Source organism: Acidimicrobiales bacterium (assembly GCA_035630295.1).
Lineage (GTDB): Bacteria > Actinomycetota > Acidimicrobiia > Acidimicrobiales > Iamiaceae > Iamia.
Genome location: DASQKY010000053.1, coordinates 57,672 through 99,648, shown reverse-complemented (window position 1 = coordinate 99,648; position 41,977 = coordinate 57,672). Strand labels below are relative to the sequence as shown.

The 41,977-nt window shown below is 76.0% G+C and carries 38 protein-coding genes and 1 pseudogene (1 of these 39 running past the window's edge); 24 read left to right on the top strand and 15 right to left on the bottom strand.

What is annotated here, in order from left to right:
- Both VEW93_15740 and dapA read left to right on the top strand, forming a co-directional pair.
- Positions 1-553: ferritin-like domain-containing protein (locus tag VEW93_15740; protein HYI63242.1), on the top strand; the 553-nt coding region annotated here is incomplete at its 5' end.
- Between the two features lie 92 nt (positions 554-645).
- A complete protein-coding gene (gene dapA / locus VEW93_15735) occupies positions 646-1,533 on the top strand; it encodes a 4-hydroxy-tetrahydrodipicolinate synthase (protein ID HYI63241.1) in 888 nt (295 codons plus the stop codon).
- A gap of 82 nt (positions 1,534-1,615) precedes the next feature.
- On the opposite strand, the gene VEW93_15730 is transcribed toward dapA, so the two are convergent.
- On the bottom strand, positions 1,616-2,326 hold the full coding sequence (locus VEW93_15730; protein ID HYI63240.1) for a class I SAM-dependent methyltransferase: 711 nt from the start codon (positions 2,324-2,326) through the stop codon (positions 1,616-1,618).
- A 30-nt stretch (positions 2,327-2,356) separates the two neighbouring features.
- Positions 2,357-3,925 carry a DUF2142 domain-containing protein gene (locus VEW93_15725; GenBank protein ID HYI63239.1) on the bottom strand — a complete coding sequence of 523 codons (1,569 nt, stop codon included), beginning with the start codon at positions 3,923-3,925 and terminating at the stop codon, positions 2,357-2,359.
- Between the two features lie 118 nt (positions 3,926-4,043).
- On the opposite strand from VEW93_15725, the gene VEW93_15720 reads away from it, so the two are divergent.
- Entirely contained in the window at positions 4,044-5,717 is a 1,674-nt protein-coding gene (locus VEW93_15720) for a ribonuclease J (GenBank protein ID HYI63238.1), read from the top strand.
- A 24-nt stretch (positions 5,718-5,741) separates the two neighbouring features.
- Here VEW93_15720 and VEW93_15715 read toward each other — a convergent pair whose 3' ends face one another.
- On the bottom strand, positions 5,742-7,745 hold the full coding sequence (locus VEW93_15715; protein ID HYI63237.1) for a TIGR03767 family metallophosphoesterase: 2,004 nt from the start codon (positions 7,743-7,745) through the stop codon (positions 5,742-5,744).
- A gap of 345 nt (positions 7,746-8,090) precedes the next feature.
- Between VEW93_15715 and VEW93_15710 the strand changes: the two genes are divergently transcribed.
- Together VEW93_15710 and VEW93_15705 are read left to right on the top strand one after the other, a co-directional pair.
- Complete coding sequence (locus tag VEW93_15710) at positions 8,091-10,442, top strand: DNA translocase FtsK 4TM domain-containing protein (GenBank protein HYI63236.1); 2,352 nt, start codon at positions 8,091-8,093, stop codon at positions 10,440-10,442.
- Between the two features lie 42 nt (positions 10,443-10,484).
- Complete coding sequence (locus tag VEW93_15705; GenBank protein ID HYI63235.1) at positions 10,485-10,976, top strand: DUF4395 domain-containing protein; 492 nt, start codon at positions 10,485-10,487, stop codon at positions 10,974-10,976.
- A gap of 9 nt (positions 10,977-10,985) precedes the next feature.
- On the opposite strand, the gene VEW93_15700 is transcribed toward VEW93_15705, so the two are convergent.
- Complete coding sequence (locus tag VEW93_15700; protein ID HYI63234.1) at positions 10,986-11,219, bottom strand: CDGSH iron-sulfur domain-containing protein; 234 nt, start codon at positions 11,217-11,219, stop codon at positions 10,986-10,988.
- Positions 11,220-11,293: 74 nt separating this feature from the next.
- Here VEW93_15700 and VEW93_15695 point away from each other — a divergent pair, with 74 nt between their 5' ends.
- Entirely contained in the window at positions 11,294-12,976 is a 1,683-nt protein-coding gene (locus tag VEW93_15695; GenBank protein HYI63233.1) for an alkaline phosphatase D family protein, read from the top strand.
- A 35-nt stretch (positions 12,977-13,011) separates the two neighbouring features.
- Here the strand turns inward: VEW93_15695 and VEW93_15690 are convergent, their stop codons facing one another.
- A complete protein-coding gene (locus VEW93_15690) occupies positions 13,012-13,809 on the bottom strand; it encodes an LLM class flavin-dependent oxidoreductase (GenBank protein ID HYI63232.1) in 798 nt (265 codons plus the stop codon).
- A gap of 61 nt (positions 13,810-13,870) precedes the next feature.
- Between VEW93_15690 and VEW93_15685 the strand changes: the two genes are divergently transcribed.
- Positions 13,871-15,190 (top strand): radical SAM protein, encoded by a 1,320-nt coding sequence (locus tag VEW93_15685; GenBank protein ID HYI63231.1) that lies wholly within the window; start codon positions 13,871-13,873, stop codon positions 15,188-15,190.
- Between the two features lie 100 nt (positions 15,191-15,290).
- Positions 15,291-15,896, top strand: coding sequence for a CDP-alcohol phosphatidyltransferase family protein (locus VEW93_15680; GenBank protein HYI63230.1), 606 nt, complete (start codon positions 15,291-15,293; stop codon positions 15,894-15,896).
- Between the two features lie 21 nt (positions 15,897-15,917).
- Here VEW93_15680 and VEW93_15675 read toward each other — a convergent pair whose 3' ends face one another.
- Together VEW93_15675 and VEW93_15670 are read right to left on the bottom strand one after the other, a co-directional pair.
- Positions 15,918-16,802 (bottom strand): CoA ester lyase, encoded by an 885-nt coding sequence (locus tag VEW93_15675; protein HYI63229.1) that lies wholly within the window; start codon positions 16,800-16,802, stop codon positions 15,918-15,920.
- 1 nt (position 16,803) lies between these two features.
- A complete protein-coding gene (locus tag VEW93_15670) occupies positions 16,804-17,868 on the bottom strand; it encodes a CoA ester lyase (GenBank protein ID HYI63228.1) in 1,065 nt (354 codons plus the stop codon).
- Positions 17,869-18,016: 148 nt separating this feature from the next.
- Here VEW93_15670 and VEW93_15665 point away from each other — a divergent pair, with 148 nt between their 5' ends.
- The 3 genes from VEW93_15665 (at position 18,017) to VEW93_15655 (ending at position 21,423) form a co-directional block, all read left to right on the top strand.
- Complete coding sequence (locus VEW93_15665; protein ID HYI63227.1) at positions 18,017-19,486, top strand: NAD-dependent succinate-semialdehyde dehydrogenase; 1,470 nt, start codon at positions 18,017-18,019, stop codon at positions 19,484-19,486.
- 17 nt (positions 19,487-19,503) lie between these two features.
- A complete protein-coding gene (locus VEW93_15660) occupies positions 19,504-20,820 on the top strand; it encodes a CinA family nicotinamide mononucleotide deamidase-related protein (protein HYI63226.1) in 1,317 nt (438 codons plus the stop codon).
- Positions 20,821-20,907: 87 nt separating this feature from the next.
- Positions 20,908-21,423 (top strand): 2'-5' RNA ligase family protein, encoded by a 516-nt coding sequence (locus VEW93_15655; GenBank protein HYI63225.1) that lies wholly within the window; start codon positions 20,908-20,910, stop codon positions 21,421-21,423.
- Positions 21,424-21,448: 25 nt separating this feature from the next.
- On the opposite strand, the gene VEW93_15650 is transcribed toward VEW93_15655, so the two are convergent.
- From VEW93_15650 to VEW93_15640, 3 genes are read right to left on the bottom strand one after another with little or no spacing between them, the layout of a single operon-like run.
- Entirely contained in the window at positions 21,449-22,363 is a 915-nt protein-coding gene (locus VEW93_15650; GenBank protein ID HYI63224.1) for an oxygenase MpaB family protein, read from the bottom strand.
- A 42-nt stretch (positions 22,364-22,405) separates the two neighbouring features.
- Positions 22,406-23,050, bottom strand: coding sequence for a TetR/AcrR family transcriptional regulator (locus VEW93_15645; protein HYI63223.1), 645 nt, complete (start codon positions 23,048-23,050; stop codon positions 22,406-22,408).
- A gap of 18 nt (positions 23,051-23,068) precedes the next feature.
- Complete coding sequence (locus VEW93_15640; protein ID HYI63222.1) at positions 23,069-23,962, bottom strand: LysR family transcriptional regulator; 894 nt, start codon at positions 23,960-23,962, stop codon at positions 23,069-23,071.
- A 71-nt stretch (positions 23,963-24,033) separates the two neighbouring features.
- Here VEW93_15640 and VEW93_15635 point away from each other — a divergent pair, with 71 nt between their 5' ends.
- The 9 genes and pseudogenes from VEW93_15635 (at position 24,034) to VEW93_15595 (ending at position 33,278) form a co-directional block, all read left to right on the top strand.
- Positions 24,034-24,948 (top strand): TSUP family transporter, encoded by a 915-nt coding sequence (locus VEW93_15635; GenBank protein HYI63221.1) that lies wholly within the window; start codon positions 24,034-24,036, stop codon positions 24,946-24,948.
- A 192-nt stretch (positions 24,949-25,140) separates the two neighbouring features.
- Positions 25,141-26,190 carry a recombinase RecA gene (gene recA, locus VEW93_15630; protein HYI63220.1) on the top strand — a complete coding sequence of 350 codons (1,050 nt, stop codon included), beginning with the start codon at positions 25,141-25,143 and terminating at the stop codon, positions 26,188-26,190.
- A gap of 172 nt (positions 26,191-26,362) precedes the next feature.
- A pseudogene (locus VEW93_15625) lies at positions 26,363-26,620 on the top strand (stage V sporulation protein S).
- Between the two features lie 116 nt (positions 26,621-26,736).
- Positions 26,737-28,170 (top strand): tRNA (N6-isopentenyl adenosine(37)-C2)-methylthiotransferase MiaB, encoded by a 1,434-nt coding sequence (gene miaB / locus VEW93_15620; protein ID HYI63219.1) that lies wholly within the window; start codon positions 26,737-26,739, stop codon positions 28,168-28,170.
- 11 nt (positions 28,171-28,181) lie between these two features.
- Positions 28,182-29,114 (top strand): tRNA (adenosine(37)-N6)-dimethylallyltransferase MiaA, encoded by a 933-nt coding sequence (miaA, locus tag VEW93_15615; GenBank protein ID HYI63218.1) that lies wholly within the window; start codon positions 28,182-28,184, stop codon positions 29,112-29,114.
- Positions 29,115-29,204: 90 nt separating this feature from the next.
- Positions 29,205-30,047, top strand: a complete 843-nt coding sequence (gene dapF, locus VEW93_15610) for a diaminopimelate epimerase (protein HYI63217.1) — start codon at positions 29,205-29,207, stop codon at positions 30,045-30,047.
- Positions 30,044-31,477, top strand: coding sequence for a GTPase HflX (gene hflX / locus VEW93_15605; GenBank protein HYI63216.1), 1,434 nt, complete (start codon positions 30,044-30,046; stop codon positions 31,475-31,477). The genes dapF and hflX overlap by 4 nt, the downstream gene beginning before the upstream one ends.
- A complete protein-coding gene (locus VEW93_15600) occupies positions 31,474-32,613 on the top strand; it encodes an aminotransferase class I/II-fold pyridoxal phosphate-dependent enzyme (protein HYI63215.1) in 1,140 nt (379 codons plus the stop codon). The genes hflX and VEW93_15600 overlap by 4 nt, the downstream gene beginning before the upstream one ends.
- A 2-nt stretch (positions 32,614-32,615) precedes the next feature.
- Positions 32,616-33,278, top strand: coding sequence for a hypothetical protein (locus VEW93_15595; GenBank protein HYI63214.1), 663 nt, complete (start codon positions 32,616-32,618; stop codon positions 33,276-33,278).
- Positions 33,279-33,301: 23 nt separating this feature from the next.
- Here VEW93_15595 and VEW93_15590 read toward each other — a convergent pair whose 3' ends face one another.
- A complete protein-coding gene (locus VEW93_15590; GenBank protein HYI63213.1) occupies positions 33,302-34,372 on the bottom strand; it encodes a DapH/DapD/GlmU-related protein in 1,071 nt (356 codons plus the stop codon).
- Positions 34,373-34,501: 129 nt separating this feature from the next.
- On the opposite strand from VEW93_15590, the gene dapE reads away from it, so the two are divergent.
- Positions 34,502-35,560: a succinyl-diaminopimelate desuccinylase gene (gene dapE, locus VEW93_15585; GenBank protein HYI63212.1), complete on the top strand. Its 1,059-nt coding sequence runs from the start codon at positions 34,502-34,504 to the stop codon at positions 35,558-35,560.
- An 11-nt stretch (positions 35,561-35,571) separates the two neighbouring features.
- Here the strand turns inward: dapE and VEW93_15580 are convergent, their stop codons facing one another.
- Complete coding sequence (locus VEW93_15580; protein ID HYI63211.1) at positions 35,572-36,615, bottom strand: S8 family serine peptidase; 1,044 nt, start codon at positions 36,613-36,615, stop codon at positions 35,572-35,574.
- A 2-nt stretch (positions 36,616-36,617) separates the two neighbouring features.
- Entirely contained in the window at positions 36,618-37,250 is a 633-nt protein-coding gene (gene lexA, locus VEW93_15575; protein HYI63210.1) for a transcriptional repressor LexA, read from the bottom strand.
- A gap of 233 nt (positions 37,251-37,483) precedes the next feature.
- On the opposite strand from lexA, the gene VEW93_15570 reads away from it, so the two are divergent.
- On the top strand, positions 37,484-37,891 hold the full coding sequence (locus VEW93_15570; protein HYI63209.1) for a hypothetical protein: 408 nt from the start codon (positions 37,484-37,486) through the stop codon (positions 37,889-37,891).
- Positions 37,892-37,962: 71 nt separating this feature from the next.
- A complete protein-coding gene (gene nrdR, locus VEW93_15565) occupies positions 37,963-38,448 on the top strand; it encodes a transcriptional regulator NrdR (GenBank protein HYI63208.1) in 486 nt (161 codons plus the stop codon).
- A gap of 6 nt (positions 38,449-38,454) precedes the next feature.
- On the opposite strand, the gene VEW93_15560 is transcribed toward nrdR, so the two are convergent.
- Positions 38,455-39,213 carry a dihydrofolate reductase family protein gene (locus tag VEW93_15560; protein HYI63207.1) on the bottom strand — a complete coding sequence of 253 codons (759 nt, stop codon included), beginning with the start codon at positions 39,211-39,213 and terminating at the stop codon, positions 38,455-38,457.
- Positions 39,214-39,295: 82 nt separating this feature from the next.
- Between VEW93_15560 and VEW93_15555 the strand changes: the two genes are divergently transcribed.
- Entirely contained in the window at positions 39,296-41,617 is a 2,322-nt protein-coding gene (locus tag VEW93_15555; protein HYI63206.1) for a molybdopterin oxidoreductase family protein, read from the top strand.
- A gap of 2 nt (positions 41,618-41,619) precedes the next feature.
- On the opposite strand, the gene VEW93_15550 is transcribed toward VEW93_15555, so the two are convergent.
- On the bottom strand, positions 41,620-41,977 hold the 3' portion of the coding sequence (locus VEW93_15550) for a MarR family transcriptional regulator (protein HYI63205.1). 158 nt of this gene lie beyond the right edge of the window; 358 of the gene's 516 nt are visible here — the last part of the coding sequence; its start codon lies off the right edge, out of view; the stop codon is at positions 41,620-41,622.

Below are 41,977 nucleotides of genomic sequence, written 5' to 3'. Positions count from 1 at the left end.
CGACATCATCAGCGACAACCGGTGGGACATGACCTACCTCGGCATGCAGATCATGGTCGAGGGTCTCGCGCTCGCCGCGTTCGGCTTCATCCACCAGCTCACGACCGAGCCGCTGCTGAAGAAGCTGCTCCGCTACGTGATGGCGGACGAGGCGCGCCACGTTGCGTTCGGTGTCCTCTCGCTGCAGGAGTTCTACCAGGAGCTCAGCTCGGCCGAGATTCGTGAGCGTCAGGAGTTCGCGTTCGAGGCGGCCGTCCGCATGCGTGACCGGTTCCTCCAGCAGGAGGTCTTCGAGAAGATGGGCGTCGACGTCAAGGACGCGCTCACCCTCGTGATCGAGGACGACACCCGCAAGCTGTTCCAGTCGATGCTCTTCTCGAAGATCGTGCCGAACTGCAAGAAGCTCGGCCTCCTCGACGCCGGCGACGGCTGGCTGCGCCAGAAGTTCGGCGAGATCGGCGTCATCCAGTTCGAGGACATGGCCGACACCGGCGAGGAGTACGAGATGTTCGCCCTGGCCGAGGGCGAGGTCAACAGCGGCACCAAGGCCTGAGCGGTCCGGCGGCCCCCCGAACCGCACCGGGGGTCGCCGGGGGTGAGCGCTAGGGTCGCGGCGATGATCGCCGCCGCCCGGACCCCCCTCTGATGGCTCGCTTCGGGCGGGTGCTCACGGCCATGGCCACGCCGTTCACGGCCGAGGGCGCCCTCGACGTGGAGCGGGCCGGCGAGCTGGCCCGGTGGCTGGTGGCCCGGGGCAACGACGGCCTGGTGGTGGCCGGCACCACCGGCGAGAGCCCGGTCCTCACCGACGACGAGCGGGTGGCCCTGTTCCGGGCCGTGCGGGCCGCGGTCGACGTGCCGGTGGTGGCCGGCAGCACCACCAACGACACCGCCCACAGCATCGCCATGACCGAGGCCGCGGCCGAGGCCGGGGTGGACGCCGTCCTGGCCGTCACCCCGTACTACAACAAGCCGGCCCAGGCCGGGCTGGAGGCCCACGTGCGGGCCATCGCCGCGGCCAGCGACCTGCCGGTCATGCTCTACGACGTGCCCGGCCGGACCGGCCGCAAGATGGCCACCGAGACCATCCTCACCCTGGCCCGCGAGGTGCCCACGGTGGTGGCCCTGAAGGACGCGGCCGGCGACCCGGCCGAGACGGCCCGCCTGCTGACCGAGGTCCCCGAGGGCTTCGAGGTCTACAGCGGCGACGAGCCCCTGACCCTGGGCTTCCTGGCCTACGGGGCGGTGGGGGTGGTCGGCGTGGCCAGCCACTGGACCGCGGCCGTGCAGGCCGAGATGATCGGTGCCTTCGAGAAGGGCGACCTGCACCGGGCCCGGGAGCTGCACACCAGCCTGCTGCCGTCGTTCCGGTACATGAACTCCGACACCTGCGTGTTCTCGCAGTCGGTCAAGGCCATGCTGGACGTGCTGGGCCTGCCCGTCGGGGAGTGCCGCCTGCCGCTGGGGCCGGCCCCCGAGGGCACCGATGACGCGGCCCGCCAGGTGGCCGAGGGCCTCGGCCTCCTGCCCTGACCGCGTCAACCCGGCACGGACGTGCCCGACATCCCGGCTCCTTCGTGCCGGGGTCGGGTGGGCGAGGGGTCGAGCTCAGGCCTCAGGTGAGGGGCTTGCGGGCCCGCAGGACGTAGTGGGCGTAGGGCTCGAGGGCCCGGTCGGTGCGGTCGGCCCGCTCCACCTCCAGGCCGGCCCGGGCCACCAGCCGGGCCATGGCCTCCAGCGACCGGCAAGCGATGGGCTCGGGCCCGGCCACCAGGCGGTCGTGGACCCGGTTCCACTCGTGCTTCCAGTGGGGGCGCCGGTCGAGGTCCTTGACGATGCACACGCCCCCGGGGACCAGGGCCTCGGCGATGGCGGCGGCCAGGCCGGCGTGGGTGGCGGGGGGGAAGTGGTGGAGGGCGTCGCACACCAGCACCGCGTCGTACCCGGTGCGCCCGGCCAGGTCGGTGGCGTCGCCCTGGACCAGGCGGACGCGGGGGCTGCGGTGGCGGGTGGCCTCTATGAGGTCCACCTTCTCGGCGTCCAGGTCGATGCCCTCGAAGGAGATGTCGGGGTTCACCTCGGCCAGGTAGCGCTCGACCATGCCCAGGCCGCTGCCCAGCGACAGCACTCGCCCCCGGAGGGTGCCCAGCTCCTCGGTCAGGGGGCCCAGGGGGGCGATGGCGTAGCGGGCCACCACGAAGGCCCGGGTCCGCAGCGACGTGCCCCGGTAGGTGGCCAGGGCCCGGCGCACGGCGGCGTGGTCGCGCCGGCCAGTCGGTCGGCTCGCGGCCCGGTCGGGAGCGGGGAGGGTGGTCGGCGGGGCCAAGGCGCCCCACGGTAGGCGGCCGGGCCCTCGTCAGCGGCTCCCGGTGGCTCCGGTCCCGGCGGTCGCCTCGGTGGTCGGCCCCGCCCCCGACAGGGCGGCCACCGCGGTGGCGGCCACGGCGGCGACGTGGAGCAGGACCCAGGCCCAGGCCGGGAGGAGGGGCGGTGCCCACACGGGATCCCGCAGGGCGTCGAGGTAACCCCGGTCGCCGCGGCCCTCCCCGGCCAGGTGGCGCGCCGCGTGGGCCAGGGCCCAGCCGTGCACGGCGACCAGGACCCCGGCGCCGGCCCAGGCCACGACCCGGGGCAGGGGGCGGGGCGAGGTGCCCCGGGGGGCCGCCCCGCTGGCCACCACGACCACGCCGACCAGGAGCGGGAGGACGTAGCGACCCTGCCAGTAGTAGCCGATGGGCGGGAAGCTCAGGCCCTCGGCGGTGACGTTGACGGCGAAGGACCCGAGGGCCAGGCCGGCCACCACCAGGCGGGCCCGACCGGTGGCCCGCACCAGGCCGACGCCGACCAGGGCGGCCACCACGGCCAGCCAGGCCACCACCGCCACCCCGGGCAGGACGATGTCGTTGACCCCGAAGACGCCCACCGTCTGGCGGAGGTACCAGTCCCAGTCGCCCAGGGCCGTGGCCGCCCCCGAGCCGGGCCGGGCATCCAGCGGGAACCGGAGCTGCACGTAGGCCAGCCACCCCACCGAGGCCAGCCAGCAGGCCCCGCCGGCCGCGGCCCAGCGCCGCACGTCGCGCCGGGCGGCCAGGGTGGCCAGCCGCTCGCGGTCGGCCACCAGGGCCACGGTCACCACCGCCCCCAGGCTGAACACCGGGGACAGGCCGCGCAGCACCGACAGCAGGGCGAAGGCCAGGCCGGCCCGGGCCACCACCCGCCCGGTCACCTCCGGGGCCCGGACCAGGGCCAGGGCCGCGGTCCACAGCAGCAGGGCGGCGGCGATCTCGGCCCCGCCGGTGTTGACCTGGCCCGAGAGCCACAGGCACACGGGGGTGACGCCGGCCAGCACGGCCAGGGTGGCGGCCCGCCGGTCGGGCAGGGTCCGGGCCGCGGCCAGGGCCGAGGCCAGGAGGGCGGCGGTGAGCAGGGCGCTGGCCAGGCGCATGGCGGTGACGCCGGTGCCGTCGGGCCACAGCAGCGTGGGCAGGCCGATCACCGCGTAGTAGGTGGGCTGGCCCCGGTACTGGAGGGTGGTGGCCGTGACCCGGTCCCGCCCGCCCTCCAGGGGCGTGCAGGGTGGTGGGGGGCCCAGCTCCCCGAAGGGGCTGGCGTTGGGGGCGGGGCTGACCCGGGTGTCGATGAAGCACACCGCGGCCGAACGGGCCTGGCCGTAGGCCTCGGGCACCTCGACCTCGATGAACACGTTGCGGGCCCCCAGCAGCTCGCGGGTGTCGCCGCCCACGAGCTGGCCCCGGGCCGCGGCCGCGGCCCGGATGGCGTGGTCGGACTCATCGGCGCCGCTCATGAGCGGGGTGGCCAGCGACCACCCCGCCCCGGCCAGGAGCAGCAGGGCGAAGGTGGCCCACCAGGTGCGCCGCTCCCGGTGGGCCGGCGCGGGGAGGGGGCGGGCGGCAGGGCGGGGCATCGGGGGCGGGCGGCCCCCACCCGGGACCGGGCCGGGGGCGGCCCGACCCTAGCGACCGGCCGCCGCCGGACCTCGGGAGGGGGGCCGCGGGCCGCTGGGGACCTAGGCTCGCGCCACGATGAGCAGAGCCGCACCCGTCCACGTCACCTTCCTCGGTGGCCTCGGTGAGATCGGCCGCAACTGCGCCGCCATCGAGGTCGAGGGCCGCATCCTCCTGATCGACTGCGGGCTGATGTTCCCCGACGCCGACATGCTCGGGGTCGACCTGGTGCTCCCCGACTTCACCTGGCTCCTCGAGCAGGGCGACCGCATCGAGGGCTGCATCGTCACCCACGGCCACGAGGACCACCACGGCGCCCTCTCGTTCCTGCTGCGGGAGCTGTCGTTCCCCATCATCGGCTCGCCCCTGTCGCTGGCCCTGGCCCGCAACCGGATCGAGGAGGCCGGCCTGCTGGGCCGCACCGAGCTGATCCCGGTGGGCGACCGGGACCGGCGGTCCTTCGGGCCCTTCGACTGCGAGTTCATCCCGGTCACCCACTCGGTGCCCCACGCCCTGGCCGTGGCCATCCACACCCCGCAGGGCACCATCCTCCACAGCGGCGACTTCAAGCTGGACCTCACCCCCGTGGACGGGCGGCTGACCGACCTGGCCGCCATCGGGGCCATCGCCGAGGACGAGGGCGTCCGCCTCCTCCTGGCCGACAGCACCAACGCCGACCAGCACGGCCACTCCCGCAGCGAGACCAGCGTGGGCAAGGTCCTCTACGACCTGTTCCACGCCCACGAGGGCCGGCGCATCGTCACCACCTGCTTCGCCAGCCACATCCACCGCATCCAGCAGATCGCCGACGCGGCCATCGCCTTCGACCGGACCGTGGCCACCCTCGGCCTGTCCATGAAGAAGAACGTCCGGCTGGCCCGGGAGATGGGCATCCTCCGCATCCCCGACTCCCACCTGCGCGACATCGACGAGGTGGGCGACCTGGAGCCGGGCAAGGTGTGCGTCATCAGCACCGGGTCCCAGGGCGAGCCCATGTCGGCCCTGACCCTGATGGCCAACCGCGAGTCCAAGTTCCTCCAGCTCGACGCCAACGACACGGTGATCCTCAGCTCGCACCCCATCCCGGGCAACGAGATGAACGTGTCCAAGGTGATCGACGGCTTGATGCGCCTGGGGGTCCAGGTGGTGCACTCCGGCATCGAGGACGTGCACGCCACCGGCCACGCCAAGGCCGACGAGCTCAAGACCTACCTGTCCATCGCCAAGCCGGAGTGGTTCGTGCCGGTGCACGGCGAGTACCGGCACCTGGTGAGCCACGCCGCCCTCGGCCGGAAGATGGGCGTGGCCGACGACCACGTCCTGCTCTGCGAGGACGGCGATCGCATCGAGCTCAACGCCAAGGGCGTGCGCAAGGTCGGGCGGGTGCCGGCCGGCTACCTCTACGTCGACGGCCTGGGCGTCGGCGACATCGGCCACGGCGTGCTGCGCGACCGCCGGGTGCTGGCCGAGGAGGGCGTGGTGGTGGTCATCGCCGGCGTCGACGTCGATGCCGCCTCGGTGGTGCTGGGCCCCGAGATCATCACCCGGGGCTGGGTGCACGCGGCCGAGGCCGAGGACCTCCTCGACGAGTGCCGCCAGCACGTGGCCCAGGAGCTCAAGGAGGCCCTGGCCTCCAACCCCACCGGGGACGTCGAGGCCCTGGCCCGGGTGGTGCGCCGCTCGACGGGGCGGTTCGTCAACGACCGGACCCGTCGCCGGCCCATGATCGTGCCGGTGGTCATGGAGGCCTGAGGGCCGAGATCGGCGGCCCGCCGGTCACATCCGGTCGGGTCCGCCCTGGCCCACATCCTCGCCGTCGTCACCTCTGCCGTCGGGTCCCGCCCCGGCCCGGGCCTCGGCCCCCTGGCGGCGCCGGCGCAGGCTGACGGTGGCCCCCACCGCGGCCCCGCCGGCCAGCAGGGCGGTGGCCAGGCCGGGCAGGACCAGGCCTGGCCCGGACCCGCCGTCGTCCGGGCCCGAAGAGCCGGCGCCCCGAGGAGCGGCCGCGGCGGCGCGCCCCATGGCCGGCCCGCCCCGCACGAAGGGGGCGGCCCGCACCAGCTCGACGTTGAACACCGCCGGGTCGGAGAAGGCGGCCGAGTGGCCCTGGGCGTCGTTGGCCGACAGCTCCCGGCTGATGGACACCAGGCCGGCCAGGCTCCGATCGGACGGGTCGGCCACCGCCGGGGCGTCGTGGTCCAGGACCACCCCGAACAGGGAGTGGGTGCCGTCCGCGTTGTCGACCAGCTCCAGCACGCGGGACTGCTGGGGGAAGTCGATGTGGCTGGCCGTGGTCACCTCCCAGAACCCCGGGGTGAGGTCCCTCCGGTCGGGGTGGGCGGTGATCCCGTGGGTGTGGGTGTGGCCGTTGACCCACGCCACCACGTTGGGGTAGCGGAGCAGGGTGGCCACCAGCTCCTCGCCCTGGACCCGGCGCTCGGACGGGAAGGCCGGGTCGGGCGGATCGGCGTCCATGGTCCCCGAGGTGTGGTGGCTGAACACCAGGACCAACTGGTCGTCGGCCCCGGTGCGCACCACGGAGCCGTCGGCGGCCACGTGGGTGGAGTGGACCGAGGCCAGCTCCTCCTCCAGCCACCGGAGCTGGCCCTCGGTGATGCAGCCGTTGGACGCGCCGCCGTGGGCGCAGGTGTCGAGGCTGAGGCCGACCACGCCCTCGGCCACCTCGAACCGGTACCAGGTCTTGGTGGCCTCCAGGTCGTCGGAGACGTAGCCGTGGCCCCCGGGCGAGGCCAGCATGCGCTCGATCCAGTCGGGCCGCCGCGCCGAGCGGCGGTCGGGGTCGGCGGTGACCTCCCGGAACCGGTACCGGCCGGCGGCCAGGCTGGCGGCCACCCCGGCCGGGTCGGCGAACAGGTCGGCCACCAGGGAGTAGGGGTCGGTGCCGTCCGGCAGGCCGGTGATCTTGCGGTTCCCGGTCACGATCTCGTCGTACGGCCCGGACGGGGCCACGTTGCCCTGGAGCAGGCCGTCGTGGTTGCCGTAGGTGGGCCACCACGGGAAGCGCACCCCGGGGGCGTCGAAGGAGGCGATGGCGTCGGCCAGGAGCCCGTCGAAGGACGGGAAGCCCCGCTCGGCCTTCCACTGGTCGGCCACGCCGTCGTCGGGGTGCCAGTAGACGGGGTCGGGGTCGGTGCCGTCCTGCATGCCCTCGTAGGTGCCGAGCGCCCCGCTGTCGGGGGTGAGGGGCCCGCCGTCGAGCACGCCGATGAACCAGTCCAGCTCGTTGAGCTGGCCGTTGTCGGTGTTGTCGCCGGTGGAGACCAGGGCGTCGAACGGGCGGCCGGTGACCGGCCCCCGCGCCAGGCCGCCGACGTGGCCCATCATGGCCGCCGCCACCTGGGTCGACAGGGCCTCCTGGGGGCGCCAGGCCGCGGTCAGCGGTCCCCCCAGGCGGTCCAGCAGCTCGACCCGCCCCGGGCTCTGGACGTCCACCAGGTGGAGGTCGCTGATCTGCACCAGGGCGGCCAGCGGGCGGCGCCGGTCCTCCCGCCCGCCCTTGGGGGCGGCCAGCTCGGGCCGCACCACCAGGGGCTGGCCGGGGCCCTCGACCAGGCGCCGGTAGCCGTCGCCGGGGGCCCGGGCCAGGGTGGCCTGCAGGGTGGTGCCGGCCGGGTCGACCAGGGCGGCCAGGGGCAGGTGGCGGACGCTCCGGCCCACCGCCCCCACCAGGGGGATCCCGCCCAGATGCCACGCCGCGGCGGCGCTGGCCCCTCCGATGAGGAGCTGCCGTCGATCGATGCCTCGGCGCGGCTGGCCCACGTCGCCCTCCTGGTCGGTCCCGGTGCCCGCCGTGCGGGGGCCCGAGGACGCTACGCCCCGGACATCTCCGTGTCATGCATCGTTCACCTCGGCGCCGGGGGCGCGCGGGTGTCCGCTTCGGGGCCGGAGGGCGCTGGTAGCGTCGGGCCCACTGTGACCGCCACGCGCCGAAGCCCCCGTTCGGCGGGTCGGGGTGGGTCCGGGGGCTCGCGCTCCGGGTCGTCGTCCCGCTCCCGCTCCACCCCCGCCGGTGGGCGTCGCCCGCCGTCCGGTGGTGGGAAGGGTGGGTCCCGGGGGCCCGGCGCCCGGCGCCCGGCCCCGGCCACCGACCCCACCGTGGTGCGGGTGGCCCGGGCCACGGCCAGGGCCACCGAGGGCCACCGGGCCGACCTGGCCGGCCTGGTCCTGATCCTGCTGGCCGTGGTAGCTGCCCTGGGGATCTACGGCGGGGACGCCGGGGGCCTGCTGGGCCGGGCCGCGGCCCGCGGTGTCGGCCTGCTGGTGGGCGGGGCCCGGGTGCTGGTGCCCCCCGTCCTGGCCGTGGCCGGGGCCCTCCTCATCCGGGGCCGGGTGGCCTCCGCGCCCGAGCCCGACCCCGACACCGGCGAGGTTCCGCAGGCCGCCCACGGCCCGGCCCGCCGGGCCCTGGGCGCCGTGCTGCTGGCCGTGTCCGGCCTGGGGCTGCTCCACCTGGCCACCGGCTCGCCCCCCATCGGGGCGCCGGGCGACGAGCTGGTCGACGCCGCCGGTGCGATCGGGGCCCTGGTCGGCGAGCCGCTGCGCACCCTGGCCGCCACGGCCGGGGCGGTGGCCGTCCTGGTGCTGGTGGCCGTGGCCGGCGTGATCCTGGTGGCCGACCTGACCCTGCGCACGGCCGTGCCGCGGGCCGCCTCCGGGGTGGCGGCCGGGACCCGCCCGGCCCTGAGCCGGGTGTGGGCCGCCTTCCGGTCCCTGTTCCGGCTGGAGCGCGAGGCCCGGGACGACGCCACCGACGGGCTGGTCGACCTGACCGACGGCGCCGACGACCCGGCCGTCTACGACTTCGAGGCCGAGGGCGACCCGCCCCCGCCCCGGCGCCGGGCCCGCAAGGCCAAGGCCCCCCCGCCCGAGGTCGAGCCCGAGCAGCTCGACCTCGACCTGGGCCCCGCGGCCCAGCCGTCGGCCTGGAAGCTGCCGCCGGCCAAGGTGCTCGACCGCACCGGCAGCAAGGCCGTCGACCGCCGCAAGGTCGAGGAGGTGGGCCGCCACCTGGAGCACGCCCTGGCCGAGCACGGCGTCGAGACCCGGCTGGTGGGCATGACCGTCGGCCCCACGGTGACCCGCTACGAGCTGGAGCTGGGCCCGGGGGTGAAGGTGGCTCGCGTCACCTCGCTGCACCGCGACATCGCGTACGCCATGGCCACCGCGGACGTCCGCATCCTGGCCCCCATCCCCGGCAAGCAGGCCATCGGCGTCGAGATCCCCAACGTCGACAAGCAGCTGGTCACGGTGGGCGACATCCTGGCCAGCCCCGAGGCCCGGGCCGCCACCCACCCGCTGGAGGTGGCCGTCGGCCGCGACATCGACGGCAAGGCGGTCATGGCCGCCCTGGCCGCCATGCCCCACGTCCTCATCGCCGGGGCCACCGGGGCCGGCAAGTCGTCGTGCATCAACTCGCTGCTGACCTCGGTGCTGATGCGGGCCACGCCGGACCAGGTGCGCATGATCCTGGTCGACCCCAAGCAGGTCGAGATGGGCCAGTACAACCGGCTGCCCCACCTGCTGACCGAGGTGGTGACCGACCCCAAGAAGGCGGCCAACGCCCTGGCCTGGGCGGTGCGGGAGATGGAGCGCCGCTACGACCTGCTGGCCGAGGTCGGCTTCCGCGACGTCACCGGCTACAACGCCGCCCACGACCGGGGCGAGCTGCAGCCCCGGACCGAGCTGGACCCCAGCTACCCGCGCCTGCCGTTCATCCTGGTGGTGATCGACGAGCTGGCCGACCTGATGATGGTGGCGGCCCGCGACGTCGAGGAGTCGATCACCCGCATCGCCCAGAAGGCCCGGGCGGTGGGCATCCACCTGGTCATCGCCACCCAGCGCCCCTCGGTCAACGTCATCACCGGCCTCATCAAGGCCAACGTCCCCAGCCGGTGGGCCTTCGCCGTGTCCAGCAGCACCGACAGCCGGGTCATCCTCGACCAGCAGGGGGCCGAGCGCCTCCTGGGCAAGGGCGACATGCTCCTGCTGGGCCCGTCCTCCAGCGTCCCCCACCGGGTCCAGGGCTCGTGGGTGACCGAGGAGGAGGTGCGCCAAGTGGTGGCCCACTGGCGGCGCCAGTCGCCCGAGGTGAGCTACGACGAGACCGTCCTGGGCAGCGACGAGGCCCAGGGCCGCGTGGGCGGCGGTGGGGGCGGGGCCCCGGGTGACGGGGACGACGACGACCTCCTGGCCCAGGCCACCGAGCTGGTGGTCCGCAGCCAGCTGGGCTCCACCTCCATGCTCCAGCGCAAGCTCAAGGTCGGCTTCGCCCGGGCCGGCCGCCTCATGGACCTGCTGGAGCAGCGGGGCGTGGTCGGTCCCTCGGTCGGCTCCAAGGCCCGGGCCGTGCTCATGACCGTGGACGAGCTGGAGGGCGGCCCCTCGGCCGGCGGCCCCGGCTCGCCGCCGGGCCCCGACACCCCCGGGCCGGGCCCGGGGTCGCCCGACCGGCCCTGACGGCGCGCCGCAAAAGCCGACCCGTTGGGTAGGGTTTTGCGGGTGAGGTCCGTGTTCCGCTTCCCCCACCCCGTCGACGAGGTGTCGGCCCGCCTGGTGGCGGCCGGGGTGGTGGGCTTCAGCGGGGCCTACGTCCTCACCGGCTGGTGGCCCCTGCTGGCCGTCCTGGCCTACGGCTTCGTGGCCCGGGTGCTGAGCGGCCCGACCCTCAGCCCGCTGGGCCAGCTCGTCACCCGGGTGGTGCGCCCGGCCCTGTCGGCGGCGCCCCGCCCCACGCCGGGCCCGCCCAAGCGCTTCGCCCAGGGCATCGGCGCTGCCCTCTCCCTGGCCGCGGTGGTCGCCGCCGTCGCCGGTGCCTCTGGCCCGGCCCGGGCCCTGGTCGGGGCGGTCACGGTGGCCGCCACCCTGGAGTCGGCCCTGGGCCTGTGCCTGGGCTGTCGGATCTTCGCCGTCCTCATGCGCCTGGGGGTCGTCCCCTCGTCGGTGTGCGAGGAGTGCGCCGACATCTCGACCCGCCTGGCCCGCTCGTCCTGAGCCGGGAGGTCAGGGCGCGGGCGAGCGGGGTGGGGCGACGCCCGGGGCGGTGAAGCCGATGCGCTTGTGGGTGCCGTCGCAGCGGGGCTTGTCGCCCGAGGCCCCGCACCGGCACAGGAACAGCCGCTCGACCACCTCGGACGGGGCGCCGTCGGGGCCGGCCAGGGCCACCCGGCCGGTGACCACCAGCGGCCCGTCGCGGCGGGGCTCCACGGTGGTGACGAAGGCATCGGGTCCGGCCATGGCCCGAGCCTACGGCCGTCGCCCCGCCGGCGGGTCGGGCCGCGGCGGCCCGGTCGGTCCACTAGGAACGGGCGATGGCCGAGCTGGTGCTGGGACCGCTGTTGCGCTGCGTCGACGGGCCGGCGGCCACCGTCTGGGTCGAGGCCGACGGCCCGTGCCAGGTGGAGGTGACGGCCGGGCCGGCCACCGGGCGGGCCCGGACCACGGCCGTGGCCGGCTCCCACTACGCCCTGGTGGTGGTGGACGGCCTGCCCGACGCGGCCACCACCGCCTACCAGGTGCGCCTCGACGACCGGGCGGTGTGGCCCCCGCCGACCGGCGACCTGCCGCCCAGCGTCATCCGCACCGCCGATCGGGCCCGCCCGCTGCGGGTGGTGTTCGGCTCGTGCCGCGTCGAGGCGCCGCTGCGGCCGCCGTACGACCGGCCCCGCACCGAGGACCCCGAGGGCCACGGCGTCGACGCCCTCGACGCCCTGGCCCGGCGCCTGGCCCGGGGCTCGGCCGACGACCTGCCCGACGCCCTGGCGCTGCTGGGCGACCAGGTCTACGCCGATGAGGTGGTGGGCCCCGGGCGACGACGACGTCGGCGGTCGGTCGACCCGCCGCCCGGGTCGGTGGCCGACCTGGGCGAGTACGTCGAGCTGTACCGCCGCAGCTGGGGCCACCCCCACGTGCGCTGGCTGCTGTCGACGGTGCCCTCGGCCATGGTCTTCGACGACCACGACGTGGTCGACGACTGGAACATCTCCGAGGCCTGGCTGGACCGCATGGGGCGGGAGCCCTGGTGGGACCGCCGCATCGCCGGCGGCCTCGTCTCCTACTGGCTCTACCAGCACTGGGGGAACCTCACCCCGGCCCAGCTGGAGGGCGACGACCTGGCCCGGGCGGTGGCCAGGGCCGACGACGCCACCGCCCTGCTGGAGGGCCGCGTCGAGGGCTGGCGCCTCGACCGGGCCGACCCGGCGGCGCAGCGCTGGAGCACCTGCCGCGACCTGGAGGGCTCGGCCCGGGCCCGCCTGCTGCTGCTCGACACCCGCAACAGCCGGTGCCTGGCCGAGGGGCAGCGAGCCATCATCGACGGGCGGGAGATGGCGTGGGCCGCGGAGCGGGCCCGGGTCGACCGCGACGGGCTCGACCACCTGCTCCTGGGCTCCTCGTTGCCCTGGCTGCTACCGCCCGGCGTCCACGACCTGGAGCGGTCGACCGAGGCGGTGGCCTCCGGGCGCGGCGGCCCGCCGGGGCGGCAGCTGGCCGAGCGGGCCCGCCGGGACCGGGACCTGGAGCACTGGCCCAGCTTCGGCCGGTCCTTCGACGACCTGGCCGCCCTGCTGGCCTCGGTGGCCGCCGGGGAGGAGGGCCCCTGCCCTTCCTCGCTGCTGGTGCTCTCGGGGGACGTCCACTTCAGCTACCTGGCCCCGGCCGACCTGGGTGTCGACCGGGCCCGGGTGGTCCAGCTGGTGAGCTCCCCGCTGCGCAACGGGGTGCCCGCCAACCTGGAGCGGGCCCTGCGCCTGGCCGCCTCGCCGGTGGGCACCGCGCTGGGGCAGGTGGGGCGTCGCCTGGCCGCCGGGGGCGACGAGCCGCTGCGGTGGGACCTGGCCGGCGGGCCGTGGTTCGGCAACGGCGTGGCCACCCTCACCCTCGACGGCCCCCGGGCCACCGTGCGCTTCGAGCGCAGCCGCCACGACCACACCGGCCAGCCCGACCTGGTGACGGTCCACGAGGAGCGCCTGGCCGGCCCCCCCGCCGGGGTGTGAGCCGTGGGCGCCCGGCGTCGGGCCCGGCCCACCGCTCAGGCCGAGGGGCCGGCGGTGGCCCGGGCCAGGGCTTCGGTCCGGGGGATGTCGGGGGCGTTGGAGTGGATGGCCCAGGTCACGCCGGGCACGTCCAGCAGGGCCGGGTCGTCGAAGATGCTGACCCGGACGGCGACGTCGAAGCCGTCCAGGCTGCCCCGCACGGCCACCACCTCGTCCAGGGCTCGGCGCAGGTCGCCCACCCCGACCTCGATGGCGAACAGGCCGTCCAGGCGGGCGGCCCGCCGCACGGGGGCCAGGGCCCGCTCCCGGGCCGCGGCCCACAGCGGGATGGACGGTCGTTGCACGGGCCGAGGCTCGAAGGTGACGCCGTCCACGGTCAGGTGGCGGCCCCGGTGCACGACGTGCTCACCCCGCCACGCCGCGGCCAGCACGTCCACCGCCTCGTCCAGGATCTCGCCCCGGGTGCGGGGGTCGACCACCTCACCGAAGCGGGTCAGCTCCCCGTAGCTGTCCACGCCCAACCCGACGCCCACGGTGAGTCGGCCCTGGCTGAGGTGGTCGACGGTGGTGGCCTGGCGGATCAGGGTGGCCATCCGGCGCCGGGACGGCGGCGTGACCATGGGCCCGATGCGCAGGCGCTCGGTGGCGCCGGCCATCGCGGCCAGCATGGTCCAGGCGTCGGCCACGTGGGTGGCCTCGGCCGGGTCCCGCAGCACGTGGTCCCACAGGAACAGGGCGTCCCAGCCGGCCTCCTCGGCGGCCTGGGCCACCTCGACCAGGGCGTGCGGGTCGCTCAGCTCCTCGAACGGGGCCAGGAACAGGGCGTGGTGCACGGCCGCACGCTAGCCACGCCCATGGCCGGCCCCGGGGCGGTCACCGGTAGCCTCGGTGCTCGTGCCTGCACGCTCCTACTGGGTGGAGACGCTCGGCTGCCCCAAGAACTCGGTCGACTCGGACAAGCTCACCGGTCGCCTGGTGGCCGACGGGCTGACCGCGGCTGACGACCCCTCCGACGCCGACGTGGTGGTGGTCAACACCTGCGCCTTCGTGGAGGACGCCCGCCAGGAGTCGATCGAGGTCATCCTGGGCCTGGCCGAGGCCCGGCGGGACGGGGCCCGCCTGGTGGTCACCGGGTGCCTGGCCGAGCGCTACGGCGACGAGCTGGCCGCCGAGCTGCCCGAGGTGGACGCCGTGGTCGGCTTCGGCCACTCGCTGCTGGACCCGGCCACCACCCCGCCCCCGGCCGGGGGCGCGGGGCTGGTCCCGGTCCTGCTCCGCCCCCGGGTGGGCAGCGCCGGCCCCGTGGCCCCCGACGTCCCCGACTTCGACCTGCTGAACCTGCCCCGGCCGGCGGCCACCGCCCCGTGGGCGTACGTGAAGGTGGCCGAGGGCTGCGACCGGGCCTGCGGCTTCTGCGCCATCCCCTCGTTCCGGGGGCCGCAGCGCAGCCGGCCGGCCGAGGCCGTCCTGGCCGAGGTCGACCAGCTGGGGGCGGCCGAGATCGTGCTGGTGGCCCAGGACCTGGCCTCCTACGGGCGGGACCAGGGGGTGGGGGAGCGGGGCCTGGTGCCCCTCCTGCGCCAGGTGGCGGACCGGGTGGAGCGGGTCCGGCTGCTGTACCTGTACCCGTCGGACCTGACCGACGCCCTGGTCGACGCGGTGTGCGCCTCGGGTGTGCCCTACTTCGACCTGTCGCTCCAGCACGTGTCCCGGCCCCTGCTGCGCCGGATGCGGCGGTGGGGTGACGGTGACCGTTTCCGGGCCCGCATCGACGACATCCGCCGGCGGGAGCCCGGCGCTGCGCTGCGCTCCAACTTCATCGTGGGCTACCCGGGGGAGACCGAGGACGACCACGACGCCCTGCTTCGCTTCGTGGAGGAGGTGGAGCTGGACTGGTGCGGCTTCTTCTCCTACTCGCAGGAGGACGGCACCTACGCCGCCGACCTGGACGGCACGGTCGACCCGGCCCTCATGGCCGAGCGGCTGGCCGAGCTGCGCGAGCTCCAGGACGCCATCACCGAGCGCCGCCGGGCCGACCTGGTGGGCGAGCGGGTCGAGGTGCTGGTCGACAGCCCGGGCGAGGGCCGCACCCACCGCGAGGCCCCCGAGATCGACGGCGTGGTGGTCGTCCCCGACGACTTGCCGGTCGGGGAGATCGCCTCCCTGGTGGTCACCGGCGCCGCCGGCCCCGACCTCCACGCCGAGCGCCCCTGACCGCGATGTGACGTGACGGGGGGGTGGCGGGTCGAAGGGCCGTGCCCCGCCCCGCCGCGTGCCAGGATCAGCCCATGGCGGTCGTGGCCGGAGGTCCCCGATGACGGCGGAGCGGGACGACGGGGTGGAGGTGGACCGCTACGGCCCGTCCGCCCTCATCACCCCGGCCAACGCCGTCACCATCTTCCGCCTGCTGGTCTCGCCGGCCCTGCTGGTGATGATCCTGGACCAGCCGTCGTCGTGGCTGGCCGTGGCCCTCTGGTTCGCCCTGGCCGTCACCGACGGCATCGACGGGGCCCTGGCCCGCCGGCACGGCACCACCCGCTCGGGGGCCTTCCTCGACCCGCTGGCCGACAAGGTGCTGGTGCTGGGGGCGCTCTACGCCCTGGTGGCCGCCGGGCGGTTCTCGTGGCTGCCGGTGGTGCTCATCAGCGCCCGGGAGCTGGCCATCTCCGTGTACCGCACCCGCCTGAGCCGGACCGGGCTGGCCGTGCCGGCCCGCACCCTGGCCAAGGTCAAGACCGTGGTGCAGGAGCTGGCCGTGGCCCTGGCCCTCCTGCCCCTGGCCGTGGACCAGCCGGTGCTGGCCGACGCCGTGCTGTGGGGCGCGGTGGCCCTGACCCTGGTCAGCGGGGCCCAGTACCTGCTGGACGGGCGCGAGGCGGCCACCACCCTGGGCCACCGGGCCCGGGCCGGCTCGCCCTGACCGCCCGCCCCGCGGGGCGGGTCAGCCCTGGTCGAGGGCGGCGATGGCGTCGGCCAGGGCGATGAGGCGCCGGGCGTTGTCCACGTGCATGTTCTCGATCATGCGCCCGTTGTGGGTGACCACGCCCTTGCCGGCGGCGACGCCTTCCTCGAAGGTGGCGATCAGCGCTCGGGCGTCGTCCACGGCGTCGGGGGACGGGGCCCACACCCGGTTGGCCGGCTCGAGCTGGCTGGGGTGGATGAGGGTCTTGCCGTCGAAGCCCATCTGCCGGCCCTGGACGCACTCGGCCTCGAAGCCGTCGGGGTCCTTGATGTCGTTGTAGACGCCGTCGAGGATGACCTTGCCGGTGGCCCGGGCGGCCAGCAGGCACAGGCCCAGCCCGGTGAGGAGGGGCTGGCGGCCGGGCACGTGCTCGGCGTGGAGCTCCTTGGCCAGGTCGTTGGTCCCCATGACCAGGACGGTGAGCCGCTCGGAGGCCGAGGCGATGGCCTCGGCGTGGAGCATGGCCGCCGGCGTCTCGACCATGGCCCAGATGCGGGTGTGGTCGGGGGCGCCGGCCGCCTCCAAGCCCTTCTCGACGGCGGCCACGTCGGCCACCGAGCCCACCTTGGGCACCACCACGGCGGCGGGGCCGGCGGCGGCGGCGGCGGTGATGTCATCGGCGTGCCAGGCGGTGTCCAGCCCGTTGACCCGGATGGTCAGCTCCCGGGCCCCGTACTGGCCCGAGCCCACCGCGGCGCACACCCGGTCGCGGGCCTCGGCCTTGGCGTCGGGGGCCACCGCGTCCTCCAGGTCGAGGATGAGGGCATCGGCGGCCAGGCCCTTGGCCTTCTCCAGGGCCCGCTCGTTGGCGCCCGGCATGTAGAGCACCGAGCGGCGGGGGCGGAGGGTGGTCTCGCCGGCCACGTCAGGCCTCCGATCCGGCGAAGCCGTACCGCTCGGCCAGGTCGGGGTCCCGCTCGGCCAGGGCCTTGGCCAGGTCGACCATGACGTGGCACTGCTTCACCGAGGCGTCGTCCTCCATCTTCCCGTCGATCATCACCGCGCCGGTGCCATCCCCCATGGCCTCGATCACGTGGAGGGCGTGGGCCACATCGGCGGGCTCGGGGGAGAACACCTTCTTGGCGATGCCGATCTGGACCGGGTGGAGGCTCCAGGCCCCCACGCAGCCCAGCAGGAAGGCGTTGCGGAACTGGTCCTCGCAGGCCACGGTGTCCTTGATGTCGCCGAACGGGCCGTAGAACGGGAGGATCCCGTTGGCCGCGCAGGCGTCCACCATGCGGGCGATGGTGTAGTGCCAGAGGTCCTGCTGGTGGGTGGGCCGGGCCGCCTCGGGGTCCTCGGCGCTCGGGTCCTGGCGGACCAGGTAGCCCGGGTGGCCGCCGCCGACCCGGGTGGTCTTCATGCGCCGGTTGGCCGCCAGGTCGGCCGGGCCCAGGGACAGGCCCTGCATGCGGGGGCTGGCCCCGCAGATCTCCTCCACGTTGGCCACGCCCCGGGCCGTCTCCAGGATGGCGTGGACCAGGAGGGGCTGGGTGAGGCCGGCCCGGGCCTCGAGCTGGGCCAGCAGGCGGTCCACGTAGTGGATGTCCTCGGGCCCCTCGACCTTGGGGATCATGATGACGTCGAGCTTGTCGCCCACCTCGGTGACCAGGGTGGTGAGGTCGTCGAGCACCCAGGGCGAGTCCAGGCTGTTGACCCGGGTCCACAGCTGGGTGTCGCCCATGTCGAGGTCGCGGGCCACCTTGACCAGGCCGGCCCGGGCCGCCTCCTTGGCGTCGGAGGGGATGGCGTCCTCCAGGTTGCCCAGGAGCACGTCGACGGTGGGGGCGATCTCCGGCAGCTTGGCCACCACCTTGTCCAGGTGGGGCGGGAAGAAGTGGATCATCCGCGACGGCCGGACCGGGATCTCCCGCACCGGCTCGGGGGCCCCCACGGCCAGGGGGCGGAAGAAGTCCTTGGGGCTGCGCACGATTGTCCTCCGGAGCCGGTCAGCGACCCCCGGAACCTACGGCCCCTGCCGCGGGGGTGAGAAACCGTGGCGGCCGCCGTCGAGTGCGCGGCCAGGACGGGGGAAGGGGCCGGTACCGTCGGTGTCCCACCGCCCCCCGGAGGTCCCCATGGCTGCGCTCGCTGGACACGAGGCCGAGGTGGTCGCCGCCGTGCCGCAGGGGCTGTTCGTCGGGGGGGAGTGGCGGGCCGGCGCCGACGGGGGCCACATCGAGGTGGACGACCCCTCGACCGGGGAGGTCATCGCCTCGGTGGCCGACGCCACCCCGGCCGACGGCGATGCCGCGCTGGCCGCCGCGGTGGCGGCCCAGGGCGAGTGGGGGCGCACGCCGCCCCGGGACCGGGGCGAGGTCCTGCGCCGGGCCTTCGAGCTGATCACCGAGCGGGCCGACGACCTGGCCCTGCTCATGACCCTGGAGAACGGCAAGGCGCTGACGGACGCCAGGGCCGAGGTCACCTACGGGGCCGAGTTCTTCCGCTGGTTCTCCGAGGAGGCGGTGCGCATCGCCGGCCGGTGGTCGACGGCCCCCAACGGGGCCACCCGCCTGCTGACCATGCGCCAGCCCGTGGGGCCGTGCCTGTTCATCACCCCGTGGAACTTCCCGCTGGCCATGGGCACCCGCAAGATCGGCCCGGCCATCGCCGCCGGCTGCACCATGGTGGTCAAGCCGGCCCGGTCCACGCCCCTGACCATGCTGGCCCTGGCCGGCATCCTGGCCGAGGCCGGCCTGCCCGACGGGGTGCTCAACGTGGTCACCACGTCCCGCACCGGCGACGTGGTCGAGCCCCTCGTCCGCGACCCTCGCCTGCGCAAGCTGTCCTTCACCGGGTCGACCGAGGTGGGGCGCCGCCTGGTCGAGCAGTCGGCCGAGCAGCTCCTGCGGGTGTCGATGGAGCTGGGCGGCAACGCCCCGTTCGTGGTCTTCGGCGACGCCGAGGTGTCCGCCGCGGTGGACGGGGCCCTGGTGGCCAAGATGCGCAACGGGGGCGAGGCCTGCACCGCGGCCAACCGGTTCCTGGTGCACGAGTCGGTGGCCGAGGAGTTCTCGGCCGAGCTGGCCCGCCGCATGGGGGCCCTGACCGTGGGCCGGGGCAGCGACGAGGGTGTCGACGTGGGCCCGCTGGTCGACGCCGAGACCCGGGACAAGGTGGCCGAGCTGGTGGGCGACGCCGTGGACCGCGGGGCCCGGGTCCGCACCGGGGGCGAGACGGTGGGGGAGCGGGGCTGGTTCTACGCCCCGACCGTGCTCGACCGGGTGCCCGGCGACGCCCGCCTCCTCCAGGAGGAGATCTTCGGCCCGGTGGCCCCGATCACCACCTTCGCCACCGACGACGAGGCGGTGGCCGCGGCCAACGACACCCCCTTCGGCCTGGTGTCCTACGTCTACACCCGGGACCTGACCCGGGCCCTCCGGGTGTCCGAGGCTCTGGAGACCGGCATGGTCGGCCTCAACCAGGGCATCGTCTCCAACCCGGCCGCCCCCTTCGGCGGGGTGAAGCACTCCGGCTTCGGCCGGGAGGGCGGCGCCGAGGGCATCGACGAGTACCTGGAGACCAAGTACGTCGGCATCGCCCTGTGATCGGTAGGTTCACCGGGATGCGGTGTGAGGTCGTGGCTGTGGGGACCGAGCTGCTGCTCGGCCAGATCGTCGACACCAACTCGTCGTGGATCGGGGAGCAGCTGGCCCTGGCCGGCATCGACTCCCTGCGCCAGATCAAGGTGGGCGACAACCTGGAGCGCATCGTGGCCGCCCTCGACGAGGCCGTCGAGCGGGCCGACGCGGTGATCGTGTGCGGCGGCCTGGGCCCCACCCACGACGACATCACCCGCGAGGCCATCGCCCGGGTCATGGGCGTCGACCTGGAGCTGGACGACGCGGTGGCGGCCCGCATCGAGGCCATGTTCCGGGGCTTCGGCCGCACCATGCCGGCCAACAACTTCCGCCAGGCCGAGGTGCCGGTCGGGGCCACCGCCATCGCCGATCCCCAGCCCGGCACCGCCCCCGGCCTGATCTGCCCGCTCACCCGCCCCGGCCCCGACGGCACCCCGGTCGACAAGGTGATCTACGCCGTGCCCGGCGTGCCCCGGGAGATGAAGGAGATCGTCTCCCGGGCCGTCCTACCCGACCTGCGGGACCGGGCCGGCGTGGCCGCGGTGATCCGCAGCCGGACCCTGCGCACCTGGGGCGAGAGCGAGTCGGGCCTGGCCGAGCGGCTGGCCGGGCGCCTGGCCGCCCTGGACGGGGCCGCGGCGGCGGGCCAGCCCGCGGTGACCATCGCCTTCCTGGCCTCGGGCATCGAGGGCCTGAAGGTCCGGCTCACGGCCAAGGCCGGCTCCGACGAGGAGGCTGCCGCGCTGCTGGCCGCCGAGGAGGCCCAGGTGCGGGCCGTGCTCGGCCCCGACCTGGTCTTCGGGGTGGACGACGAGACCATGGAGCACGCCGTGCTCGACCTGCTGGACCAGGCCGACCTCACCCTGGGGCTGGCCGAGTCCCTGACCGGCGGCATGGCCGCGGCCCGCGTGGTGGACGCCCCGGGGGCCTCGCAGTCGTTCCGGGGCGCGGTGGTCTCCTACGCCAGCGAGGTGAAGTTCGACCTCCTCGACGTGCCCGAGGGGCCGGTGGTGACGGCCACCGCGGCCGAGGCCATGGCCCGCGGCGCCCGCTCCGCCCTGGGGGCCGACGTCGGCCTGTCCTTCACCGGGGTGGCCGGCCCCGAGCCCCAGCCCGGCGAGGACGAGCCCCCCGGCACCGTCTTCATCGGCCTCGACCTGGAGGGCGAGGTGTCCTCGGTGCGACTCCAGCTCCCCGGCGACCGGATCCAGGTCCGCCAGTTCGCGGTGATCTCCGGCCTCGGCCTCCTGCGGGCCCGCCTGGCGGAGCGGCAGCGAGCGGCAGGTGGGGCACCGGTCTGACCCGGCCCCCGGCGGGTCTGCCCGGAGGGCTCCCGAGGCGCCTCCGCACGTGATCACGGGCCGAGACGCCTCAGGACGGGATGCGCCGTGAGGCTGTTCATGGCCACCTGGCCGTCGGCCGAGGTGCGCCGGCGGCTGGCCGGCATCGACCGGCCGGCCCTGGACGGCGTGCGGTGGACGCCGCCGGAGCGATGGCACGTCACCCTCCGCTTCCTGGGCGAGGTCGAGGACCCGGCCCCGGTGGTCGAGGCCGTGGCCGCCGCGGTGCGCCCGCTCGCCCCGCCCACCGCCGTGCTGGGGGACCGGGTCGAGCGCCTGGGCCCGGTGGCGGTGGTCCCGGTGGCCGGCCTGGACGACCTGGCCTCGGCGGTGATCGACGCCACCGCCCACCTGGGCCAGCCCCCCGACCACACCTTCGTCGGACACGTCACCATGGCCCGGGCCCGGGGGAGGGCTCGGCTCCCAGCCGGCGCCCTGGGCGGCCCGGTCGGCGGGACCGAGGAGCAGCGGACCTGGACCGTCGACCACGTCGACCTGGTGCACAGCACCCACGGCCCCGACCACCGCTACGAGATCCTGGCCACCGTGCCACTGGGGCCCTGACGTTGCACCCGGCGGGAGCCCGGGATCAGGCCACCGCGGTGGAGGGGGTGGCGGCGGCCTGGCCGGTGGCCCGGGCCACGGCCATGCGGTGGCAGGGCAGCTCCGGGTAGGCCCAGCGGACGAGGCGGGCCTCCAGGTGGGCGTTGGGCACCAGGTAGGCCCGCTGGACCACCGCCGGCTGGTAGGTGGCGGTCAGGTGCCGGGCCCAGGTGGGCACGAGCAGCATGGAGGCCGACAGGCCCAGGCGGTTCCTCAGCTGTCCGAGGGGGCCGGCCCGGAACTCGCCGTCGCTGTCACCGGCCAGGAAGTCGATGAACTCGCGGGTCTGGGCGTTGACCGAGAGGCGTGGGCGCATCGCCTCGACGTAGGCCTCCAGGTCGGCCACCGTCTCGGGCACCTCGTCGGCCCCGCCCATGCGGCCGATGACGGCCTGCTCGGCCAGGTAGCGGTCCTTCTCCTCCGGGGTGAGGGGCCGCCGGTAGCGGTCGAAGGCGGTCATGACGGCCCAGGGGATGCAGGTGTGGACCCAGGCGATGAGCTCGGGGTCGAGCGCGGCGTAGGGCACGCCGTCGGGCCGGGTGCCGGTGATGCGGCCGTGGATGCGCTTCACCTTCTCGATCACGCCGGTGGCGGCCTCGGTGGACCCGAACGTGGTGCGCAGCACGTAGCCCAGGGTGTTGCGGGCCCGGAGCAGCGGCTGGGTGCGGAAGGTGGACTGCTGGGACACGCCGGCCATCACCGACGGGTGCAGGACCTCCATGATGACGGCGGCCGAGCCGGCCAGGCTGATGCTGGCCAGGTCGCCGTTGATCTCCCAGGAGATGCTGCCCGGCCCGCCGGCCAGGCCGGGGTCGCCGGCCGGGCCGTCGTAGACGGCGGGCTCGTCGTGGCGGCCACCCACCGCCTCGATCTCGTCCCGGATCTTCTGGCGCAGGTCCATGGGGCTAGCATGGTGAAGCTGGTGACAGTTGTCAATATAGGCTCACCGGGCCCGCAGCCCGTCGAAGAGGACGTCGGCCGCCTCCACCGCGTGGCGGTGCACCGCCTCGGGGTCGGCCGGGTCCACGGAGGCCCCGAAGCGGGCCGAGAGGGCGGGCAGGGCCATCGGGCCGCCGGCCCCGTGGGTCATGAGGAAGTAGACGAGGGCCACCGAGTCGGTGCGGATCTGGCCCTCGGCTCGCAACCGCTCCAGCAGGTCCTGGCCGAACCGGCGCACCGGGTCGATGTAGTGCTCGAACAGGTGGTCGAGCCGGGGCCCGGGGGCGGTGGCCTCCTGGTTGATGAGGCGCAGCAGCGACGGGCGGGCCGCGTTGGCCTCGATGAACCGCACCACCAGGGCCCGCAGGCGGGCCACGTCGTCACCGTCCTGGTGGGTGGCGGCGGCGTCGGCCAGGGCCTCGGCCAGGGCGCTGAAGCCCCGGTCGACGGCGGCGTACCACAGCTCCTCCTTGGTCCCGATGCGCTGGGGGATCAGGTTGTGGCTGACCCCGAGCTCGCGGGCCAGCTCCCGCACCGAGGTGCCGTCGTAGCCCCGCTCGGCGAAGGCCTCCAGGGCGGCGTCGAGGACGTGCTCGGTGGCGACGGTGGGGTCACCGCCGGCCGGTCGTCCCCGTCCCCGCGTGGCCATGGCGCGGCAGCGTACCGTTCACCCCGCCGGGGTCGGGGAGGGAGCTAGGGCCAGGAAGGCGGCCGCCGCCGGGGAGAGGGCGCCGGTGCGGTGGACGAAGCCCACGTGGCGGCGCAGGGGCGGGTCGAGGCGGGCCACCACCGCGCCCCCGGCCTCGGCCTGGCGAGCCTGGGGGGCGGCCAGCAGGGCGGCGCCGGCCCCGGCCACCACCAGGGGGGCCAGGGCCTCGCGGTGGGCCGTCTCCACCACCACCCGGGGCTCGACCCCAGCGGCGGCCGCGGCATCGTCCAGGAGGCCCCGGGTGGAGGTGCCCACCGGGGTGCTGACCAGGTCCAGCTCGCCCAGCCGGCGCCGGGGCACCCGCCGGGTCCGGGCCAGGCGGGTGCCGGGCGGGGCCACCAGCAGCACCTCCTGGCTGGCCACCGGCCGGGTGTCCAGGCCGGCCAGGACGGCCTCGTCGCCGGTCACCTCGGCCAGGCCCAGCTCGGCCTGGCCCGAGTGGACCTGGTCGAGCACCGCCGATCGGGCGTCGGGGGCGCTGATGCGCACCACCACCCCGGGGCTGGCGGCTCGGAACCGGCCGACCAGGTCGGCCAGCGGGTCGACGGCCAGGGTGGGCAGCGACACCAGGTCGAGCCGGCCGGCCCGCACCCCGGCCACCTGGGCCGCCGCCTCCCGGGCCGCGTCGGCCGCCCGCAGGAGCTGGCGGGCGGGCCCCAGGAAGGCCTCACCGGCCGGGGTGAGGGCCACGTGGCGGGGCAGCCGGTGGAACAGGGCGACGCCCAGGTCGCGCTCCAGGGCGGCGACTGATTGGGACAGGGCCGGTTGGGTGATGCCCACCTCGTCGGCGGCGGCGGTGAAGCCGCCGGCGTCCACCACGGCCACCGCGTGCTCGACCTGGCGCATCTCCATAGGGAGAGCCTATCCGGAGAATAGGAAGGATCACTTTGCGGACTGTCTCGGCGCCTTCCAGCCTGGGGCCCGTGACCGTGCTCGCCATCCTCCTCGTCGGTGCCGCCACCGGGTTCCTGGGTGGCCTGTTCGGCAAGGGGGGATCGGCCCTGGCCACGCCGATCCTGGCCGCCCTGGGCATCCCCCCCATCGTGGCCCTGGCCGGCCCCCTGCCGGCCACCATCCCCGGCACCCTGTTGGCCGGCCGCCAGTACGCCAAGCGGGGCCTGGTCGACTGGCGGGTCACGGCCTGGTGCGTAGCCGTCGGCCTGCCCGCCACGGTGGTCGGGGCCCTGTGCACCCGGTGGGTGCCGGCCGCCTCGCTGGTGACGGCCACCGACGTGCTGGTGGGCGGGCTGGGCGTGGGCATCCTGATCGGTGCCGGCCGGTCCCGGACCCGCTCCCGGCGGGACGTCGGCAGCCTCGATGACGGGTCGAGCGCGGGCCCTCGGGTTGCTCCCGGCGGTGGTGCGGAGGCCCCGGGCCTCGGGAACGGTCCCGGCGGAGAGCCGGCGGTCGTCGGCCGGTCCGGCCTCGCTGCGGCGGAGGGAGGGGCTGTGGCCGCCGCGATGCGCACCCCGACCCGGTGGGCGGTCGATCCGGCGGTGGTGGCGGCGGCGGCGGCGGTGGGCCTGGTGGCCGGGTTCCTGGCCAACAGCGGAGGCTTCCTGCTCGCCCCCCTGTTCCTGGTGGTGCTCCGGTTGCCGGTGCGCACGGCTCTGGGCACGTCGCTGGTGGTGTCGGCGGCCCTGGCCGTGCCCGGCACGGTGACCCACGCCGCCCTGGGCCACATCGACCCGGGGTTCGTGGTGCTGTTCGGGGCGGCGTCGGTGCCGCTGTCGGCCCTGGGGGCCCGGACCGCCCTGCGGGTGGACGCCGACAGGCTGGAGGTGGCCTTCGGGGCCGCGCTGGTGGTGCTGGCCGCCAGCCTCCTGGCCTGGGGCTGAGGACGGAGGTCCTTGACCCGAACGTCCGTTCGAAACTACCCTGCTGTCGTTCCCGACCACCCCGTGACCCGCTGGTCCCTTCGGACTGTCACACCCCCTCCGTAGGGTCCCTCCCATCGCTCGCTGCGGCGTTCCGCAGCCCCGGAACCCGCAGGGCCCCCAAGGGGCCGCCCCCACGAAAGGACCACGCACGTGGATCGTCACAAGGCACTCGACATGGCCCTGGGCAGCATCGAGAAGCAGTTCGGCAAGGGCTCGGTCATGAAGATGGGCGAGAAGGGCTCCATGGCCATCGGCTCGGTGCCCACCGGGGCCATGGCCCTCGACCTGGCCCTGGGCATCGGGGGCCTGCCCCGGGGCCGCGTGGTCGAGATCTTCGGCCCGGAGTCCTCGGGCAAGTCGACCCTGGCCATGCACGTGGTGGCCGAGGCCCAGCGCAACGGGGGCATCTGCGCCTACATCGACGCCGAGCACGCCATGGACCCCATCTACGCCGCGGCCATCGGCGTCGACATCGACGAGATGCTCATCTCCCAGCCCGACACCGGCGAGCAGGCCCTGGAGATTTGCGACATGCTCGTTCGCTCCGGGGCGCTCGACGTGGTGGTCATCGACTCGGTGGCCGCCCTCACCCCCCGGGCCGAGATCGAGGGCGAGATGGGTGACACCCACGTGGGGCTCCAGGCCCGCCTCATGTCCCAGGCCCTTCGCAAGCTCACCGGCAACCTCAACAAGACCGACACCATCTGTATCTTCATCAACCAGCTGCGGGAGAAGATCGGGGTGATGTTCGGCTCGCCCGAGACCACGCCGGGCGGCCGGGCGCTGAAGTTCTACTCATCGATCCGGCTCGACATCCGCCGCATCGAGTCCATCAAGGACGGGGTCGAGGTGGTGGGCAACCGCACCCGGGTCAAGGTGGTGAAGAACAAGGTGGCCCCGCCGTTCAAGCAGGCCGAGTTCGACATCATGTACGGCAAGGGCATCAGCCGCGAGGGCTCGGTGCTCGACATCGGGGTCGACCTCGGCATCGTCAAGAAGTCGGGGGCTTGGTACACCTACGAGGGCGAGCAGCTCGGCCAGGGGCGGGAGAACGCCAAGACCTTCCTGCTGGAGAACGCCGAGATCATGGTCGAGGTGTCGGAGCGGATCCGCACCGAGATGGGTCTCGACATCGTCGAGGGCGACGACGAGATGAGCGACGCCGACGAGGTCCCCATCAGCCTCGAGCTGGAGGACTGAGCCCAGATCTCGGGCGGGCGGCGGAAACGGCCCCACACGACCGCCGCCCGCCCGTCCCCGACGTGGCCCGCCCGCTGCACCCACCGGGCGGGCCGCGTCACCTTCTCGCCACGGCGGAGGAGGTGGTCGTCCCCCGGCGTCGAACCAGCCAGTCGTGCGACCCACCGCGGAGCTGGAGACCCTCAAGGTCTCGACCAAGTCGAACCCCAACTCCGTGGCCGGCGCCATCGCTGGTGCCATCCGGACCTCGGGGGCGGTGGTGATCCAGGTCGTCGGGGCCGGTGCCCTCAACCAGGCCACCAAGGCCACGGTCATCGCCCGGGGGATCCTCTCCACCGGCGGGCTCGACATCGTGTGCGTGCCCTCGTTTGCCGACATCCAGATCGACGGCGAGCAGCGCACCGCCCTCCGGCTCCTGGTCGAGGACCGCGACCACCGCGAGATGTCACCCGAGCCGCCCCGCCACCCCCGCCACCCCCGCCCCCCGGCGGCCCAGGCCCCCTGGTAGGCCCGAGCCGCCGGCCGGCTCCGTAGACTCGCCCGGCCATGGCCGACACCGCCGACCGCCCCCGGAGCTACCTGGTCCGCACCTTCGGGTGCCAGATGAACGAGCACGACTCCGAGCGCATCGCCGGCCTGCTGGAGGCCGACGGGCTGGCCCCGGCCCGGAACGAGGACGACGCCGACGTCATCGTCCTCAACACCTGCTGCATCCGGGAGAACGCCGACAACAAGCTCTACGGCACGCTCGGGCACCTCAAGTCCCGCAAGGAGGCCCGACCCGACCTGCAGATCGTGGTGGGCGGGTGCCTGGCCCAGAAGGACCGTGACCTGGTGCGGGACCGGGCCCCCTACGTCGACGTCGTGCTCGGCACCCACAACGTCCACCGGGCCGCCGACCTGGTCCGCTCGGCCCGGGCCGGCGGACCGATCACCGAGATCCTCGATGCCGCGGTGGCCGACGACGAGGCCATGTTCCCCTCGGCCCTGCCCCGTCGGCGCGACCACGGCCACTCGGCCTGGGTCAGCATCCAGGTCGGCTGCGACAACGCCTGCGCCTTCTGCATCGTCCCCGCGGTGCGGGGCCCGGAGATGAGCCGCCCCTTCGCCGGCCTGGTCGACGAGGTGCGGGCCCTGGCCGCCGAGGGGGTCAGCGAGGTCACCCTCCTGGGCCAGAACGTGAACTCCTACGGCCGGGACCTCACCCTCGGCGCCCGCCAGCAGGGCGACGACGTGCGGGTCCGGCCCCTGTTCGCCGACCTGCTGCGAGCCGTGGGGGCGGTCGAGGGCATCCGCCGGGTCCGCTTCACCAGCCCCCACCCCAAGGACCTCCGGCCCGAGGTCATCGCGGCCATGGCCGAGGTGCCCGAGGTGTGCGACCACCTCCACCTGCCCCTCCAGTCGGGCAGCGACCGGGTGCTGGCCGCCATGCACCGGGGCTACACCGCCCAGCGCTACCTGGACCGGCTGGCCGCGGCCCGGGCCGCGGTGCCCGACCTGGCCGTCACCACCGACATCATCGTGGGCTTCCCGGGCGAGACCGAGGACGACTTCGCCCGCACCCTGGAGGTGGCGGCCGAGGCCGCCTACGACTCGGCCTACACCTTCATCTTCTCGCCCCGGGCCGGCACCGAGGCGGCCGACCTGGGCCACCTGGCCGTCCCCCCCGACGTGGTGGCTGAGCGCTTCGAGCGGCTCCGGGTGGTGGTCGAGCGCTCCGCCGTGGCCCGTCACCGGGCCCGCATCGGCCGGGTCGAGGAGGTCACCGTGGAGGGCCCGTCCCGCAAGGACCCGGCCGTGCTCACCGGCCGGACCAGCCAGAACAAGCTGGTGCACTTCCCGGCCGGCCGCCCCCTCAGGGCCGGCAGCTACGCCGAGGTGCGGGTCACGGGCGCCGCGCCCCACCACCTGCGGGGCGAGCTGGTGGCGGTGACGGCGCCCGCCCGCCACCGCACCCGCATCCCCGTGGCCTCGGCCTGACGGCCGGCGACGTGGGCGCCGCCCCCCACCCCCCGGCGGTGGCCCTGGTCGGCACCACCGCCGCGGGCAAGTCGGCCCTGGCCCTGCAGGTGGCCCGGGCCCTGCCCGACGTCGAGCTGGTCTCCATCGACTCGATGCAGGTCTACCGGGGCATGGACATCGGGACGGCCTCGCCCACCGCGGCCGAGCGGGCCGAGGTGCCGCACCACCTGATCGACCTGGTCGACCCGTGGGAGGAGTGGTCGGTGGTGCGGTTCCAGGACGCGGCCCGGGCCGCCCTGGCCGACGTGGCGGCCCGGGGCCGCCGGGCCGTGCTGGTGGGCGGCACCGGCCTGTACCTGCGGGCCGTCATCGACGACCTCGACGTGCCCGGCCAGTACCCCGAGGCCCGGGCCGAGCTGGAGGCCGAGCCCGACACCCGGGCCCTGCACACCCGCCTGGCCGCCCTGGACCCGGTGGCCGCGGCCCGCATGGAGCCCGACAACCGCCGGCGCATCGTCCGGGCCCTGGAGGTCACGGTGGGCAGCGGGCGGCCCTTCTCCTCCTACGGCGCCGGCCTCGACACCCACCCGGCCGGGGCCATCCCCCAGGTCGGCGTGCGCCTGCCGCCTCCGGCGGTGGCGGCCCGCATCGAGGCCCGGTACCACCAGCAGGTGGCGGCCGGGTTCCTGGCCGAGGTGGAGGCCCTCGCCCGCCTGCCTCACCCCCTCAGCCGCACCGCGGCCCAGGCCCTGGGCTACCGCGAGCTCCTGGCCCACCTGGCCGGGGAGGCCACCTTCGCCGATGCCCTCGACCTGGCCGTGCGGCGTACCCGGCGCTTCGCCCGTCGCCAGCGGGCGTGGTTCCGTCGCGACCCCCGGGTCGAGTGGTTCGACGCCACCGCCGAGCCGGCCGAGGTGGCCGGACCGCTGGTGGCCCGGGTGCGGGCCCTGCTCGGGCCGTGAGCGACGTCGGGGCCACGGGGGGCGAACCGGGGCGGGATCCGGCGCCCGGCCTGCGAGACTGGCCCTCGCCCTGACCGACGTGGAGCACCGTTGACCTACCGCCTGACCAAGCACCACGGCCTCGGCAACGACTTCCTCGTGCTGCTGGGCCCGGCCGCCGAGCTGGCCGGCGTCGGGCCCGACCACGCCCTTCGCTGGTGCGACCGGCGCCGCGGCATCGGGGCCGACGGCCTCCTCCTCGGCACCCTCGATGGCCGGGACGGCCACGACTTGGAGATGGTGCTCTACAACTCCGACGGCAGCCGGCCCGAGATGAGCGGCAACGGCATCCGCTGCCTGGCCCAGGCCGAGGCCGACCGGCGGGGGACGGCGAGCGTCGAGCTGAAGGTCACCACCGACGACGGCCTCCGCACCGTGGCGGTCAGCCCCGGCCCCGACTCGGCCACGGTGGTGGCCGCGGTGGACATGGGCCCGGCCCTGGACGGCCCCCGGCCCGACCGCCAGCGGGGCCCCACCGAGGGGGCGGGCCTCACCGCCGCCCAGCTGGCCGCCGAGCCCCTCCGCCAGCGCACCCTCGACCTGGGCAACCCCCACCTCGTGCTCCTGGTCGAGGACCCGGGCGCGGTGGTGGTGACCGCGGCCGGCCCGGCCTGGGAGGCCTCGTTCTCGGCCGGCATGAACGTGCACGCCGTGGCCCCCACTCCGGGCCAGGCCGACGCCGTGACCATGGCCATCTGGGAGCGGGGGGCGGGGGCGACCCAGGCCTGTGGCACCGGGGCCACCGCCGCGGCCCGGGCCGCCCACGACTGGGGGCTGGTGGGGCCCACCGTCACCGTCCACATGCCCGGCGGCGACGTCCAGGTCGAGGTGGGGGAGCGCATGACCCTGCGGGGCCCGGCCGTCCGCATCGCCACCGTGGAGGTCGAGGCGTGACCCCCGGACCCGACGACCTCCCCGAGGACCGCGCCCCCGACCGCTCCGACGACATCGCCATCGCCCCGGTGGGTCCGGACCGCCCCCCGGCCGACGACGACGGCTCCCACCGCGGTGCCTTCGGCGAGTTCGGCGGCCGCTCCGACGGGTTCATCGAGCGCACCTTCCGGGAGAAGATCCTGCTGGTGGGGGTGACCCTGCCCCCGGCTCACGAGGACGACACCGAGGCCGGCCTGGACGAGCTGGAGCTGCTGGTCGACACGGCCGGGGCCGACGTGGTGGGCCGGGTGGTGCAGCGCCGGGCCCGGCCCGAGCCCGCCACCTACATCGGCAAGGGCAAGGTCGAGGAGCTGAAGGAGCTGGCCGAGGCCGTGGACTGCGACACCGTGGTCTTCGACGACGAGCTCAGCCCGGCCCAACAGGCCAACCTGGAGAGGGCCCTCAAGCGGACGGCCATCGACCGCACCGCGGTGATCCTCGACATCTTCGCCCAGAACGCCTCCAGCCAGGAGGGCAAGGCCCAGGTCGAGCTGGCCATGCACCGCTACCGCCTGCCCCGCCTGCGGGGCCGGGGCGGCTCCCTGTCCCAGCAGGCCGGCGGGGCCGGTGGTGGCCTGGGGGCCCGCCGGGGCCCGGGCGAGACCCAGCTCGAGGTCGACCGCCGCCGTGTCCTGCGTCGGGTCCACAAGCTGGAGGCCGACCTGCGGGAGGTGGCCCGCCACCGCGACACCCAGCGCAAGGCCCGCCAGCGCAGCCGGTCCGGCCACGTGGCCCTGGTGGGCTACACCAACGCCGGCAAGTCCAGCCTGCTCAACCGCATCGCCGAGGCCGACGTGCACGTCGAGGACCGGCTGTTCGCCACCCTGGACGCCACCACCCGCCGGCTGGAGCTGCCCGGGGGCGAGGCCGTGCTGGCCACCGACACCGTGGGCTTCATCCGCAAGCTGCCCCACCAGCTGGTCGAGGCCTTCCGGTCCACCCTCGACGTGGCCGCCGAGGCCGACCTGCTGGTCCACGTGGTCGACGCCGCCTCCCCCGACCCCGAGGGCCAGATCGCCGCCGTGCGCGAGGTGCTGGAGAAGATCGGGGCGGCCGAGGTGCCCGAGCTGCTGTGCTTCAACAAGCGGGACCGCTCCCAGGAGTGGAAGCGGCTGGTCGAGCGCCACCCCGGGGCGGTGGCCGCCTCGGCCGTCACCGGCGAGGGGACCGACGATCTGCTGGCCGCGGTGGCCGAGCGCCTGCGGGCCCTGACCACCAGCTACCGGCTGCTGGTGCCCTTCGCCCGGGGCGACGTCCTGGCCGAGATCCACCGGGAGGGCGAGGTGGTGGCCGAGGAGGCCGGGACCGACGGCATGGTCGTCACCGCCCGCCTCGACGCCGCCGGCGCGGCCCGGCTGGCGCCCTTCATCGCCCCCGCTCCGGGTCCGTGACCGCCGCCTTCGAGCCGCCCCCCACCGTGTGGGAGGCCATCGACGGCCGCCGGGGCCGGGCCGGCGCCCACCCCGGCGGGGCCATCGACCTCACCATCGGCACGCCGGTCGACGACCCGCCCGGCTTCGTGGCCGACGTACTGGCCCGGGCCGGCGGGGCCCGGGGCTACCCGCCGTCGGTGGGCACGGCCCGCTTCCGGACCGCCGCCGCCGGCTGGGTGGCCCGGCGCTTCGGGGTGGAGGTGCCACCCGAGCAGGTGGCGGCCTCCATGGGCTCGAAGGAGCTGGTGGCCGGCCTGCCCCACTGGCTCCGGCTCCGCCGGCCCGACCGCGACACCGTCCTCCACCCGGCGGTGGCCTACCCGACCTACGCCATGGGCGCCCGCCTGGCCGGGTGCCGGGCCGTGCCCGTCCCGGCCGGCCCCGACGGGGCCCTCGACCTGGCGGCGGTGGACCCCGCCGACGCGGCCCGGGCCCTGGGCCTGTGGTCCAACAGCCCCGGCAACCCCACCGGCGCCCTCGACGACCTGGCTGCTGCCGCCGCCTGGGGCCGGGCCCACGACGTGCCGGTGCTCTCCGACGAGTGCTACACGGAGCTGACCTGGGACGGGCCGCCCCGGACCATCCTGGCCCACGGCCTCGACGGGGTGTTGGCCGTCCACTCCCTGTCGAAGCGGTCGAACCTGGCCGGCCTGCGGGTCGGCTTCTACGCCGGCGACGCGGAGCTGGTGGCGTACCTGTCCCAGCTCCGCAAGCACGCCGGGTGCATGGTGGCCGGCCCGGTGCAGGAGGTGGCCGCGGTGGCCCTGGACGACGACGGGCACGCTGCCGCCCAGCGGGCCACCTACCGGCGCCGCCTCGACGTGGTGCGGGCCGCCCTGGGCTCGGCCGGGCTCCCGGCGCCCGAGCCGGGCGGGGCCTTCTACCTGTGGTTGCCGGCGCCGGGGGGCGACGGCGCGGCGTGGGCCGACTGGTGGGCCGACGAGCTCGGCACCCTGGTCACGCCGGGCGGGGCCTACGGCCCGGCGGGGGAGGGGCACGTCCGGCTGGCCCTGGTGGCCCCCGACGACCGGGTCGACGAGTTGGCCCGGCGCCTGGCCGCCCGGGCCGGTGCCGCTTCGGGGCCGGCGGCCTGATCGTGGCCGCCCCCGTCACCGCCCCGTCCGTCCGGCCCTCGGGCTGGTGGTACGCCCTGCCCGTGCTGGGGCTGGTCCTGGCCGGCCTGGTCGGCGTGGAGATCCTGCGCGACGGGTGGCGCGACGCCCAGCAGGTCTTCCTGCGGGCCAACGTGGTCGCCCCCGGCGAGGACCAGACCATCACCATCGACGAGCCCGGTGGCTACACCATCGGCTACGTCGGCGAGGCGGTGCTGGGCGGGGACGCCGACAAGGAGCGCTTCGCCGAGGAGCTGGCCATCGAGGTGCTGCCCGCCGACGGGGCCGCGCCCCTGGCCCTGGTCCCCTACGAGGGCTTCCAGGAGCTGCCCAGCCCCGAGGACCAGACCCAGTACGTCCCCCTGCGGACGGTCCACTTCGCCGAGGAGGGCGACTACGTGCTGCGCAGCCGGCCCCAGCCCGAGCTGGACCCCGAGCGCACCCTCCTGGTCGTGACCCAGAGCCCCTACCGCAAGATCGCGGCCGCCGGCCGCACCGCCGGCCTGCTGGCCGTGGTGGCCCCGTTCCTGGCCGTCCTGGTCACGGTCATCCTGGCCCGCGCCCGGGGGCGGGCCAAGCGCGCCGCCCGGGCCGCCCCGCCGCCCCCCGGGCCGTGGGGGGCGTGGCCGCCCCCCGGCGTGCGCTAGCCGTCGCCCGCTGGTTGGCGCCGCTAGTTGGCGTGCAGGGCGGCGTTGAGCTCGCCCCAGCTCCCGGTGCGGGCCCGGGCCTCGACCCGGCCGGTGGTGGAGTGGCGGATGAACATGAGCCCGGAGCGGCCCGAGAGCTTGCGGCCCTTCACCACCTCGCCGGTGGGCAGGGTCACCAGGGTGCCGGCGGTGACGTAGAGGCCGGCCTCCACCACGCAGTCGTCGCCCAGGGCGATGCCGATGCCGCCGTTCGCCCCCACCAGGGAGCGCTCGCCGACCCGCACCACCTCGGAGCCGCCCCCGGAGAGGGTGCCCATGAGGGAGGCCCCGCCGCCGATGTCGGCCCCGGCCCCGACCACCACCCCGGCGCTGATGCGCCCCTCGACCATGGAGGGGCCCAGCGTGCCGGCGTTGAAGTTCACGTAGCCCTCGTGCATCACCGTGGTCCCCTCGGCCAGGTGGGCGCCCAGGCGGACCCGGTCGGTGTTGGCGATGCGGACCCCGCTGGGGACCACGTAGTCGGTCATGCGGGGGAACTTGTCCAGCCCCACCACCTCGACGTGCTCGCCCCGGGCCCGCAGGGCGGCGCGGGTGGCCTCGAACCCCTCGGGGTCGGCCGGGCCCCGGTCCGTCCACACCACGTTGGCCAGCACGCCGAACAGCCCGTCGAGGCCGAGGGAGTTGGGCCGGGCCCGCCGGGACGAGAGCAGGTGGAGGCGCAGGTAGGCGTCGTGGGCGTCGGCCGGGCCGGTGGCCAGGTCGTCGAGCGCCGTCACCACGGCCACCCGGCGCACCGGGAGGCCGGTGCCCCCGTCGGGCTGGGCCAGGCTGGCGGCCAGGGCGTCCAGGAGGTCGGCGTGCTCGCCGCCCCCGGCGGCCCCGGCCCGGAGCGCCTCGGCCCCCACCACCGTGGTCCCGGTGGCCCCGCCCGCCCCGGCCGCGGCCAGCACCGCGTCGGCCGGCGACGGCTGGTCGTCCACGGCCAGGATCGGGTACCAGGTGTCGAGCACCTTGGCCCCGTCGCCGTGGGTCGACAGCGTGGCCAGGCCGATGCCCCGGGCCGTGGTCGGGGTGCGTGTCGTCGGGGCGGTCACGGGTCCTCCTGGGGGTGGGTCGGGCCGAGGCTAGGGGAGCGGCCCGGCCGGCCCCACCCGACGCGGGGCCGGGACCGACGACGCCCAACCCGACGCGGGGCCGGGACCGGCGACTCCTATTCTGCCCGGGTGACCGATCTGCTGGCCCTGACCGCCGAGCTGGTGGACGTGCCGTCCGAGAGCTACCACGAGGCCGCCCTGGTCGACTGGCTGGAGGCCGACCTGCGGGCCCGGCCCGGCCTGGAGGTGACCCGGGTGGGCGACAACGTGGTGGCCCGCACCACCCTGGGCCGGGACCAGCGGGTGGTGCTGGCCGGGCACACCGACACCGTCCCCGCCGTGGGGGGCAACGACCGGGCTCGCATCGAGGGCGACGTGCTGTGGGGCGTCGGCGCCACCGACATGAAGAGCGGCCTCGCCGTGATGCTCCACCTGGCCCGCACCGTGGCCGAGCCGGCCGCGGACGTCACCTGGGTGTTCTACGCCCGTGAGGAGGTGGCCTCGGCCGACAGCGGGCTGGGTGAGCTGGTCCGGGAGCGGCCCGACCTGCTGGCCGGCGACCTGGCGGTGCTGGGCGAGCCCACCGACGGGGCCATCGAGGCCGGCTGCCAGGGCACGGTCCGGATCGAGGTGGCCCTCCGGGGGGCCCGGGCCCACACCGCCCGCCCGTGGATGGGGCGCAACGCCATCCACCGCCTGGGTGAGGTCCTGGCCGCGGTGGCCGCGGTGCCCGAGCGCCGGCCGGTGCTGGCGGGCTGCGAGTACCGGGAGGCCCTCCAGGCCGTCCGGGTGGAGGGCGGCGTGGCCGCCAACGTGGTGCCCGACCGGGCCGTGGTGACCCTGAACCACCGCTTCGCCCCCGACCGCACCGTCGAGGAGGCCGTGGCCCACGTCCGGGCGGTGGTGGCCCCCCACCTGGACGAGGGCGACGAGGTCACCGTGGTCGACTCGGCCCCGGCCGCGCCGCCGGCCGTGGACCACCCACTGCTGGCCCGGGTGGTCGAGGCCCACGGCCTGGAGGTGCGGGCCAAGCTGGGCTGGACCGACGTGGCCCGCTTCGCGGCGCTGGGCGTGCCGGCCGCCAACCTCGGCCCCGGCGACGCCACCCTGGCCCACACCGCGGAGGAGCGGGTGGCCCGGGGCCCCATCGAGGCCTGCCACACGGTGCTGGTCGACCTCCTGGGCTGAACGACCGAGGGTCAGCGGCCGGCCACGGCGGCGGCCACGTCGAGGAGGCCGGCGCCGTAGGTGGGGTCGGGACCGACCGGCCCCCGGTCGGCCGCGGTGGCCAGCAGGCGGTCGACGGCGGCCCGGGCCGAGAGGCCGGTGGCCCGGAGCAGGGCCGCGGCCCCGGCCACGTGGGGGGCGGCCATGGACGTGCCCACCAGGCAGCCGTGGGCCGTCGAGCGCCCGCCGGGCACGGGGACGGCGGAGAGGACGGCGTCGTCGCCCCGGCACCCGTCACCGGTCGGGGCCCGGGCCGTGCCCCCGGGGGCGGCCAGGGCCCAACGGGCACCGCCCACGCCGGTGGCGTAGGGGGCGGCCTGGCCGTCGGCCCCCACCGCGGTGACCACCACGGCCGGCGCGTCGCCCACGTCGGTGCGCACCCGGCCGGTGGGTCCGGCCACCACGACCACCACCCCGGCGCCCCACGCCTCGTCGATGGCGGCCAGCAGCGCGCCGTCGGTGCCGCCGGCGCCGGCCCCGAGCGACAGGTTCACCACGTCCGCTCCCTCCCGCACCGCCCAGCGCAGGCCGGCGGCCACGTCCGCGCCCCGGCCGGTGGCCCCGCACGGCCGGCGGGCGCAGGCCGCCGGCACCAGGGCCCGCACCGCCAGCAACCGGGCCGCGGGGGCCACGCCCACCACGCCCCCGCCGGGGGTGGCGGCGGCCACCAGGCCGGCCACGTGGGTGCCGTGACCGTCGCGGTCGGAGTCGCCGCCGGGGCGGCAGCGATCGGGGTCACCCTCGGCGCCCACGCAGTCGACGGTGCCGGCGATGCGGCCGACCAGGTCCGGGTGGCGGCGGTCCACCCCGGTGTCGACCACGGCCACGGTGGTCCCCGCCCCCCGGGTCGTGGCCCACGCCGCGGGCACGCCCACCAGGGCCAGGTTCCAGCGGTCGCCGGCGCGGGTGGCCACCTCGGCACCGTCGTCCCCCAGAGCCCCCCCGACGGCCAGGGCGGCCAGGGCCACGAACAGCCCGGCCGCCACCGCCAGCACGGGGCGAGGGGGTCGGCGCACCCTCAGAGCTTGCGCAGGACGCTGACCACCTTGCCGAAGATGGCGACCTCGTCGGCATCGAACTCCATGTCGGCCAGGCGCTCGTTGGCCGGCCGGAGGATGACCTTGCTCCCCTTGGGCAGGTAGGTCTTGACCGTGGCCTCGTCGCCCGGGATGCCGGCGATGACGATCTCGCCCCGGGCCGCCTCGGGCTGGGAGCGGGCCACCAGGTAGTCGCCGTCGAGGATGCCGGCGTCGATCATCGAGTCGCCCCGGACCCGCAGCATGAACAGGTCACCCTCGCCCACCAGCTCGGCCGGCATGGGCATGGACTCGGTGATGTTCTCGGCCGCCAGCACGTCGGTGCCGGCGGCGACGTCACCCACCAGGGGCACGTGGCGCACCTGGCCCCGCTCGACCACGCTGCCCGACATGGAGTCGTAGCGGACCTCGATGGCCCGCGGCTTGCTGGGGTCGCGCTTGAGGTAGCCCCGCTTCTGCAGGGTGGCCAGGTGGTTGTGCACGGTCGAGGGGGAGGTGAGGCCCACGGTCTCCCCGATCTCGCGGACGGAGGGGGGGTAGCCCCGTTCGCGCATGCTCGCCTCGATGCAGTCCAGGATCTGGCGCTGGCGGGTGGTCAGCTGCGGGGTCGCCATCGGTGTGCCTCCTCGTCGCAGCCCCGGCTCCGGGCGAGTCGTGGCGAACGGGTGTACGGAGGACGGTAGCACGACCGGCCGGCCCTGCCAAACACCTGTTCCGCCGCGCAGGCGTTCGCCTCGGGGCTTGACGGAGGAACGCCTGTTCGGGCATCGTGCACGAACAGGCGTTCCGACCGGCCGCCGGCCCCCCAGCCACCCCGGCTGTCACACCCCCTGAGGAAGATGTCCCCATGGCCGCTGTCATCGTCCCCATCACCTTCGTCCCCGGCACCGTCGTCCCCGCCGCCCGCCCGGCCCTGCGCCTCATCGAGGGCGGTCGTTCGGCCCCGGCCCGGGCCGTGGTGTACCGCCGCCGCCGGGTGGTCGCCGCCCTGGCCCTGGTGACGGTCCTGGCCCTGGCCCTGCTCGCCGCCCGGTCCGTCGCGGGGGTCGCCGCGGGCTGGGCGGCGCCCACCCCCGCCGCCGTCGGGGGCCCGGTGGTGGTGGTCGAGGCCGGGTCCGGCGACACGCTCTGGACCCTGGCCCGCCAGGTCCACCCCACCGGCGACGTCCGCCCCGTGGTCGAGGCCATGGTGGCCGATCGCGGCACCCCCGCCCTCCAGGTCGGCGACGAGGTCCGCGTTCCGGCTGAGGGGTAGGCCGAGCGGAGCGAGGGCCGGGGCCCGAGGGGACGAGAGGGCTGCAGGCAGGGCGAACTTTGGGATGCGCCGTGAGTAGCGTCGCCCGGGTGCGTTGCCCGGACTGCTCGGCCCTCGACGACAAGGTCGTCGACTCGCGCGCCTCGGACGACGGCTCGGCCATCCGGCGCCGGCGCGCCTGCCTGGGCTGCGGGCACCGCTTCACCACCTTCGAGCGGGTCGAGGAGGCTCCCCTGGTCGTGCTCAAGACCACCGGCGAGCGCCAGCCCTTCGACCGGGACAAGGTGGCGTCCGGGGTGGTGGCCGCGGTCAAGAACCGGCCGGTGACCGAGGAGCAGATCGACGCCCTGGTCACCGGGGTGGAAGACGCCATGCGGCGCCGGGGGGGCGAGGTGGAGTCGACCCGGGTGGGCCTGGCCGTGCTGGAGCGGCTCCGGGAGCTCGACGACGTGGCCTACCTGCGCTTCGCCAGCGTCTACAAGGACTTCACCCGGGTCGAGGACTTCGCCGACGAGCTCCGACTGCTGACCAAGGGCTCGGGCCGGCCCGAGGGCTGAGCCCGCTCACCGCCGTCGGCGCAGGAGCCGCCAGAACAGCACGCCGTCGTGCTCCAGCAGGTGGGCCGGGTGCCAGTCCCGGGCGATGGCCGGTGCCGGCCCGTGGGCGATGCGGGGCGAGGCCCCTCCCACCACCCGGGGGTCGAGGGTGAGGCACAGCTCGTCGAGCAGGTCGGCCTCCAGCAGGGTGCCGTTGAGCGAGGGCCCGCCCTCGCACACGACCACGTCCAGGCCCAGTCCGTCCAGCACGCCCAGCACGGCGTGGGGATCGACCCCGCCCCCGGGCCCGGCCGCCACCTCCACCAGCTCGGCCCGACCGTCCAGGAGGCGGCGGGCCCTGGCCGGCGCCGTCGGGGGGTGCACCACCAGGGGCGGGGGCGTGGTCCCGTCGGCCTCGGCGAAGAGACGCAGGCCCGGGTCCAGGTCGAGCCGGCCCGAGACCACGACCAGGCGGGGGTGCGGAGCCTGGCCCCGGGCCGTCCGGGTGGCCCGGTGGTCCTCGATCGTCCGGGCCGGGCCGTAGGCCTCGTCCCGTACCGTGCCCGCCCCCACCAGCACGGCGTCGGCCAGGGCCCTCACGGCCCGGAACACCAGGCGGTCGCCGTCGCCCCCCAGGGCTCCGGAGCGCCCGTCCACCGCCGCGGCCCCGTCGGCGGAGGAGGCCATGAGCCCGGCCACCCACGGCCGCCCGCCCGGTCGGGGCCGCGGCACCGCGTAGGCGTCGAGCGGGTCGACCACCGCGGGCCGGGGGAGCAGCTGGCGCACGGCCGGCGACCCTACCGGCGCCCCCGGAGGGCGGGCCGCCACCGCGCCAGCGGGGGGCCGGGGGCGGTGGGAGGATGCGGGCATGACCGTCGTGGACCCCGACCTCCGGCTCGGCCCCGCCCCCGGCGGCGGCCCGGCCACCCGCACCGCCTTCCGGACCTGCCCTCTCTGCGAGGCGGGCTGCGGCCTGGAGATCACCGTGGCCGGCGACGACGACGGGACCGAGCGGGTCACCCGCATCCGGGGCGACCGGGAGGACGTGTTCAGCCACGGCTTCATCTGCCCCAAGGGCTCGACCCTGCGCCAGCTCCACGAGGACCCCGACCGGGTCCGGCGGCCCCTGGTGAAGCGGGACGGGGCCTTCGTCGAGGTCGGGTGGGACGAGGCCTTCGCCGAGGTCGACCGGCTGCTCTCGGGGGTCGTCGCCGAACACGGGCGGGAGGCGGTGGCCGCCTACGTGGGCAACCCCAACGCCCACAACATCGGCTCGATGCTCTACCTCAAGCCCCTGCTGCGGGCCCTGGGCACGCCCAACGTGTTCTCGGCCAGCACCGTGGACCAGCGGCCCAAGGAGATCTCGGCCGGGCTCATGTTCGGGGCCTCCCTCAGCGTGCCGGTGCCCGACATCGACCGCACCGACCACCTGCTCCTGCTGGGCGCCAACCCGGTGGAGTCCAACGGCAGCCTGGCCACCGCCCCGGACTGGCCCGGGCGGCTGAAGGCCCTGCGGGCCCGGGGCGGGCGCCTGGTGGTGGTCGACCCCCGGCGCACCCGCACCGCCGAGCTGGCCGACGAGTGGGTGGCCGTGCGCCCCGGGGCCGACGCCCTGCTCCTGGCCGCGGTGGCCACCACCCTGTGGGAGGAGGGTCTGGCCGACCCCGGCCCGGCCGGCGCCCACCTGGCCGGCCTGGACGAGGCCCGGGCCGCCCTGGCCGCGTTCACGCCCGAGGCGGTGGCCGAGGCGACCGGGGTCGACGCCGCCACCACCCGCCGCCTGGCCCGCGACCTGGCCGCCGCCCCCAGCGCCGCGGTGTACGGCCGGGTCGGCACCACCACCGCCCTGTTCGGCACCCTGGCCTCGTGGCTGGTCGACGTGTGCAACGTGCTGACCGGCAACCTGGACCGCCCCGGGGGAGCCATGTTCACCCTCCCGGCGGCCGGCTCGGTCACCACCCGGGGGGCGCCCGGCGTGGGCCGGGGCCTGGCCATCGGCCGGCGCCGGACCCGGGTGCGGGGGCTGGGCGAGTCGCTGGGGGAGCTGCCGGTGGCGGCCCTGGCCGAGGAGATCGACACGCCCGGTGACGGGCAGGTCAGGGCCCTGGTCACCATCGCCGGCAACCCGGTGGTGTCCACCCCCAACAGCGGGCGCCTGGACGCGGCCCTGGGCACCCTGGAGGCCATGGTCGCCGTCGACATCTACGTCAACGAGACCACCCGCCACGCCGATGTCATCCTCCCGGCCCCCAGCGCCCTGGAGAAGTCCCACTACGACCTGGCCCTGCTCCAGCTGGCCATCCGCAACGTGAGCAACTGGAGCGACCCGGTGCTGGCCCGGCCCGAGGGCCAGCCCGACGAGTGGGAGGTGCTGGCCCGCCTGGCCCTGGTGGCCCAGGGGATGGGGCCGGGGGGCGACCCGGCCCTGGTCGACGACCTGGTGGTCGACGCCCTGGTCGCCGCGGCGGTGGCCGACGAGCACGGCCCGCTCCACGGGCGCGACCCGGGCGAGGTCCGCGACGCGCTGGGGGATGAGCGGGGGCCGGCCCGGCTGGTCGACCTCATGGTCCGCACCGGCCCGTACGGCGACGCCCTCGGGTCCCGCCCCGGGGGGTTGAGCCTGGCCGCCCTGCGGGCCGCCCCCCACGGCGTCGACCTGGGCGCTCTCGAGCCACGGCTCCCCGAGGTGCTGCGCACCCCGAGCGGCCGGGTGGAGATGGCCCCGGAGCCGATCCTGGCCGACCTGCCCCGCCTGCGCGAGGCCATGGCCGCCGGCGCCGGCCCCGCCGAGCGGCCCTTCCGCCTGGTCGGGCGGCGCGACGTGCGGTCCAACAACTCCTGGATGCACAACGTGGAGGTGCTGGTGAAGGGCCGGCCCCGCTGCACCCTGCACGTCCACCCCGACGACGCCGCCCGCCTGGGCCTGGCCGATGGCGACCCGGTTGCGGTGCGCAGCCGGGTGGGGGAGGTGACCGCCCCGGTGGAGGTCACCGACGCCATCCGCCCCGGCGTGGTCAGCCTGCCCCACGGCTGGGGCCACGACCTGCCGGGGGTGCGCCTGGGCGTGGCCGGGCGCCACCCCGGCGTCAACAGCAACGTCCTGACCGACGAGGCCGAGGTGGACGTCCCCTCCGGCACCGCGGTGCTGAACGGGATCCCGGTGGCGCTGCGGGCGGTGGTCCCGGCCTGAGCTCAGCCGGCCGGCGGGGCGTGGGCGCCGGCCTCGGCCCCCGGCCGCACGGCGTCCCGGATGGTGCGCAGGGCGCCGGAGAGCGTGGCGAGGTCGGGGGGGGCGAGGCGGCTGGTGTACCAGGCCTCGATGACGGCGACGTGGCCGGGCAGGACGCCGAGCAGCAGGTCGGTCCCGGCCGGGGTGGCCACCGCGAAGGCGCCCCGCCCGTCGGTGGGGCAGGCCCGCCGCTCCACCAGGCCCCGGGCCTGGAGCCGGTCGACCAGCCGGGTGAGGCCGCTGCTGGACAGGTTGGCCTGGGTGGCCAGGTCGCTCATGCGCAGCTGGCCGCCGGGGCTGCGCACCAGGCGCAGCAGGGCC

What these genes read in the sequence shown, in the direction of transcription:
- VEW93_15720 (HYI63238.1), top strand. Translation starts at nt 4,044, where the DNA reads ATGAGCAGAGCCGCACCCGTCCACGTCACCTTCCTCGGTGGCCTCGGT.
- VEW93_15660 (HYI63226.1), top strand. Translation starts at nt 19,504, where the DNA reads ATGCGGTGTGAGGTCGTGGCTGTGGGGACCGAGCTGCTGCTCGGCCAG.
- VEW93_15665 (HYI63227.1), top strand. Translation starts at nt 18,017, where the DNA reads ATGGCTGCGCTCGCTGGACACGAGGCCGAGGTGGTCGCCGCCGTGCCG.
- VEW93_15640 (HYI63222.1), bottom strand. Translation starts at nt 23,962, where the DNA reads ATGGAGATGCGCCAGGTCGAGCACGCGGTGGCCGTGGTGGACGCCGGC.
- VEW93_15695 (HYI63233.1), top strand. Translation starts at nt 11,294, where the DNA reads ATGGCCGAGCTGGTGCTGGGACCGCTGTTGCGCTGCGTCGACGGGCCG.
- VEW93_15680 (HYI63230.1), top strand. Translation starts at nt 15,291, where the DNA reads ATGACGGCGGAGCGGGACGACGGGGTGGAGGTGGACCGCTACGGCCCG.
- VEW93_15700 (HYI63234.1), bottom strand. Translation starts at nt 11,219, where the DNA reads ATGGCCGGACCCGATGCCTTCGTCACCACCGTGGAGCCCCGCCGCGAC.
- VEW93_15555 (HYI63206.1), top strand. Translation starts at nt 39,296, where the DNA reads ATGACCGTCGTGGACCCCGACCTCCGGCTCGGCCCCGCCCCCGGCGGC.
- VEW93_15725 (HYI63239.1), bottom strand. Translation starts at nt 3,925, where the DNA reads ATGCCCCGCCCTGCCGCCCGCCCCCTCCCCGCGCCGGCCCACCGGGAG.
- miaB (HYI63219.1), top strand. Translation starts at nt 26,737, where the DNA reads ATGGCCGACACCGCCGACCGCCCCCGGAGCTACCTGGTCCGCACCTTC.
- VEW93_15570 (HYI63209.1), top strand. Translation starts at nt 37,484, where the DNA reads ATGGCCGCTGTCATCGTCCCCATCACCTTCGTCCCCGGCACCGTCGTC.
- lexA (HYI63210.1), bottom strand. Translation starts at nt 37,250, where the DNA reads ATGGCGACCCCGCAGCTGACCACCCGCCAGCGCCAGATCCTGGACTGC.
- VEW93_15650 (HYI63224.1), bottom strand. Translation starts at nt 22,363, where the DNA reads ATGGACCTGCGCCAGAAGATCCGGGACGAGATCGAGGCGGTGGGTGGC.
- VEW93_15645 (HYI63223.1), bottom strand. Translation starts at nt 23,050, where the DNA reads ATGGCCACGCGGGGACGGGGACGACCGGCCGGCGGTGACCCCACCGTC.
- dapA (HYI63241.1), top strand. Translation starts at nt 646, where the DNA reads ATGGCTCGCTTCGGGCGGGTGCTCACGGCCATGGCCACGCCGTTCACG.